We start from the raw sequence: 55773 nt of genomic DNA on the forward strand, positions 1-55773 counted from the left end.
GCGCAGCCCACGGCACCGGCCCGAGGTATCGCGAGGTCCAGGACACCAACAGGGCGAAGAACAGGATGCCGTAGACGAGTCCGACCGTGAGCGCGCCGCCGAACCGCCGACCGATCAGCGAGAGCAGCAACAGAGCCGTCGCAGGGAAGGCGAGCAGCCAGACCGCGGCGCCCGGGTAGGCGAAGAACATCAGGACGGCAGCGACCGCTGCGGCGATCGCGGCGGCCCACAGTGGCAGGAGAGGGCGCGAGAGCGCGCGGGATTCGGACATCCCTCTCATTCTCACATCGAGGAGTACGCGACGATGCCACGGCGCACACCATCGAGCGCTGCGCGGGCGGTGCGCGCGGTGTCGGCATCCTCGGCGACGATCGACAGCTGGTCGAGCAGATCGATCGTCTGCTTCGCCCAGCGCACGAAATCGCCGGCCGCCATGTCGGCGTCGACCAGCACGCGGTCGAGCGCGCCGCCGCGTGCCCAGGCGTGCATCGCCCCGGCGAGACCGGCCGCCAGAGGCTCGCTGCCCGGCAGATGGTGGTCCTTCTCGAGGTCATCGAGCTCGGCCCAGAGCGTCGTCGTCTTCTCGTACGCGAGACGGAACGCCCCGCGCGGAAGACCTCGTTCTCCGGAGTTCGCCTCGTCGCGACGCGGTTCGTAGACCAGGCAGCAGGCCATGGCGGCGAGCGAAGGCGCGTCGAGGTTGCGCCACAGCCCCTGACGCAACGACTCGGCGACCAGCAGGTCGCGTTCGCCGTAGATGCGTCGCATCGTTCGCCCCGCCTCGGTGAGGGCGGTCTCCCCCGACGTGTCCGAGAGGTAGTCGAGCGTCTCGAGCACCTCGACCACACGGTCGAAGACGCGGGCGACGGTGCCGGTGCGCGTCTCGATCTGACGCCGGATGCGGTCGGTCTGGCGCTTGAGCTTCCAGTAGCGTTCAGCCCACCGCGCGTGCGCCTCGCGATCAGGGCACCGGTGGCACGGGTGCCGTTGCATGCTGGTGCGCAGCGACTGGATGCGCTTCATCCGCTTTTCGCGAGAGGCACGAGGCGCGTGCGAGTCCTGACGGTTCTTCTTCTCGAGATCGCTGAGTTCGCGCCGGATCGCCGCATACTCCGTGTAGTCGCCGTGCTCGCAGGCCATCGACTTCTGGTACCCGCCGAGCGACTCCTCGGCCTCCCTGACCTGCCTGGCGAGACCGACGACCGAACGGTCGGCCTGGAACTGCGCGAACGACGATTCGAGGATCTGTCGAGCTCGCGGCTTGCCGAACAGATCGATCAGGTTGACTGCCATGTTGTACGTCGGTCGGAAGCTCGAGTTCAGGGGGTATGTCCGTCGCGATGCGAGGGCGGCGACCGCTTGCGGATCCATGCCCTCGGTCCACTGGACGACGGCGTGACCCTCCACGTCGATGCCACGTCGTCCGGCACGGCCGGTGAGCTGGGTGTACTCCCCCGAGGTGATGGCAACACGCGCCTCACCGTTGAACTTCTCCATCTTCTCGAGCACGACGGTGCGGGCCGGCATGTTGATACCGAGCGCGAGCGTCTCGGTCGCGAAGACGGCCTTGACGAGCTTCAGCCGGAACAGTTCCTCGACGACCTCCTTGAACGCGGGAAGCATGCCGGCGTGATGCGCGGCGACACCCCGCTCGAGGTTGTCGAGCCAGTCCCAGTAGCCGAGAACGCCGAGATCCTCTTCCTGCAGCGTCCGGGTGCGCTCTTCCACGATCGCTCTGATCTCGGCGCGCTCCTCGACCGACGTCAGGCGGATGCCGGAACGGCGCACCTGCTGCACCGCCGCGTCACAGCCGACACGGCTGAAGATGAAGAAGATCGCCGGAAGCAGGTTTGCGCGCTCGAGCAGCTTGACCACATCCGGGCGATCCATCCGCTCGATGCGACGCACGTTCGACGGTCGCACCGGCCGCTGCCCGCCACGCGGCGGGCGCTTCGCCTGTCTGCCGGCGTGCCGGTTGCTCACATACGACTGCGCCTGGCGATTGTTCTCGTAGTGCGAACCGGTGAAGGAGCGGATGCGCATGAGCTCCTGATTCACCTGCGCCGTCGCGATGCCTGCGCGGTCATCGAACAGCGGCAGCAGGTCGTCGCGCACGAGCACGTGCTGCTCGAGCGGGACGGGGCGGATCTCCGACACGATCACCTCGGTGTCGCCGCGGACCGTGTCGAGCCAGTCGCCGAACTCCTCGGCGTTCGAGACGGTGGCACTCAACGAAACCAGGCGCACGTGCTGCGGGAGGTGGATGATGACCTCTTCCCACACGGCCCCCCGGAAGCGGTCAGCGAGGTAGTGGACTTCATCCATCACGACGTATCGGAGATCGCGCAGGGCAGCCGAGTCAGCGTAGATCATGTTCCGCAGCACCTCGGTGGTCATCACCACGATGCGCGCATTGCCGTTGATGTTCGTGTCGCCGGTCAGCAGCCCGACCTGGTCGGCGCCGTACACCTCGACAAGCTCGCGGAACTTCTGATTCGACAGTGCCTTCATCGGCGTCGTGTAGAAGGCCTTGTCGCTCGGGGTCTGCATGGCGAGGTGGATCGCGAACTCGCCGACGATCGTCTTGCCGGCGCCGGTGGGTGCCGCGACCAGCACGCTCTGCCCGCGCTCGAGGGCATGACAGCCCGCGATCTGGAACGGATCGAGATCGAACTTCTGGCGTGCGGCGAACGCCAGCGTCGCCGGATGCTCCGACGCCTCGCGAGCTGCCGCGTACCGCTCCGAGGGCGAACTCATGCGGGATCCGGCAGCAGGCCGGACTCAGCGTTGCGCTTGCGCTTCCGTCGATCGAACAGCATGGAGAGGCCTGCCGCGGCGAAGAACAGCACGATCAGGATGCCGGCGAGCATCAGCATGCTGATCACGTCGGCTGCCGGTGTCGCCAGGGCGGCGAAGACCGTCGCGATGATGATCGCCCACCGCCATCCCTTGAGGATCGCCTTGCCGGACATGACGCCGGCGACGTTCAGGGCGACGAGGAACACCGGGAGGATGAACGCGATGCCGAGCACGATCATCAGCTTGAAGATGAAGTCGTAGTACTCCTGCGCCTGGAAGAGGTTCTTCGCGCCCTCAGGCGTGAAGCCCGCCATCAGCTCGATGATGTGCGGTTGGATCATCACGCCGACGTAGCACCCCGCGAAGAACAGCGGGACGGCTGCGGCGACGAAGGAGATCGTGTAGCGGATCTCCTTGCGCGTCAATCCGGGCATGATGAACGCCCAGATCTGCCAGAGCCAGACGGGTGCCGAGATGAACAGGCCGAGCGAGAAGGCGATCCGCATCCGCATGTCGAACGGTCCGGTGATCGTCGAATACACCAGCGCCGCGACGTCTTCGCCTCGCTCGGCTGCGATGTCGTTGATCGGCTTGGTGATGAAGCTGATGACCGGGTCGGTGATCAGGAAGGCGATCACCATTCCGACCACCAGCGCGAGCGCCGCGTACATCAGTCGCTTGCGCAGCTCCACCAGGTGGGCGCCGAGCGACATCCGCCGATCCCGTTCCGCCTTCTTCTTCTCGGACGGTTCGATGACTGCCACGAGCGGTCAGGCGCGAGGCGGGGTCTCAGGGTCGGTGCCGGAGTCCTTCACCGTGGTGGGCTCGACAACGACGGACTCGGCGCGGTCGGCGTCTTCTTCCTTCATGGCCTTCATCTCGCCCTTGAACACGCGAGCCGACTGGCCCATGCTCTTCGCGAGTGCCGGGAGCTTCGCTGCTCCGAACAGGAGGAGGATCACGGCGAGCACGATCAGCAGGTGCCAGCCTTGCATTCCAGCGAACATGTCAGAATCCCGTCGTCGGTGGGCGATTCAGATCAGTCTACAGACCTATCCGAGCTATCGGGTGTGCGGTACAACGCGAGTCCGGATGTCGCCCACTCCCTGGTCGCCGATCGCGCGATGCTCGGGCCGACGACCTCCATGCCGCCGCCGAAGCGTGCGGCGAGGCGCTTGATCCCTCGTGGATCGGCGAGATGCAGGTTCGCGGTCACCACGCCGTTCACGGTCTCGAGCGTCGCCGGTGGCAGGAATCGTTCGAGCAGCGGGACGAGCCGCTCAGGAAGACGCACGGTCACTTCGCGCTCGTCGTCGAGCCCTGCGAAGGCCTCGGGCACGACATCGCCGGCATGCGTGATCGGGATGTCGGTGATCTTCGGGTCGCTGACGCGGTCGAGGTGGAACGTCCGCATCGCCTGACGCAGGTGGCACCAGCCCTGGAGGTACCACTGCGCATTGGTGATGAGGATCTGCACCGGGTCGACTGTGCGAGTCGTCGGCGCCGCGTCGGGCGCCTGATAGGTGAAGGAGATCGCCCTGCCCTCCTGCACACCGCGGGCGACGACCTCGCGAACCTCGTCGACCGCGCTCGGCGCGACCACCACGTCTGCCGGAGCATCAGCGGCGCCGCGGGACAGCTTCGAGATGAGTCCGGCGACCAGGCCAGAGTCGGAGACCGCAGGAACCGCGGCCACCATCTGGAGACCGGCGAGCAGGGCTGCGGCTTCGCGCGCCGTGAACCGCGGGACGCGACGCAGCGCGACATCGTTGGTGATCTCGATCACATCCTGCTGATCGAGCAGGTCCCAGTTGATGTCGAACATCTCCTGCGGCTGCTGCCAGTACCCGGACTCACCGGGCAGACCGATGACCGTGAGCTTCTCGACCATGCTGCGCATCTCTCGAGGAGTCACGCCGAACTCCTCAGCCGCTTCGGCGAGCGAGACCTCGCCGTGCTCGAGGAGGTACGGAACGAGCGTCAGGTACAGTCGCACCCGGTCGGCGGCGAGCAGCGGTTTCGGCTGCGCCATCATCGCTCCCCTTCCTGCGCGTCGTGCGCGTCCACGACTGCTCGCAGTCGGGCGATGACCGCGTCTCGGAGGGGCGCAGGCTCCACCACGCGGACCTCGGGCCCGTACGACGCGATCTCGTCCGCCAGGATGTGGAGGTCGACGAACGGCACGGTGATGCCCTGCGCTGCCGGGGTCGCTCGGCGACCGAGTCGGAGTGCGGCCTCCGTGCCAGGGGTGACCTCGAGCAGCGCCGCATTGTTCGCGGCCACCACGGCGAGTCCCTGCAGGGCGCGTTCGCCTGCGCCGTCTCGGAGTGAGGCATCGAACGTCACGCTCGACATCTTCACGTCGTCGACGATCCGGCTGAGGAGGAACATCCGCTCCTCTTCGATGTCGACATCGATCCCGAACACGTGCCAGCGCGCTTCGTAGTCGACGAGTGCGAGTGGCCGGACGGTCCTTCGGCGGGGGGCGTCCTCCCCCGGCTTGAGATAGTCGAAGCCGACGACGCGGCTCTTCTCGATCGCTTCCTGCAGTGGCGCGAATGCGGCGTCGCGAGCGGTGATGCGCGGGGCGAAGCCGATGATGGGCTCGTCGCCGTCGATGCCGAGTGCGCGGATCTTGCGGACGCCGGACTGCGCGTCGCCGGATGCGGATTCAGCACTCCACACGCTGCCGGCCAGTCGGAGCACCGCGAGCTCGGCTGCAGTGAACTCGATGTCACTCGGCAGATCGTATTCCGCCTGCGGAATGCGATAGCGGGCCTCACGCAGATCGTTCGGGTCGGCCGCATCGCCGATCGTCTCGATGGGGACGCCGAGTGCACGCAGCTCTTCCTTGTCGCGCTCGAACATCTTCTCGAGAGCATCCGACCGCGTACCGGCATCCGCTCGCTGGCGATATCCGGACACGTTGTCGAGGATCTGCTGCTTCGTCAGCCCGATCTCCGTGGCCATGAGCGCCACGACGAGATTCGTCAGGCGCTCCTCCGCGGGGATCCGGGCTGCCATCACTGGGGCGCTGCCGGGACGATGCCGAGGATGTCGACGACGACGGCAGTCGCAGCCGAGCCCTCGGCCGCGGGGATCACGACGAGCAGCTGGGAACCGACCGTGGCTCCGACCAGTTCCTTCGCTGCGGCACCGAGGCTCGCGGTCGAACCCCAGGTGTTGCTCGTGACGGTCTTGTCGTCCCAGTCGACGGCCATGATGTTGTTCAGGATGATGTCACCCTGCTTCACCTTCGGACCATCGCCCTTGATCAGCGTCTGGGTGACGGGCTTCTTCGGTGCTGCACTGTCGGGGATGATGATGCCCGGCGTGCCGTCGACCGCACGGACCACGGTGGGCACACCACGGGCGTCGTTGAACTGCAGTGCGCCGGAGGCGCGCGTCGGGTATACCTCGAGCACATCGATCACGGCGACCACGTTCTCGTCCTTGGCGAGCCCGAAGCCGTCGACGTTCTGCTGCCCGAAGTCATCGGGCGTGAGCACGGCGAGCACGCGGCTGCCGGCGGTGGCGCATTCGAGCACGCCGCCGAGTCCCGGTGACTTCTGCGCCCAGAAGTCGATGTTGTTCACGCGGCTCAGATCGCCGTTGAACTCGGAGTTGTAGAGCTTCTTGCCGCTCTTGCCACCGTAGAACGCGATGTCGAGCACCATCGGCTGGAAGTCGGAGGTCAGTGCGCGACCGTCCCCCACCGTGACGTCGGCGTACGAGGTCTTGTCGACCTTGACGGGCCCGAACACCTCGACATCGGGGAGAGACCCGAGGTCGCCGGTGATCGTGGCGGCATCCAGCACGCTGCTGTCTCCGGTCGACGCGCGGTCACAGGCGGCCCCATCGAAGGACGGCGCGGCGGTGCACCCCGTCAGAGCGAGGACGACGAGGCTGAGAGTGGCCAGAACGGCGGACGTTTTACGCACGCCCTCCAGTCTATTCCGTCGTCTGCTCCGATTCGCGCGACGCGGCGGCCAGGCGCGCCCCTTCGGCCGCCTTCGAGGCGTCCCGTGCGCGCTTGCGCAGATTCTTGTCGTTGATCACGCGGTCGCCGACGGCACCAGGCGTCCACTGCTCGACGTCGTCATCGCCGTAGCTGCTCTTGGACGCCCGCCGCTTGACGGTCGGCGCGATCGCACCGGGTGCGAGTCGACGCGCGGTCAGCAGGAAACCGGTGTGCGCGACCATGCGGTGATCCGGACGCACCGCCAGGCCCTCGACGTGCCATCCGCGGACCATGGTCTCGGAGGCCTCAGGGTCGGTGAACAGTCCGGTGCCCCTGATGTACTCCGCCACCCGGGAGAGCTGCGTCGCGGTGGCGACGTAGCAGAGCACGACGCCACCAGGCGTGAGTGCATCGGCCACGACATCCATGCACTCCCACGGCGCGAGCATGTCGAGCACGACACGGTCGACGGATCCGCTCGGCTGCTCGAGCGGAAGCGCCTCGACGAGGTCGCCGACGACCACGCACCAGGTCGACGGCGTGCCGCCGAAGAACGTCTCGACATTGCCACGCGCGACCTCGGCGAACTCCTCGCGCCGTTCGAACGACACCAGTGAGCCGGTCGTGCCGACCGCGCGCAGCAGGGCGAGTGACAGGGCGCCGGAGCCGACGCCGGCTTCGACGACGACCGCACCGGGGAAGATATCGGCCTGCATCACGATCTGGGCGGCGTCCTTCGGATACACGATCGCCGCGCCACGCGGCATCGACATCGCGAAGTCGCGGAGCAGTGGACGCAGCGCGAGGTACTCGTGGCCCGAGCTGTTCGCGACGACCGAGCCGTCCGGCAGCCCGATCAGGTCGCGGTGGTGCAGCACACCCTGGTGCGTGTGGAGCCCGCCGTCTGCGCTGAGGGTGACGGTGTGCAGTCGTCCCTTCGGGCCGGTGAGCTGAACGCGATCGCCCTCGCGGAACGGTCCGCTCGGGCGCTGCGTCGCAAGCTCGGACGGTGCTGCCTGGCCGGGCTCGGCGGTGTGCTCTGTCATCGGTTGGCTCCCGCCGTTGTGGTCTGACGGTCGAAGAACTCGGAGATGTCGGAGGCGGTACGGCCCTCGAGCGTCGGCCAGAGCTCGTGTGCGCCGACGTCGTCGAGCGAGACGATGTGCGGCACCCCGAGCGCGACGGCTCCGGAGGCGATGCCGGCGCGCAGTCCGGTCGGCGAATCCTCGATCACGACGGCATCGGCGATGTCGATGTCGAGCAGCGCAGCCGCCTGCAGGTACGGCTCGGGGTGGGGCTTGGGGTTGTCGACGTCGTCTCCGGCGACCACGAGCTCGAAGGCGTCGAAGTCGATGAGATCGACGACACCGAGCGCCATGCGCCGCAGCGACATGGTCACGAGCGCAGTCGGGATGCCGGCCGCCTTGAGGTCGGCGAGCAGCTCGCGCGCGCCGGGACGGAAGGGCACACCCTGCGTACGCAGCGCATCCTGCACGGAGTCGGTGAGGGAGGAGATGATGGCATCCGCCGCCATGTCGACTCCCGCCTTCTGCAGGATGATCGCGCTGTCCAGGAGACCGTTGCCCACGAGCTGCAGTGCGTCCTCGTGGGTCCAGGTGCCGCCGAACGACTCCACCAGCGCCGTCTCGGCCGCCATCCAGTACGGCTCGGTGTCGACGAGTGTTCCATCCATGTCCCAAAGGACCGCGCTGGGCTGTCTGCTCACTGAACCCATGCTAGCCGGGGCTGCCGCCCACTTCCTGTCCACGCGGACTAGCCTGGAGGGATACGTCCTCGACCTCGAAGGGAGCCTCGGATGGATGTTCTCGGTTCGCGCATCGTCATCGTCGCCTTCGACGGCTGGAACGACGCCGGTGAGGGCGCGAGCGGCGCCGTCGAGGCGCTGCGCGCAGCGACCGACTACGACCTGGTCCACTCCGTCGACCCCGAGCTGTACTTCGACTACCAGTACACGCGGCCGTCGACGCGGATGGATGCCGAGGGGCATCGTCAGCTGAAGTGGCCGGAGGCCGCCCTCTGGCGTCCGCGCGAGTCCGGCGACGGCACCACCCCTGAGTTCTGGCTGCTCACGGGCGTGGAGCCCGCTCGCACCTGGCAGGCATTCGCTTCGGAGTTCATCGATATCGCTCTCCGCGACGACATCACCGGTGTCGTGACGCTCGGCGCCATGCTCTCGGACGTGCCGCACACGCGCCCCATCTCGATCTTCGCCTCGAGCCCGAACGAGCAGGTCCGTGAGACGCATGGGCTGGAGCGTTCACTGTACGAGGGCCCCGTCGGCATCCTCAGCGTCATCGAGCACTTCGCCGAGAGCGCCGGCATCCCCACAGCGAGTCTGTGGGCCAGCGTGCCGCACTACGTCGCGACCGCGACCCCGTCGCCGAAGGTGACGCTCGCGCTGCTCGATCGGCTCGAGGAGCTCACGGGCGTCGACGTCACTCGCGACCACCTGCGCACCGAGGCGGCCGCCTGGGAGGCGTCGATCGACGCCGCCGCAGCGGACGACGAGGACATGGCGGAGTACATCCGTCAGCTGGAGCGCACCCGCGACACGTGGGACTCCCCCGAAGCATCCGGCGATGCGATCGCACAGGCCTTCGAGCGGTACCTGCGGCGCCGCGACGACGGCCCCGGCGACCGCAAGCGCTGAGCCGATCAGGCCGTGATGACGCCGGTGCCGAGCAGCACCAGCAGCACCGTGCCGAGCAGGATCCGGTAGATCACGAACGGCAGGAAGCTGCGCTTCGAGATCCAGCTCATGAAGAACGCGATGACCCCGAGCGCGACGACGAAGGCGATGCCGGTCGCGGCGAGCGTGTCGCCGAACGAGAAGAACGACGGCTCGTCCCAGCTCTTGTAGACCTGGTAGAAGCCACTGCCGAAGACCGCGGGGATGGCGAGCAGGAAGGCGTAGCGGGCTGCTGCCGCACGCTCGTAGCCGAGGAACAGTCCGATCGTGATGGTGCCGCCGGACCGCGACACGCCGGGGACGAGGGCGAGCGCCTGAGCGAAGCCGAATGCGATGCCGTGCGGGTAGGTCAGATCGTTCAGCTTGCGCCGCTTCGCGCCGACGTGGTCGGCGATGCCGAGCAGGATGCCGAACACGATCAGCATGATCGCGACGATCCACATCGATCGCAGGACGCTCTCGATCTGGTCCTGGAACAGCAGACCGAGGATCACGATCGGGATGCTGCCGATGATGATCAGCCAGCCCATCCGGGCATCGGGGTCATTGCGCGGCACTTTGCCGGAGAGCGAGCGGAACCACTGCGAGACGATGCGCACGATGTCCCGCCAGAAGAACACGACCACGGCCGCTTCCGTGCCGATCTGCGTGATCGCCGTGAACGCGGCACCCGGATCCTCGCCCGATGGCAGGAACGTGCCGACGATGCGCAGGTGGGCGCTCGAGGAGATGGGGAGGAACTCGGTCAGTCCTTGGACGATCCCCAGGATGAGCGCTTCGAGCAGGTGCATGGAGGGTGGCCTTCTGATTCGGGGAGGTCGCGCGACCGGACGAGCGAATGCTCAGTAGGTGCGCAGCAGATCGGTCAGCACCCGCTGGCCGAAGACAAGCGATTCTACGGGTACTCGCTCGTCGACTCCGTGGAACATCCCTGTGAAGTCCAGATCGGCCGGGAGTTTCAGCGGCGCGAATCCGTAGCCCGTGATGCCGAGCGACGACAGCGCCTTGTTATCGGTACCGGCACCGAGGAGATACGGGATCACCGGTACGCCGGGGTCATGACGGCCGATGCTCGCCACCATGGCTTCGACGAGATCACCCTCGAACGGCACCTCCATGCCGATGTCGCGGACGACCGTCTGGATCTCGACGTCATCGCCGACGATCTGCTGCAGCTCGGCGAGCACGTCGTCCTCCGTGCCGGGGATCACTCGCACGTCGATCAGGGCCTCAGCGCGCTCCGGGATGACGTTGTGCTTGTAGCCGGCCGTGAGCACGGTCGGATTGGTCGTGGTGCGGAACGTGGAGCGGAGGAACGCCTCGGCGGGCCCGGCGGCAGCGGCGAGGGCGTCAGGGTCGTCGGTGCTCCGACCACTGAGCGCGCTCAGGCCGTCGAGCAGCGCAGACGTGGTCGCGGTGAGATTGATCGGCCAGCGAGTCCGACCGATCGCCGCCACGGCCTCGGCGAGCCGCGTCACGGCGTTGTCCTCGTGCAGCCTGCTGCCGTGACCGGCACGGCCCTTCGCCACCAGACGGATCCAGATCAGCGCCTTCTCGCCGACCTGCAGCAGGTACGCGCGCCGATCGTCGACAGTGATCGAGTAGCCGCCGACCTCACTGATCGCCTCGCCCGCGCCGGCGAACCACTCCGGTCGGTCCTTTACGACGAGCGCCGAGCCCTCGACGCCGCCGTTCTCCTCGTCGGCGAAGAACGTGAGCACGAGGTCGCGCGCAGGCTGCTCCCCCGCACGCAGGATGTCGGCGACCGAGGTGAGGATCATCGCGTTCATGTTCTTCATGTCGACTGCCCCTCGGCCCCAGAGCATCCCGTCGCGGACGGTGCCGGCAAAGGGGTCGACCGTCCAGTCGTCGGCCATGGCTGGAACCACATCGAGGTGGCCGTGCACGACCAGAGCCGGCTTCGACCGATCGCGGCCCGCGACCCTGGCCATCACGTTGGTGCGCCGGTCGATCGGCTCGTAGTACTCGACCTCGAGGCCGAGCGCTTCGAGATAGGCACCGACATACTCCGCCGCCTCTCGCTCCCCCTTGGCGTTGCCGCCGCCGAAGTTCGAGGTGTCGAAGCGGATCAGGTCACTCGCGACGCGCACGACCTCGGGAAGCGACTGATCGATCATGGGACCAGGCTATCGAATGCACGTGCCACGCCCGGGCGTACGGCTCGGTTCGAGAGCGTCCGGAGTTCGTGATAGTGTCATTCTTCGGTCGGCAACGATCATCCAACACCTGCGCGGGTGGCGGAATGGTAGACGCGCTACGTTGAGGTCGTAGTGCCCGTAAGGGCGTGGGGGTTCAAGTCCCCCTCCGCGCACAGAACGAGAAAGGCTCCCGAAAGGGGGCCTTTTTCGCGTCTCCGACACGGCGTGCGCGGACATATCCCTGCTGCCGCATGAACCGCATGCCACGACGATGCAGCGGGCGGTGGGATGCCGGGTGGCACCGCACCGCCCGCTGGGAGCAAGAGGCGTTCGGACGGACGCGGGCTCAGACCGCGCCGACGCCGAAGAGCAGCCCGAGCAGGTACGTGATCGCCGCGGCACCGAATCCGATCGCCAGCTGACGGAGGGCGCGTCGAAGCGGCGGTCCTCCCGAGAGAATGCCGACCATGGCACCCGTGCTGAGCAGGGCGATGCCGACCAGGACGAGGGCGACGATCACGGCGGTCGCACCCTGGAGCCCGAAGATCCACGGCAGCACGGGGATGATCGCACCGGACGAGAAGAGCAGGAAGCTCGAGATGGCCGCCGTCCAGTCGCTGCCGACGATGTCGTGCTCGTCGCCAGCGTGTGTGCGAACGGGGCCGGTCGCAGTGCGGCGAGCACCCTCCTGGGCCGCCGTCACGATCCGGCGGGCGCGGGCGAGCGCCTCCTGCTGATCCATACCGCGCGCCCGGTAGACGAGCGCGAGCTCATTCTCATCGATGTCGAGATCACCTGCGGAGTCGGCGGCGTCATCGTTGGCCTCCGTGGCGGCGAGCAGCTCGCGCTGCGAACGGACCGACACGAACTCCCCTGCTCCCATCGACAGCGCGCCCGCGAGCAGTCCCGCGACGCCGCTGAACAGCACGAAGCTCGAGCTCACACCCGTCGCGCCGATGCCGAGGACCAGCGCGAGGTTGCTGACGAGACCGTCGTTCGCTCCGAACACCGCGGCGCGGAAGGAGCCGGACAGCCGCCGACGCCCGCGCGCCGCCAGCCCGCGCACCACCTCGTAGTGGATCTTCTCGTCGGCGCGCATCGCCGGCGTCGCGTACTGCTCCTCGTCATAGGGCGAACGCGCCTCCGCACTCTGTGCGAGGGCGAGAACGAAGATCGAGCCGAAGCGGCCGGCCATCCAGCCGAGCAGCTGCGACTGCAGGCCGGGGCGCGGCAGTCGGGCCGGCTCATCGCCGAGCAGGTCGAGCCAGTGCTGCTCGTGGCGGCGTTCCGCCTCAGCGAGGTTCAGCAGGATCTCGCGCTCCTCCCCGGTTCGACGCGCGGCGAGTCTTCGATACACGTGGCCCTCGGCACGTTCCTCGACGAGGTAACGCGCCCAGCGGCGGCGGTCGGCGGCGGTCGGTTCCGCGGCAGCGGGGGCTGTCATGGGGTCTCCCTGAGATCAATGGGCGCCCGGTGCAGGGCAACCGTTCCACGCTAGCTGCGGGCGCGGCAGCGGACGCTGCTCAGGGCGGGATTGCCAGCATTTCGGGGTTCCGAACCCGGGGCGTTCTGGGGCCCTTCGACGGGCTCAGGGACCCAGTTTGGGGCTCAGGGACCCAGCTTTGGGGCGTTGGGCTCAGGGGCCGGCCGCGGGCCCTTCGACAGGCTCAGGGACCCAGCGTGGGGCTCAGGGACCCAGTGTGGGGCTCAGGAGGGACCGAGTGTGGGGCGCAAGGGGGCCAGCGCGGTCAGGAGCGGACGCGCTTGCGCAGGACGTCGATGCGCGACTGCAGTTGCGTCACGGTCGCCTGCGCGACCGCCGGGCCACCGCAGATGCGGCGGAGCTCGGCGTGCACGGCGCCGTGCGGCTCGCCCTTCTGCCGCGCATACAGACCGACGAGGCTGTTCAGCAGCTGGCGCTGCTCTTTCAGCGTGCGGTGCAGCGGCGCCGGCAGCGTCGTCGTCTCGGTCGGTCCGGCAGAAGCTTCGCGTGCCTCACGGAGCCTCGACTGACGGGTCTGGCGCTGCATGAGCAGCTCGTGCACGTGCTCGGGCTCGAGAAGACCGGGGAATCCGATGAACTCCTCCTCCTCGGGCGTGCCTGGTTCAGCGAGCTGTCCGAACTCCTGCCCCTCGAACACGATCCGGTCGAAGTGCGCCACCGAGGAGAGCGCCTGGTAGCTGAACTCCTGGGTCAGCGCATCCGAGGTCTCCTCCTCACGATTGGCGCTCTCGAGCAGCGAGTCGTCGAGCCCGTCCTCGTCGCTCGACTGCCGATCCAGTGCATGGTCGCGCTGCTTGTCCATCTCGTTCGCGAGGCCCATGAGCACCGGCACCTGCGGCAGGAACACGCTGGCCGCCTCACCGCGACGCCTCGCCCGCACGAAGCGTCCGATCGCCTGAGCGAAGAACAACGGCGTCGAGGATGACGTGGCGTAGACACCGACGGCCAGGCGCGGCACATCGACGCCCTCGGACACCATGCGGACCGCGACCATCCAGCGATCCTCGCTCGCGCTGAACTTCTCGATCCGCTCGGAGGCGGTCGCATCGTCGGACAACACGATGGTCGGCTGCTGTCGCGTGATGCTGTGGAGGATCTTCGCGTACGCGCGGGCGACGGTCTGATCCGTGGCGAGGACGAGGCCGCCGGCATCCGGCACATGGTTGCGGATCTCGGTGAGACGGCGATCGGCGGCCGACAGCACCGCCGGCATCCACTCCCCCTCCGGGTCGAGCGCGGTGCGCCAGGCCTGCGAGGTCACGTCCTTCGTGTTGTCCTGACCGAGATGCGTCTCGAGCTCATCGCCGGTGCTCGTTCGCCAACGCATCTTGCCCGCGTACATGTGGAACAGCACTGGGCGGACGACACCGTCGGCAAGCGCGCGACCGTAGCCGTAGTTGTAGTCGGTGCGCGAGATGCGGGCACCTGACTCGTCGGGGTGGTACTCGATGAACGGAATCGGTGCGGTGTCGCTGCGGAACGGGGTGCCAGACAGCAGCAGACGGCGCTTCGCCGGCGCATACGCGTCGCGGATCGCGTCGCCCCAGCTCAGGGCGTCGCCACCGTGATGCACCTCGTCGAGGATCACCAGCGTGTTGGCGTCTTCGGTCAGATGACGGTGCACGGAGGACTTCGCTGCGACCTGCGCGTAGGTCACCACGGCTCCGTGATAGTGCCGCGCCGGCGCCCAGTCGCTGTTGCGGAAACGAGGGTCGAGGCGGATGCTCACCCTGGCCGCTGCATCGGCCCACTGCGTCTTCAGGTGCTCGGTCGGCGCGACCACGATGATGCGGTTCACCTCGCCCATGCGCATGAGCTCGACCGCGAGCGTCAGCGCGAATGTGGTCTTGCCTGCACCCGGTGTCGCGGCGACGAGGAAGTCGCGCTGGTCTGCCTGGAAGTACTGGTCGAGTGCCTCCTGCTGCCACGCGCGCAGCTTGTTCGCGGTTCCCCACGGGGCGCGCTGAGGAAAGGACGGAGAGAGCATCGAGTCAACGATAATCGCTGCCGGGGACACTGCGGTCCGGCCCGACGCGACACGCCTCAGCCCCGGACCGCCGTCCAGTGTGCGGAGTAGGATCGGTCACTGCGCCATGGCCACCGCCGTCGCCGAACGTTCGCGAAGGAGAGCTGGATGACAGACCAGGATTCGACCCGGACCCCCGACCTCGACAACGAGACGCCCCACCCGTGGCGGCGGTTCGTGGCCGTCGGCGACTCGTTCACCGAGGGCATCGGCGATCCCGACCCCGACGCCCCTGGCGGGTACCTCGGCTGGGCGGATCGCGTCGCGCAGGTGCTGGCACAGGACGTCGACGACTTCGCCTACGCGAACCTCGCCGTCCGCGGCAAGCTGATCGCCCAGATCGTCGCCGACCAGATCGAGCCGGCCGTCGCCCTCCACCCCGATCTCGTGTCGATCTGTGCCGGTGGGAACGATGTCATCCGCCCAGGCACGGATCCGGACGCCATCTCGGCCCAGCTCGAGGACGCGGTGTCGCGTCTCGCTTCGACGGGCGCATCGATCATCCTCTTCACTGGGATCGACACCGGATTCACGCCGGTGTTCCGTGCCTTCCGCGGCAAGGTCGCGATCTACAACGAGAACGTGCGCGCCATCGCCGAGCGTCACGACTGCATCGTCGCCGACCAGTGGGCGCTGAAGGTCGTGCAGGATCCCCGCTTCTTCGACCCTGACCGCCTGCACTACAACGCGCTCGGCCACCACGAGGTGGCTCGCATGGTGCTCCGCGCGCTCAACGTGCCGAACTCGCTGGAATCGATGCAGCCCGAGACGATTCCGCTGCGCACCTGGCGCGAGGCCCGGTCAGAGGATCTCGGCTGGGCGCGCGAGCACCTGGTCCCGTGGGTGCTGCGCCGGCTGCGGCATCAGTCCTCCGGCGACAACCTCGCGGCCAAGCGCCCCGAACCCGGTCCGATGATCTTCCCGGAGATGCGCTGATCCGAGCCGCCCTGCCGACGTGAGCGGCGCGGTCAGACCGATCTGCTCGTGATCGCCCACAGCGCGACGGCTGCGGCGGAGGCCACGTTGAGGGAGTCGACTCCACCCGACATCGGGATCGTCACGACGGTGTCGGCGCCTTCCAGCGCTGCGCGCGAGAGACCGTCTCCCTCTGATCCCATGACCAGTGCGACGCGCGCCGGACGATCGGCGACGTACGCATCGAGCGTCACTGCATCATCGCGCAGTGCGAGCGCCGCGATGTCGAAACCCGCCCCGTGCAGGTCCGCGATGGCGGACTCCCAATCGGGGATGCGCGTCCACGGCACCTGGAACACCGTCCCCATGCTCACACGAACGCTGCGGCGGTAGAGCGGATCCGCGCCGCCGGGCGACACCAGCACGGCGTCCGCGCCGAGACCGGCGGCCGCCCTGAACGCTGCGCCCACGTTGGTGTGATCGCCGATGTTCTCGAGGATCAGGACCACCGAGGCACCGTCGAGGACGTCGCGCACGGATGGCAGCTCAGGGCGATGCATCGATGCGATCGTGCCGCGATGCACCGCGAACCCGGTCACCGCCTCTGCGACCTCGTCGGGGACCACGTAGACCGGCACATCGAGATCGCCGACGATCTCCCGGATGTCCTCGATGCGGCGCTCCTGCACGAGGACGGAGCGCGGACGGTGTCCGGATGCGACGGCACGGGCGATGACCTTGGTCGACTCGGCGATGTACAGCCCGCCCGCCGGTTCGTGCAGCGTTCGGAGCGCCGTGTCGGTGAGTCCGCGGTAGTCGTCGAGGCGTCGATCGTCGGCATCCGTCACAGGCAGCAGTTCCACGGTCCCCAGTCTGCCATCGCCGACGCGTCCGGCTTCCCGACTCCGGCGCAGCCCCGGTTGCCCCACGCACCGTAGACTCCCTCGAGGAGGTTTTGTGAGCGTGTCGAACACCGCCGAGCTGTCGGCCACCATCGCCCACGCCGCTGAACTGCTGCGCGGCAAGCGCATCGCACTGCTCACCGGCGCCGGTATCTCGACCGATTCAGGCATCCCCGCGTATCGCGGCGAGGGCGCCCGCACCGGCAGCGATCCGATGACCATCCAGACCTATCTCGGCGACGAGCGTGCGCGCCGTCGCTACTGGATCGGCGGCCATCTCGGCTGGCGTGCGTTCGCTCGCGCAGAGCCGAACCCGGGACACACCGCACTCGCGGAGATGGAGACCGCAGGGGTCGTCTCCGGAGTCATCACCCAGAACGTCGACGGGCTGCATCTGCGCGCCGGCAGCTCGCGCGTGATCGAGGTGCACGGCACCATGCGCCGAGTTCTCTGCCTGCACTGCGGCCAGGTGTTCGATCGCCGCGACATCGCGGTGCAGATCGAGGAGCTCAACCCCTGGATCGCAGTGCCGGAGAACGTGGCCCTCGCACCGGACGGCGACGTGCTCCCGGAGACCACCGACGGCTTCGTCGTGCCCGTGTGCACCGTCTGCGAAGGGATGCTGAAGCCCGACGTGGTCTTCTTCGGCGAATACGTGCCGCAGGACCGCTTCCGCGCGGCCGAGTCGCTGCTGCGCTCGAGCTCGGCACTGATCGTCGCCGGCTCGTCGCTCGTCGTGAACTCGGGTGTGCGCCTCGTCGAGCGCGCGCGTCGCCGCAGCATCCCGCTCATCATCGTCAACCGCGAGCCGACTCGCGCTGATCCCTGGGCGCATGTCACCATCGCCGCCGGGACCAGCGACGTGCTCCCAGCCCTGCAGGAGCTCCTCCGATGACGCTGCTCACCCTCGTACGACACGGTCAGACCGACTGGAACCTCAGCCGGCGCATCCAGGGGTCGACCGACATCCCGCTGAACGATACGGGTCGCGCTGATGCACATGCAGCCGCCGAGCGCCTCGCCGCGGGGACGCACCACGCCGTCTATTCGAGCCCGCTGCTGCGTGCCCGCGAGACCGCACAGATCATCGCCGACCGACTCGGGCTGCCACTGGGCGAAGCCGTGCCCGACGTGCGCGAGCGCGAGTTCGGCGAGGGCGAGGGCATGCTCGTCCACGACTACATCGCGGCGTACGGCGACTGGCACGCCGAGGTACCCGGCGCTGAGTCGCTGGATGCCGTCGGCGACCGCGCGATCGCCGCAATGCACCGCATCGCCCGCGCTTCTCGTCGACGCACCGCCCCCGTTGCGGAATCGGTGATCGTGGTCGCGCACGGCGGCGTCATCCGCGCGGTGATCGATCACGTCTCCGGTGGAACGCTCCCCCGCGACGGAGAAGTGCTCGCGAACGGATCCGCGCACCGCTTCGAGGTCTCCCCTCGGTCGGTCCGGCTGCTCGAGCAGTTCGCGCTGCTCTGAGTCCGCGCTGATCCGCGGTTCGGCGCGAGCTCAGCCCGCCCGAGACACGACGGAGCGCGCGTGCCGAAGCACCGGCTCATCGATCATGCGCCCGTCGAATCGGAACACGCCGCGTTCGTCCACGGCAGCGGCCAGCACCGCGCGTGCCCACGCCACCGTCTCTTCGTCGGGACGATAGGCCGCGCGGATCACGGCCACCTGGCTCGGATGGATGCAGGCGGTCGCAGCGAACCCCGAGGCAGCTGCGTCCTTCGCCTCGGCGTCGAGTCCTGCCACGTCTGCGATGTCGACGTGCACCGCATCGATCGCGCTCTTGCCGTGCGCACCTGCTTCCAGCAGGACCCTGGAGCGGGCGTACCGAGCCACATCCCGATAGCCGCCGTCCGGCCGCCGGCTCGAGGTGCCGCCGAGCGAGGCGACGAGATCCTCGGCGCCCCACATCATCGCCACGATCTGCGGATGCGCGGCGATCCGGTCGGCCGCGTGCACACCGCGCGCCGTCTCGCACAACGCGATCAGCGAGAAGCGATCACCGAACGGCATGAGCCCGTCCGCGTCCTCGGTCTTGGCCACCATCACGGTGCGGAAGTCGGTGCGATCGAGAGCGGCGAGGTCGGCGGCGAACGCCGCGGAGCCGGGCCCGTTGACGCGGACGATGACGCGATCGGGGTCGATGTCGGCGGCGATGAGATTCGCGCGCGCCTGTTCCTTCGCCGCGGGGAGCACGGCATCCTCGAGGTCGATGATCACGGCATCCGCGCGCTCAAGGGCGGTGGCGAACCGCTCCGGCCGATCCCCTGGGCAGAACAGCAGCGCGGGACCGAGAGTGAAGGTCATGCGGGCAGGGTCCCTTCGGGAAGCGTGCGGACGAGCACGGTGCGGCTGGCGGTGGCGACCACGGTGTCGTCCTGCGATCGACCGGTGTGGGCGATCTCGACGACGCCCTGGCCAGGACGAGATGCGGACAGTCGTTTCGAGACGATCACGCTCTCGGTGTAGAGCGTGTCGCCGGCGAACAACGGATGCGGGAAGGCGATGTCGCCGAGCCCGAGCTGCGCGACCAGCGTGCCCTGGGTCAACTGGGCGACGGAGGCGCCGACCATGGTCGACAGCGTCCACATGGAGTTCATCAGCCGCTGGCGGAACGGCTCCTGCGTCTCGGCGAACGCCGCATCGAGATGGAGCGCCTGCGTGTTCATCGTGAGCGTCGTGAAGAGCACGTTGTCAGCCTCGGTCGCCGTGCGCCCCGGCCGGTGCAGGTAGCGGGCGCCCACCACGAACTCCTCGAAGTACAGCCCCCGCTGGACGATGTCGTGAGCGCTCATCCTGCCACGCTACCCGGCCAGTCCCAGCGCCCGTGCGATCACGAGCAGCTGCACCTCGGTCGTGCCCTCGCCGATCTCGAGGATCTTCGAGTCGCGGTAGTGCCTCGCGACGGGGAACTCGTTCATGAAGCCGTTGCCGCCGAAGATCTGGGTCGCATCGCGCGCGTTGTCCATGGCTGCCTCGCCGGCGACGAGCTTCGCGATCGCGGCCGGTTCGGCGAACGGACGACCGCTGTCGCGCAGTCGTGCCGCGTGGTGCCACGCCAGGCGCGCTGTGTGCACGCGCGCACGCATGCGGGCGAGGGTGAACTGGGCGTTCTGGCGTGTGCTGAGGGCGCTGCCGAAGACCGTGCGGCTCTTGGCATAGTCGACAGCTGCCTCGAGGCATCCCTCGGCGGCTCCCGTCGACAGGGCGGCGATGGCGATGCGCCCCTCGTCGAGGATGCTGAGGAAGTTGCGGAAGCCGCTCCCCCGCTGTCCGAGCAGATTGGCAGCCGGCACGCGCGCGCCGATGAGGGTGAGCGGATGCGTGTCGGACGCGTTCCAGCCGACCTTGTCGTACGGCGGCTCCACTGTGAAACCGGGTGTGCCGTTCGGCACGATGATGGTCGAGATCTCTTTGCGGCCGCCCTCGTTCCCGGTGACCGCCGTGACGGTGACGAACCGCGTGATCGGCGTCCCGGAGTTCGTGATGAACTGCTTGGATCCGTCGATCACCCACTCCTCGCCGTCCAGCCGTGCCGTGGTCCTGGTGGCTCCGGCGTCGCTGCCGGCCTCCGGCTCGGTGAGACCGAAGCCGGCCAGTGCGCTCGCGGCGAGCAGATCGGGCAGCAGCTCACGCTTCTGCTCCTCGGTGCCGAACCGGAACACCGGCATGGCTCCGAGGCTGACGCCGGCCTCCAGCGTGATGGCAATGGACTGGTCGACCCGGCCGAGCGCCTCGATCGCGATGCCCAGCGCCATGTAGTCGCCGCCCTGACCGCCGTACTCCTCAGGGAACGGCAGGCCGAACAGTCCAAGATCGCCCATCTGCGCCACGACGTCCATCGAGAGCGTGTGCGTACGATCAGCCTCGTACGACTGCGGTGCGACGACGGTGTCGGCGAACTCCCGCACCATCCCGGCGAGCTCGCGCTCCTCTTCGGTCAGATCCTCGATCATCGGTTCTCCTCCATCGTCGTCACGCGAGCGACCAGCTGATCGCGTCGCACCTGATCTCCCACAGTCACCAGCAGGTGCACGGTGCCGTCGAGCGGCGCGAGCACCGGGTGCTCCATCTTCATCGCTTCGATCGACAGCAGCGGTGTGCCGGCCGTCACGGTGGCGCCGTCGGCCACGTGCACCGCGACCACCGCGCCGGGCATCGGAGCGCGGCCCTCGGGGGTGGCCGCACCTGTTCCCGCATCCGCCGCGCGCAGGCGACGCAGCATCCGCTCCCGTCGGTCCACCGGGCGCAGGCGTGCGCTCGTGCCCTCCGCGGACACCCACACCGCGCCGTCGGCATCGACCGCCGTGCGAATGGCGCAAGCACCGCTCTCGCCGTCGCGCACTGCCGTCACCACCTCATCGGCATCCGTCAGAAACGCGCCGGCTGCGTCTGGCACGCCTGCGGCGCCGAGGCGCCACCCCGGCAGCTCACGCCACAACGCATCCGAACGCAGGGGTGCGGACCTCGCGACGTGCGCACGGGCCGCTGCCGCGACCATGTCATCGGTGGGGGTCGCCGCGTCGAACGGCAGCAACGTCTCGATCAGTCCGGTGTCGAGATCGCCAGAGACCACCCGCGCATCCCGGCAGAGGAGACGGAGGAACGCGATGTTGGTGTCGACGCCCAGCACGACCGTGCGCGAGAGCGCGAGGTCGAGACGAGCGAGTGCGGTCGCACGATCATCGGCGAAGGCGATCACCTTCGCGATCATCGGGTCGTAGAACCCCGTTACGTTGCTGCCGGTCTCGATCGCGGCGTCCACACGAACCCCGGCAGGCGCGTCGAACAGCAGGATCGTGCCCGTCGAAGGCAGGAAGCCGCGCTCCGGGGACTCCGCGTAGATTCGGGCCTCGACCGCGTGGCCATGCACGGCGGGCGTGACGTCGAGCGCACGACCAGCGGCGACCCGCAGCTGCAGTGCCACCAGATCGAGGCCGGTGACCTCCTCGGTGACAGGGTGCTCGACCTGCAGCCGGGTGTTCATCTCGATGAAGAAGACCTCGTCGGGATCATCCGCGTCGATCAGGAACTCCACCGTGCCGGCGCCGACGTACGACACGCTCTCGGCGGCGCGCACCGCGGCATCCAACAGTTGCGTCCTGGTGCGCTCCGGAATGCCGGCGGACGGCGCCTCCTCGATGACCTTCTGATGGCGACGCTGCAGCGTGCACTCGCGCTCGCCGAGGGCGATCACCGTTCCATGCGCATCGCCGAAGACCTGCACCTCGATGTGCCGCGGCCGGCGAATCAGGCGCTCCAGGATCAGGGAGTCGTCACCGAACGCGGATGCCGCGACACGGCGTGCGGACGCGAGCGCTGTCGACAGCCCTGCAGCGTCCGTGACGACCTCCATGCCCTTGCCACCGCCGCCGGCGCTCGGCTTCACGAGCAGCGGGAAGCCGATCTCGGCCGCGGCATCCGCGATCTGCGATTCGGACAGCCCTGCGGCATCGAACCCTGGAACGACCGGCACGCCGTGCGCGACGACGTGCTCCCGTGCCCTGGCCTTGTCTCCCATGATCTGCAGCGCTTCGGCGCCCGGACCGATGAAGACGATCCCCTGCTCGGCACAGGCCTGCGCCAGGCCGACGCTCTCCGAGAGGAACCCGTATCCCGGGTGGATCGCCTGTGCGCCGGTTCGCATCGCGGCGGCGATGACGGCCTCGATGTCGAGATACGACTCGGCAGCAGGAGCTGGGCCTATGCGAACGGCGACGTCGGCCTCGCGCACATGCGGTGCGTCGGCATCGGCATCGCTGTACACGGCGACGCTGCGGATGCCGCGCCTGCGCAGGGTACGGATGACCCGTCTGGCGATCTCGCCGCGGTTCGCGACGAGGACGGTGTCGAACTCGGGGCCGACGTCGCTCGCAGGGGCCGCCTCGGTCAGTGTCTGATCAGTCATCGCGGCTCACATCCGGAAGAGGCCGAAGCGCGGCTCCGGCAGCGGGGTACGGGACACGACGTCGAGCGCGAGACCGAGTAGATCGCGGGTCTGCGCCGGGTCGACGATGCCGTCGTCCCAGAGTCGGGCGGTCGCGTAGTACGGCTCGCCCTGCTGCTCGTACTGCGCGCGGATCGGTTGTTCGAACTCGGAACGCTCCTCGGGCGACCACGACTCGCCTCGCGCGTCGAGCTGGTCTTCGCGGACGGTCGCGAGGACGGATGCCGCCTGCGGCCCGCCCATGACGGAGATCCGGCTGGCCGGCCACGTCCAGAGGAATCGCGGCGAGTAGGCGCGCCCGCACATGGAGTAGTTCCCGGCACCGAACGATCCGCCGATGATCACGGTGAGCTTCGGCACCCTGGTGCTGGCGACGGCGGTGACCATCTTGGCGCCGTCCTTCGCGATGCCGCCTGCCTCGGCATCGGACCCGACCATGAACCCTGTGATGTTCTGCAGGAAGAGCAGCGGGATGCCGCGCTGGTCGCACAGCTCGATGAAGTGCGCTCCCTTCAGCGCCGATTCGCTGAACAGCACACCGTTGTTCGACACGATCCCGATCGGGTGGCCGTGGAGTCGCGCGAAGCCCGTGACGAGCGTCGTGCCGTACTCGGCTTTGAACTCGCGGAAGCTGTCGCCGTCGACCAGGCGCGAGATGACCTCACGCACGTCATAGGCGGCGTTCACGTCGACAGGCACGATGTCGTACAACGAGGAGGTCTCCGTCGGGGCGACGCTCTGCTGTACCTCCCAGGCGGGTGCGAGCGGCGGTGGCAGGGTGGCGACGATGTCACGCAGGATCTCGAGGGCGTGCTCATCGTCCTCCGCGAGATGGTCGACGACACCGCTGCGGCGGGCGTGCAGCTCGCCACCGCCCAGCTCCTCGGCCGTCACGACCTCACCGATGGCAGCCTTCACGAGCGGCGGGCCGCCGAGGAAGATCGTGCCCTGACCGCGCACGATCACGGTCTCGTCGCTCATCGCCGGCACATAGGCGCCACCGGCGGTGCAGGATCCGAGCACGGCTGCGAGCTGCGGGATGCCCTCGGCCGACATCGTCGCCTGATTGAAGAAGATGCGTCCGAAGTGGTCACGGTCGGGGAACACCTCGTCCTGCTTCGGGAGGAAGGCGCCTCCGGAGTCGACGAGATAGAGGCATGGCAGCCGGTTCTCGCGTGCGATCTCCTGCGCCCGCAGGTGCTTCTTGACCGTGAGGGGGAGATACGTACCGCCCTTGACGGTCGCGTCGTTGCAGATCACCATGACATGTCGGCCGTGCACGAGCCCGATGCCCGCGATCACTCCGGCAGCCGGGGCCTCTCCCCCGTACAGGCCGTCGGCCGCGAGCGGCGCGACCTCGAGGAAGGGACTGCCCTCGTCGAGGAGACGGTCCACTCGATCACGAGGGAGCAGTTTGCCTCGGGCGAGGTGGCGTGCTCTGGACGCTTCGGATCCGCCGCGCGAGGCGACGGCCAGACGGTCGCGGAGCTCGTCAGCCAGGGACTGCTGGGTGGCAGGCATCGTGAAGTCCTCCTCGACTCCCCGTGCGCGGTGCGTCACATGGTGGCGCGGCCCGTGCGGCTTCGGTTAGTGTTCACTAACCCGTTGATTCAGGTTAGCGAGGATTAACTGAGATGACAACCCCGGTCACCGCCCGAGACCGCGCCAAGGCGGAGCGCTCCGATGCGATCCTGCACGAGGCGGCGCGTCTCTTCGCCGAGCGCGGATACACCGGCGTCAGCCTCGAAGACATCGGTGCCGCAGTCGGGGTGTCTGGTCCGGCTGTCTACCGGCACTTCGCGGGCAAGCAGGCGTTGCTCGGTTCGGTGCTGGTCAAGGTCAGCGACGACCTCATCACCGGTGGGACGAGCGTCGCTGAGTCCGCGGACAGCGATGACGAGCGGATGCGGGCGCTGATCAGCTTCCATGTGGAGTTCGCACTCGGCAACGCCGAGGTGATCCAGGTGCAGGATCGTGACGTCGCGCACCTCTCGGAGTCTGATCGAGCCGCCGTGCGGCGCCTGCAGCGTGCCTACATCGAGCTGTGGATCGACGCACTGTCACCGTTGATCGACGCCACCAAGGACGAGCTGCGGTTGCGCGTGCAGGCATGCTTCGGGCTCATCAACTCGACTCCGCACAGCACGCGCTCCGCGGCCAGACGGCACTCCGCCACCGCGACGGTGCTCGTCGCGATGGCGGACGCGGCGCTGCGCGCCGGCTGACTCCCGGTGCGGGGCCCGCACCTAGCCGAACAGCATCGCCCGCCCGGGTTCCTCGAGCACGTCGGCGACGTCCTTCAGGAAGCGTGCGCCCTCTGCCCCGTCGACGAGGCGATGGTCGAAGGAGAGACTCAACGTCATCACGTGTCGGAGCGCGATCTCGCCGCGGTACTCCCATGGCTGCCGACGAACGGCACCGACCGCGAGGATGCCCGACTGCCCCGGCGGGAGGATCGGCGTTCCTGCGTCGACGCCGAAGACGCCGATGTTCGAGATCGAGAACGTCCCGCCGGCCAACTCGGCGGGTGAGGTCTTGCCTGCGCGTGCGGTCTCGGCGAGCTCTTTCAGCGCACCGCTGAGCTGGGTCAGCGAGAGCGCCTCGGCGTTGCGGATGTTCGGCACGATGAGCCCGCGATCCGTGGCGGCGGCGATCCCGAGATCGACGTAGTCGAAGTGCACGATCTCGCCCGCCTGCTCGTCCCACCGGGCGTTCAGTCCTGGCGTGCGCGACAGTGCGAGGCAGACGACCTTCGCGATCACGGCGAGCGGGCCGATCTTCTGCCCTGCGAGCGCGCGGTCGTCTCGGAGGCGTGAGAGCAGGTCCATCGTCGCGGTCACATCGACCGTGTGGAAGACGGTCACATGCGGGGCGGTGAAGGCGCTCTGCACCATCGCGGCCGCGGTGTGCTTGCGGACTCCACGGATCGGGATCCGAGTCTCTCGCCGGCCGATGCCGTCCGCCGTCGGGGCGAACACCGGCAGGGCGTCCGTCGTCGCGCGCGTCTCGGGGTCCGCCGCGTCAGCACTGCGGGTCGCCCCGACGCGTTCGGCGTATGCGTCGACGTCGTGCCGTGTGATGACCCGGTCCTCGATCTCGGCAGCGACCAGCACGAGGTCGATTCCGAGGCGCTTCGCATGCGCACGAACGGGCGGTGTCGAACGCGGACGCTCCACGACCCGCTCGACTGTCGCAGACGGCACCGCGTCATGCGGTGCGGCTTCGAGCACGGCGGTGTCCGCAGTCGCCCTGGTGACGCCTGCGCGACGTGCCCGACGCGCAGGGCGACCACTGCTCGCCGGAGCGGCGCCGTATCCCACCAGATTCGGCTGCGCCTTCTCGGGCTGGGCCCCGGTGTCCTGCTCCGGAGCAGACTCGTCTTCACCAGCCACGTCGAACGAGATGAGCGGAGCGCCGACCGCCACCGTCTCCCCCGCTTCGGCGTGCAGGTTCGTGACGGTCCCCTCATACGGCGAAGGCAGCTCGACCACCGCCTTGGCGGTCTCGACCTCGGCGAGCGTCTGGTTCAGCGCCACGGCGTCGCCGGGTGCGACCAGCCATTGGACGACCTCAGCCTCAGCGAGTCCTTCACCGAGGTCGGGCAGGCGGAATTCCGCGATCATGCCTCTGCTCCCGTCAGGCTGTTGGGGCGGTCGAGAACTCGGTCCACCGCGTCGAGCAGGCGGTCGAGGTCAGGCAGGTGATACTTCTCGAGCTTCGCCGGCGGGTAGGGGATGTCGTGTCCTGTCACACGCAGCGGTGCGGACTCCAGATACTCGAAGCAGCGCTCGGCGATGCTGGCGATCACCTCGGCGGCGACGCCGGCCTCTCGCGAGGCTTCATGGGCGACCACGACACGGCCGGTCCTGCGGACGGATGCCGCCACCGAGTCGTAGTCGACCGGCGACAGCGAACGCAGGTCGATCACTTCGATGGACACCCCGTCGGCCTCCGCGGCCTCCGCGGCCTGCAGCGCGGTGTTGACCATCGCACCGTAGGTGATCAGCGTGACATCCGTGCCTGTCCGCACCACATCGGCGAGCCCCATCGGCTGGGCATCCGCGAGCGGGGCGTCAAGGTCCACCTCGCCCTTGTGGTGGTACAGCCGCTTCGGCTCGAAGAACACGACGGGGTCGTCCGAGGCGATCGCCTGACGGAGGCTGCGGTACGCGTCCGCCGGGTTCGACACTGCGATGACGCGCAGCCCGGCGGTGTGCACGAAATATGCCTCCGGCGACTCGGAGTGGTGCTCCGCCGCGCCGATGCCTCCCGCCCACGGGATGCGGATCGTGATGGGCATCTTCACGCGACCCTGCGTGCGGTAGTGGAGCTTCGCGACCTGCGCGACGATCTGATCGAACGCCGGATAGACGAAGCCGTCGAACTGGATCTCGACGACCGGACGATAGCCGCGGAAGGCCAGGCCGACCGCCATGCCCACGATGCCCGACTCTGCGAGCGGGGTGTCGATCACGCGCTGCGCACCGAACTCGCTGAGCAGCCCGTCGGTGATGCGGAACACGCCGCCGAGCTTGCCGATGTCCTCACCGAGGAGCACGACCTTGTCATCGTCGAGCATCGCCTGGCGCAGACCGGCGCCGAGCGCCTTGCCGAGGGGCATCAGCGTCATCGTCACGCCTCGCTCTCGAAGGAGGCGAGGTAGGCGGAGTACTCATGCCGCTGACGCTCCAGCCCGGTGTGCGGCTCGGCGTAGACGCCGTCGAACACCGCGAGCGGCGGACGCGTGACCATGCCGAGGCACGCAGCGCGCATCTCCTTCGCGACCTGATCGGCGGCGTTCTGCGTCTCCGCGAGATGCTGCGCATCGAGCTCGCCGGCCGCACGGAGATACGCCTCGAGCCGAGCGATCGGGTCGCGCCGCCGCCAGGACTCGAGTTCCTCCTCATCCCGGTAGCGCGTGGGGTCGTCGGCGGTCGTATGCGGACCCATGCGGTACGTGACGGCTTCGATGTACGCGGGGCCCTGCCCGGAGCGCGCGTGCTCGAGCGCCCATCGCATCGCCGCCAGGCAGGCGAGCACGTCGTTGCCGTCGACTCGCAGACTGGGGATGCCGAAGCCGGGGGCGCGGCCGGCGATCGGGTACTGCGACTGCACTGCCACCGGCTCGGAGATCGCCCAGTGGTTGTTCTGGCACACGAAGACGACCGGCGCTCCATAGGAGGCCGCGAAGATCATCGCCTCGTTGACGTCGCCCTGGCTCGTGGCGCCGTCGCCGAAGTAGGTGACGGCGACCTCGTCGGCCCGGTCGTGCTGGATGCCGAGCGCGTACCCGACTGCGTGCAGCGTCTGTGCGCCGATGATGATCTGCAGCGGCGCGACCCGCAGCGCGGCGGGGTCGTACGCAGCACCCTCTTCACCCCGCCACATGCGCACGTAGTCGCCGGGCTGCGCGCCGCGGGCGTAGATCACGCCGGTCTCCCGATAGCTGGGGAAGACGTAGTCGCGCGTCTCGAGCGCGCGGGCGGTGCCGATCTGGGTGGCTTCCTGGCCCTGGCACGGCGCCCATAGGCCGAGTTGCCCCTGGCGCTGCAGCGCGACGCCTTCCGCATCGATGCGACGCAGGACGACCATGTCGCGGTGGAGAGCACGCAGCTGCGCGGCGTCGACGTCGGCGACGAAGGGGTCGAGTCGAGGGTTCGCGATCCGGGTGCCGTCCGGCGTCAGCAGACGTTCGGACAGCTCCAGATCCTGCTCGGTGTCAGCGATGGGCGTGATCTGCGGTGACATCATCGTCCTCCTAGTCCCGGCGGCCCTCGTGGGGCTGTGCGTGACGCACGCGGCGTCATCGCCGGCCTGGTCCGAGCGTACGTCCGGTGATCACGACGCTCAAGCAATTGATCAGGTCTTGAGCATGTTGCTCACTTTCCGACCATCGGACCCTGCTATGGTTTGGCACTATGTCTGGATTGGACCGTATAGATCTCGAGCTCCTCGCGGCGTTGGCCGACGATCCCCGCACCACCATCGTGTCGCTCGCCGAGAACCTCGGCCTGTCGCGCAACACGATCCAGGCGAGGATGGCACGCCTGGAGCAGACCGGCATCTTCCTGTCGTACGAACGCTCATTCGCGCCGGAGGTGCTCGGGTTCCCGCTGCAGGCCTTCGTGAGCATCGGCGTCCGGCAGACGGAGCTGCCGCGGATCATCAACGAACTCGCCCGGATCCCCGAGGTGGTGCAGGCACACGGCCTCAGCGGTTCGATCGATCTGCTCGCCAGAGTCGCCTGCCGCGACGCGCGTCACCTGTTCGACACGGACGCCCGCATCCTCTCGATCGAGGGGGTGGAGCGGACCGAGACATCGCTCGCGATGGGCGAGGTCATCCCGTTCCGGGTGGCCGGGCTCATCGGCCTCGCTCGACGGGAATCCTGAGGAAGCGCCTGATCGCCCCTGCGGCCTCCGCCGGGGTCTCGTAGTGGATCAGGTGCCCGACGTGGGCGATCTCCACGAGGGTCGCGTCGTCGAATCGGGTCGCGAGCGTGCGCTCTGCCTCGATCGGCGTGATGTCGTCGCGTTCGGCGGCGATCAGGAGCGTCGGCACATGGATGTCGTCCGCGAACTCCCTGACGTCGTGGGAGACGCTCGCGACGAACGCGTCTCGGAGCACATCGCGGTCCGAGAACAGCGAGAAGTAGGTGTCGTGCTGGTCATGGATGAAGCGGCGGAGCGCAGCATCCTTCGTCTTCGCCATCGTGACGCTCATCACCCGGACGATCACTCGATTTCGCAGCAGTGCCGTGCCGAGGCGTTCGGGGAGGCGCGCGCCGAGCGCGTAGTACAGCACAGCGAGCCGCGTCATCACGCCCTTGGGTCCTTCGAGGGCAGGTGCGCCGATCGGATTCACGAGGATCAGCCTCGGTGTCTTCAGTCCGCCAGCGACAGCCGCAGAGGTCACGATCGAGCCGAAGGAGTGGCCCAGGATGACGGCACCCGGCGCGACCGCGCCGGCGAACTCGGTGAGCCAGCCGGCGTAGGCGTCGAGGTCGTGCTCGCGGTCGGGCAGCGGCTCGGTCTCGCCGAACCCCGGAAGGTCGGGCGCGATCACACGCACCTCCGGCAGGAACGCGAGAACCGCTTCGAGTCCGTGGTGATCGCCGCGGAATCCATGCACCGCGATGACCGTGGTCTCGGCGTCCTCCGGCCCGTACACCCAGTACGCCGTGGTCCCGCCGCCGACCTCGACCTCGTCGCGCCTGACGGGCAGTCGACTCAGGCGTTCGGCGTAGGGAGAGGGAACCGTCATACCCCGAGTCTACGGAGTCGCCGTGCGCCTTCCTGGGGATGTCGGGGGTCCGACCTAGCGTGAGGGCATGCCACCAGCACCTGCACTCCCCGACTGGCTGACCCGCGTCGGAGTCTTCGACCTCGAGACCACCGGGGTCGACGTGACGAACGATCGCATCGTGACTGCCCACGTCGGGGTGCTGGACGCCTCGGGACGACAGATCGCCGCGCGGTCGTGGATGGCGGATCCCGGCGTGCCGATCCCGGACGGCGCGACGGCCGTGCACGGGATCACGACGTCGCACGCACGAGCGCACGGCAGGCCGGCGAGCGAAGTCGTGGCCGATGTGACCGGGGCTCTCCGCTCCCTGCTCTCGCAGGGCGTTCCGATCGTGGCGTACAACGCCGCCTACGACTTCTCGCTGCTCACGCACGAGGCGCACCGGCACGGCATCGAGCCGCTGGCCGACCCCTCCCCGATCATCGACCCGCTCGTGATCGACAAGGCGTACGACCGGTACCGGCGCGGCAAGCGCACGTTGGAGGTCGTGGCCGCGCACTACGCGGTGCCGCTCGAAGGGGCACACGAGGCGTCCGCAGATGCGATCGCGGCCGGACGGGTCGCCCAGGCCCTCGCTCGACAGTTCGAGCTGCCGTCGTCGCTGGTCGAACTGCACACGCGACAGATCGGCTGGGCGAGGTCGCAGGCAGAGAGCCTCACCGAGTACTTCGTGAGCGTGGGGCGACTCGACCCGGACGACACCCTCGACGGCACCTGGCCGGTACGGATGCCGCAGACCGCTCGCGGGGCCTGACACCGGGAATCGCCACTGCGAGTCAGTCGTCTGCGTCGGGTCGCAGATTCCGGGCAGCCGCCACCTCGTGGCGCTCTCGCTTCGCCTTCTGCGGCAGGGTCACGGTGTCGCGCAACGCGAGACGAGGCTTGTGCTCGGCAGGCTCGTCGCCCTTCAGCTCGCGCGCGCGCTCGACGGCGGCATCGAATTCGACACCACCCAGCAGGGCCATGTTCGCGATCCACAGCCACAGCAGGAAGACGATGATGCCGGCGAGCGAGCCGTAGATCCGCTCGTAGTTCGCGACGTTCGAGGTGTAGAGGCTGAACAGCAGGCTCGCGAGCAGCAGCACGACGAGCGTCGAGGTCGCGCCGAAGGTCATCCAGCGGAATCGCGGATGCCGCACGTTCGACGAGAAGTACGACAGGCAGGCCAACGCGAGCACGACGACGAACACGAGCAGTGGCCAGCGCACGATGCGCCAGGTGATGAGCACGGCATCGCCCCACCCGAGCTGGTCGTCGATCGCCTGCAGCACCCGGTCGGACACGCCGACCACGACCACGACCACGGCGATGATCCCCGCGACGAGCAGCGCGAGGGCGATGGCCAGATGCGTCACCCGCATCCTCCAGAGCCGTCGTCCCTCGTCTGCGCGGTAGACGAGGTTCATCGCACGGCTGAACGCAGCCACGTAGCGACTGCCGCTCCAGAGCGTGAGGGCGATGCCACCGAGCAGGGCGATCCAGGCGATCGATGACGATGCCAGCTCATCGATGAGGTCCATCGCGATGTCGGCGGTCCGTGCCGAGGCGAGCGTCGACACGAGGCCGACCACGAGGCGCAGCAGCTCGGAATCGGTTCCGAGCAGGCTCACGAGCGAGACGACGACCATGACCGCAGGGATCAGTGCGAGGATCGCGTAGAACGTGAGCCCCGCCGCTCGGTCAGGGCATTGGTCCGTGACGAATCGACGGACGACGGACCGTGCGACGAACCTCCAGGACTCGGCGTCGAGGTCGGTGACCGTCTTCCGTGCCATGCCAGCATCCCGCCTTCCGTTCGTGGACTCCGCAGATCATCCTCCCCTGTTTCGAGCCGCACGCTCGACACGGAGCGCCCGACGCCCGGCCGGCTGGAGGAATGTCCGCTGATACCGGTATTCTGCTGCGGCGCCCGTCCGCTGGGCAGCAGGAGAGAGGATCGGCAGTGCGTTTCAGTTCGCGTGATGTCACCCGGGTGGAGACCACGTGGAAGGACTATGTGCCCTCCGCGGTGCTTCGGCGGGTCGATCCGGGTCGGTTCCGGTTCGACTGGCACTCCGAGACGCTCGCTGGGGCGAGTCTGGTGCATTACCGGCTCGCAGCGGAGATCCGATCCTCCGCCGAGCCGGAGGATCAGCTGCTCGCCTGCCGTGTCGAGGCGTCCGATGCCAGCGTGTGGTCAGGGCGCATCGACCTCGACCCGAGCGAGCCGTGGTTCACCGATGGGGCGCAGGTGAACGCCCGGTGGGATCGCGATGCCGATGTTCGCGCTTTCGTGTTCGACCGTGCGGCGGTGCAGGCGTTCGCCCGGCAGGTGTCCGGAGATGATCGGCTGGTCGTCCGCGTTCAGAGCCTGCGTCCTCGCAGCGCATCGGCGGCAGCCGGGTGGGAGCGCGCGTTCGGCTACCTGGAGCAGAGTGCAGCCGATCTCGGGGACGCGGATGCGCTCCTGCGAGCAGAGCTGGGGCGTCATGCGCTGGCGGTGACCCTGAGCACGTTCGCCACCACACTGCTGACTGACACCGACCGGCCGGTGCAGACGGGACCCACACCCGCGTCGGTCAGACGCGCGCTCGCCTACATCAGCGAGAACGCACATCGTGCGATCACGGTCGACGATGTCGCTGCAGCCGTCCACATGTCCACCCGGGGGCTGCAGTACGCGTTCCGACGCTCCTTGGATGCGACTCCGGCCGAGTCCCTTCGGCGTGCGCGCCTCGAGGGGGCGCACCAGGAGCTCCGCACCGACGTCCAGGACTCGGTCGCCACGATCGCCCGCCGGTGGGGTTTCGCGCATCCCTCCCGGTTCGCCGCTGCCTATCGAGCGGCGTACGGCGAGCATCCCTCGCAGACTCGCCGCCGCGCCGGGTGATGACAGAACACGCACGTTCTGCGCACGCCGGCCGCGCGTCGGACCCCTGGGTGCAAGGTCCACTCGGCGCGACCGTAGAGTGAAGCTGTGGGCAGTCTCTATTACGGCAATGATGATGAACCGATCCAGGTCGAGGATCGCGCGCTCGCGCACCTCAAAGTCGTGATCGCCACCAAGCTGCGCCGGAATGAGAGCTTCACGCTCTCCTGGCGGCATCTCGACAGCGATCCAGCGGGGCGGTCGACCATCTGGCTGCATCCGTCGATTCCGTTGCGATTCGTCTTCCAGGAACCGGAGACTCCCGAGCTCAGCCGTTCGTGGATCGAGGCGCTCGCGCACTCCGCGAACTCGAGCGGCGGCATCACCCTGGTCGAGGAGCACCTCGAGGTCTCCCCCGGATGATCCCGAGCGGGTGAGACAGCCCGCTCACCCGGCGCTCGCCGCCTCAGACGTAGATGCCCCGGTCTTCCATGAAGCTCACGGGGTTCGTGTAGCGGCCGTTGATGTAGACCTCGAAATGCAGGTGGCAGCCGAACGAACGTCCGGTGTCACCGGCGTATGCGATGACCTGCCCGGAACTCACCCACTGCCCGTTGCGCACCAGGATGCCGCCAGGCTTGATGTGCGCGTAGCCGGTACTGACACCACCGCCGTGTTGGATGCGGATGTAGTTGCCGTAGTTCCCGTTGCCGCCTGCATAGTCGACCGTCCCTGAGTTCGCCGCGTAGATGGGCGAACCGCACCCGTTGGCGAGATCCGCGCCGTAGTGGAAGCTCGACGAGCAGCCCTGTGAACCGCAGATCGGCGTCCTCGGCCCGTAGCTGGAGCTGCGGGCACCACCGTGCGGACGAACCCAGCCACCGCTTCCGGGGTTGCCACCGCCACCGCCGCCTGCCGCGGCGGCTGCTGCCTCGGCGTCTCGCCGGGCCTTCTCCTCCGCGGCTCGCGCCGCGACGCCTGCCTGATAGCCCGCAACGGTCTGGGTGGTCGTGTCCTTCAGCGCCGCGAGCTGCGCCTGCATGGTCTCGAGGTTCGCAGCCTGCTCGTCGAGTGCAGCCTGTGCGGCGTCGGCCGCCTGCTGCGCCACGACCATCTTCTGCTCTGCGATCTGCTGCAGTCGATCACGCTCGTCCCGCGCGACCTTCGCCTGATCCGTGAGCGACTGTGCCGTGTTCCGTGCCGCGACCGCGGTGTCGTAGACCGACTGGTTGTACTCGAGGAACTTGTCCATCGTGCCCAGCCGCGACAGCAGGTCGTCCGCATTGTCCGCGGAGCCTGCGAACAGGAGCTTGAGGGAGGTGTCATCGCCGCCGTTGCGGTAGATCTGCGAAGCAACCTGACCGGCCTTCCGAGCCGACGCATCTGCGATCCCGGTCTGCTCGTCGGCCCGCGCCTGCAGCTCGTCGGCCTTGGTGATCGCGGCGAAGAACGCCTGCTGCGCGTCATAGAACTCGTTCGACGCCACTTCAGCCGCAGCCTGCGTTTCGGCGACCTTCTGGGTCAGGGACTGGATCAGCCCCTCGATCCGAGTGACCTCGGCGGCCTTGGCTGCCTCGTTGTCCTTCGCGCGCTGCACGTCGTCCCAGCTGGGGTAGGAGGCGGCATAGGCGACGGAGACACCCGAGCCGACGCCGAACGCCGCGAGCGCGGCGACGCCGATGATGCCGAGCCCGAACGCACCGCGGCGGCTGACCTTCAGCTTCCAGAACGAGTCGCGCTCATCGAGCGTCGGTGCGCACCCGCAGTCCTCGGATGCCGCTGCCGCTGCATCCTTCGCGATCTGATCGTTCACACGGCCCCTTCGATGGTTCTGCGGATGCCGCGGCACGACGACTCCACGATTCGTGCGGGAGCTGTCGGCGCCAGCGGACACTTGCGCATCCATCGTCCCCCGGATCCGGAGCGGGAGGACCGCGGCTCGCCCTCGACGTCGATATCCGGCGAGTGCGCGGCGAACAGGACGGACGCAGATCGAACGGTAGGGCGGGTGGGACTTGAACCCACGATCGTCGGGTTATGAGCCCGCTGCCTTCACCAGCTTGGCCACCGCCCCCTGTGCCCCCAGCCTAGCGGGGTGAACGTCGTCAGATCGGTGCGGCAGCGGCGTGCGTCCGCTGGTGTCCGAGGTAGATGTCGGCGTTGGCGAGGAGGCCGGCGCGCTCCGAATCGTCGAGCGACCGTCGCACCTTCGCCGGCACGCCGGCGACGAGCGAACCATCGGGGATCTCGGTGCCGCCGAGCACGACCGCGCCCCCGGCGATCAGACATCCTGCACCGATCACGGCGCCGCTCAGGACGACCGCGCCCATGCCGATCAACGAGCCGTCGCCGATCGTGCAGCCGTGCACGACGGCGTTGTGCCCGATCGACACCTTCGAACCGATCACGACGGGGTGGCCGTCATCGACATGGACGGAGACGTTGTCCTGCACGTTGCTGTCGGCGCCGATCGTGATCGTGGCGGAATCAGCACGAAGGACGGCGTTGTACCAGACGCTGGATCCGGGTTCGAGGGTGACACCGCCGATCAGTCGCGCTCCATCAGCGACGAACGCCCCGTCGGCGATGCTCGGGGTGGCGTGCGGCAGTGCGAGGACGGATGCTCCCGATGCGATGCTCATACGGCGAGCCTACCCTCAGAACCGCGAGATTCCGCGGGAAATCAGGGCGGTAAGCGGAGCCTCAGCTTGCTTGCGGAATGTCTGAGGCTGAGTAGCGTTGTGTTCAAGACATACGAATTGGCACCCTGGAGGAGCACATCATGAGCAAGGTACACACCGTTTCCACCACCGCCAGCGACCCGACCGTGGCTGCGGCCGCAGCGCAGTTCCTCTCGCCGGTCGTCCTCGGGCTCGAAGCCCTCACCGTCAACGGCAAGCAGGCCCACTGGCACGTCCGCGGAGCCAACTTCATCGGCGTCCACGAACTCCTCGACACCATCGTCGCCCACGCGGGTGACTTCGCAGACACCGCTGCAGAGCGCATCGTCGCTCTCGGCCTCCCGATCGACGCCCGTCTGAGCACGGTCGCCGCGAAGGCCGGCACCAGCGCCGTGCCCGCCGGCTTCACGCAGTCGGATGAGCTCGTCCGCGCCGTCATCTCCGACATCGATGCGATCCTGGTCGACGTCAAGGCGGCGATCGACGGACTCGACGAGGTCGACCTGACCAGCCAGGACGTCGCGATCGAGATCATGCGCGGACTCGAGAAGGACCGCTGGTTCCTCGTTTCGCACATCGCCGCGTAACGACCGAACGCAGCGGAGAGGCCCCGGGATTCGTCCCGGGGCCCTTCCGCTGTCTCCAGCAGCATCGTGCGTCTCGGTCAGGAGATGTGAGTGAGCCGTCCGGCGAGCACCGTGCCCGCGACGGGCATCGTCCGCAGCTGCTCCCCCGTCGCGGTCTGCGGATCCTTTCCGCACACCACGATGTCTGCGACCTCGCCAGGTCGAAGTGACGAACGGATGCTCGCTGCCACCGCATCATCGATGCGCAGCCGTTCCTCGGGATGCCAAGGCTCTCGTTCGCCGTCGGTCCGCGAGACGGCGGCGGCGATCGCCTGCCATGGATCGAGGGGCGCGACCGGAGCATCCGAACCGAACCGGATCTCCACTCCGGCGTCGCGCAGCGAGGCGAGCGGGTATCCGATCGACGTCTGCTCACTCCAGAGCCGGCTCACCAGGTCGCGGTCGTCGAGCGCGTGCTGCGGCTGCACGCTCGCGATGACGCCGAGGCGCGCGAACCGAGCGAGGTCCGCGTGGCGCACGAGCTGGGCGTGCTCGATCGTGCCGGTGGCTCCCGTGAGCGTGATCGCGTCGAGCGCCGCGGTCGTCGCCCGGTCGCCGATCGCATGCAGTGCGACGCCGAGCCCCGCACCGGTCGCGGTGAGCAGCAGGTCGAAGAGCTCATCAGGCTGCACGTTGAGGGCGCCGTGGTTGTGCGGGTCATCCGGATAGGCATGCGAGCATGCGGCGGTCCGGGTGCCGAGCGAGCCGTCGGTGATGACCTTGAGCGGGCCGACGCGGATGAGTCCCCGAGCCCCGCCTGATGCATCCGGCACCTCGCAGAGCTCCCCGGTCCGCAGCCCAGCGGCGATCGCGCGCTGCAGGTCGGCCGGGTAGACAGCGAACTCCACCCGATGGGCCGCGAAGCCGTCTGCGACGCGGCGCGGCCAGGCATCCGCGTTCCAGGCCATGTCGAAATCGACGAGCCCTGTCACGCCACGGGTCGCTGCGCGCTCACCCGCCGTGCGCACCGCGCGGTCGACGTGCTCCGGGTCGACCGCGTTGAGCCGGCGGGAGATCTCGAACGCGTCGTCTTCGCGGAGCATGCCATCCGTGCTGGCGAATCCCTCGCGACGCAGCGCGGCGCTGTTCAGCCACACGCTGTGCACGTCCGCATTGATCAGGTAGGTCGGGACGCTGCCGGTCGCGCGATCGAGCACCTCGAGCGTCGGCGAGTCCAACCACAACGCGTCCCGGAAGCCGCTGCCGATCCGCCGGCCGTCAGGGAGTGGCACCACCCGAGCCATGTGCGACGCGGCCTCGGCCGCGGACGTCATGGTGTCGAGCGGCTCGCGCTCGGACGCGAGCGCCCACTGCACGGTGTGCACGTGGTTGTCCCACAATCCGGGGATCGCCCAGGCGCCCTCGGCATCCAGCACCTCGCCCGCCGCGCGGAGCGCTCCGGTCGGGGCGATGTCGACGATGAGTCCGTCGGCGATCTGGAGGTCGACCGGCTCATCGTCGATCAGGAACTCCCGGCCGGGTCCGGCGATGCGCACGGCCCTGACCATCGACACCGAATCACCGATCGCGGTCACGAGGCGGCGTTCCTGCCGGCCGCGTTCGTCCTGGCATCCTGCGCGCGACGCATCTCTGCCGCGAGGGCCGGATTCGCGAACGGGCCGTCACCGTCGAGTTCGCCGATCACGGTCTCGATCGTCTCCACGGGCTTGTTCTGACTGAGCTTCCGCTTCGCGACGACCCTGGTCGGCGTCAGCCGGAAGCCCACGGTGCCTGCGGCGAGCCGATGCACGAAGGCAGGATCGTTCGGGCGCTCCCACATGCCCCGCGGGTCCGGCATCCGGCCCTCGAAACGGTCGACCAGTCGGTCGAGCACCTGGAGGTTCTCCTCTGGACTGAGGATCTCCGGTACGCCGGCGAGGTGCACTGCGGTGTAGTTCCAGGTGGGGACAGCCTGCACGTCGCCGTACCAGCCGGGCGAGATGTAGCCATGCGGTCCCTGGAAGGCGACGAGCAGCTCGCGCTCTCCCAACCCGTGGATCAGATCGTCAGGACGCCCGACATGCGCGACGATCGTGAGGTCATCGCGGTCGTCGTCGAGCAGGACCGCGTAGTGCGAGGCGACGAGCCCTTCCGAGCCGTCGCTCACGATCGTGGCCCACGGATTCGCCTCGATCACGCGGCGGATCTCCGCGATGTCGGCAAGCGTGAAACTGGGGTTCTGGCGCATCCTCCCAGCCTAGAACGCGTGCACCCCGACCGGTGCGCACGCCCCGCTCACGCCTGGCAGCGAGGGCACCAGTAGAGCTTGCGTGCGCCGATCTCCTCGAGTGCGATCTCCGTGCCGCACACCCGGCACGGCAGACCGGCGCGGTGATACACCCAATGGCGATCGTCGCGGCTGGCCATCGCCGCACGGTACTGGTCGGACGACAGATCGTCCATCGTCATCATCTGCCCGGTCTCGACCCCGATCGCGAGGAGCCGCACCCAGTCACGCCAGAGCTCTCGGACGATCTCCTCCGGCACATCGCGACCGGGCGTGTGCGGGTTCAGGCGCTGACGGAACAGCATCTCGGCCCGATAGACATTCCCGATCCCGCTGACGACCGCCTGGTCCATCAGCAGCAGCGCGATCACCGTCGGCTTCTTGCGCACGGCTCTGACGAAGCGCTCCTCGTTCTCGACCGGATCGCCGACCAGCGGGTCCGGCCCGAGCCGCGCCACGGTCGCGAGCATCTCCTCCGGCGTCTGCAGCACGCAGGCGGTGGGCCCTCGCAGGTCAGCGGCGGTGATGTCGGTGAGAAGCCGGAGGCGCACCTGACCCACGATCGGCGGTGGCCATTCGTCGTCCTCCGGCGCGAGCCCTCTGGTCTGCTCCGACATGCGCACGTGCACGCGGGTGCGCCGCGGTGCGCCGATCGAAGCGAGTGAGTTCTCGCCTGCGTCGTCGAGGATCGGCCCCTCCTGGTCGAGGAGGTCGGTGCCGCGCTGATTCGTCTGTCCCATCCGGCCGTTCGCCGAGGCGATCGTCGGGTCGACCAGGATCTCGCCGGCGAAGTCCCATGCGCCGTACAGGCCGAGATGCACCCTGAGCCACAGGTCGCCCTCCGTCTCGAGGAACATCTGCTTGCCGACGGCCTGCACGCTGACGGCAGTGCGTCCGTCGAGCTCCCCCGCTCCCTCGGCGAAACGACCCTGGGGGCTCGATGCACTGAGCGTCTTGCCGACGAAGTTGCGGTCGAACTGCCGCGCGATGCGGTGGACGGAGTGCCCCTCCGGCATCTCAGGCCCTCGGATCCGGGAGCAGCGAGCCGTCGCGCTCGAAGTCGGCGATCTGTGCGATCCGGCGCGCGTGCCGCTCGTTACCGGAGAACGGCGTGGCGATGAAGCGGTCGATCAGCGCCGTGACCTCATCGAACGTGTGCTGGCGGGCGCCGATCGCGATCACGTTGGCGTCGTTGTGCTCTCGGGCGAGCTCTGCAGTCGAAAGGTTCCAGACCAGAGCTGCACGAATCCCCTCGACCTTGTTGGCGGCGATCTGCTCGCCGTTGCCCGACCCTCCGAACACGATGCCGAGGGTCTCGACACCGGCCGCCTGGTCGCGGACGACCGCCTGGGCCGCGCGGATGCAGAACGCGGGATAGTCGTCCACCGCGTCGTATACGATCGGTCCGTGGTCGACGACCTCGTGCCCTGCGGCGCGGAGGTGATCCTGCAGCTGCGTGGAGAAGTCGAGACCGGCGTGATCGGTGGCGATGTGGATGCGCATGGCATCCATCCTAGAAGCGGCGGAGCTCAGCGTGACGTCAGGGCGCGATGCCGGACGCTGCGGGCTTGAATCCGGCGCGGATGTTCTCGCAGCAGCCGGGACGGCAGACGTCGAAGGCGCCGGGGAGATCCGTGACGTGCGGGCGCTCGGCGTTCGGGCGACCCTGCAGGCGTTCCTCGATCAGGTCGACGATGCCGGCGACGAAGGTCGGGGACACACCGGGGGTCGGCGTGCGGGTGAAGGCCAGCCCGGCCTCATCCGCTGCCTCGGCCGCCTCGGTGTCGAGGTCCCAGAGCACTTCCATGTGGTCGCTCATGAACCCGACAGGGACGACCGCCACCGCCTTTCGCCCCTTCGCGGGGAGCTCTCCGATGACGTCGCAGACGTCCGGCTCGAGCCACGGCTGCGAGGCGGGGCCGGAGCGGGACTGGTAGACCAGCTGCCACGCGACGTCCTCGGTCCCCGGCACGGTCTGACGAACCCGGTCCATGACCCACGCGGCCACGGCCAGGTGCTGGGCTGCGTATGCGCCGCCCTCACCCCACTCGATGTCGCGGGCGCCGGAGCGCTCGGCATCAGCGGTCGGGATGCTGTGCGTCGAGAAGAGGATCTCGATGTCCGCCGCCGCGATGCCGTCAGCGAGGAACGTCTCGACCGCCTCGCGCACGCCCGTCTCGAACGCGTCGACGAAGCCGGGGTGGTCGTAGAACGGGCGGATCTTGTCGATCGTGACTGTGTCCCCGAGCTTCGTGTCCTCGAGTACGCGAGCGAAGTCCTCGCGGTACTGACGGCAGCTGGAGAACGAGCTGTAGGCGCTCGTCGCGAAGGCGAGCAGCGTCGTGTTGCCGTCTTCGGCGGCGGTCGTGACGACCTCCTCCAGATACGGACTCCAGTTGCGGTTGCCCCAGTACACGGGGAGATCGATGCCGCGGCGGCGCAGTTCGTCTTCCAGTGCCGTCTTGAGCACGCGGTTCTGGCCGTTGATCGGGCTCACGCCGCCGAAGTGACGGTAGTGGTGCGCGACCTCCTCCAGACGCTCGTCCGGGATGCCACGACCACGCGTGACGTTGCGGAGGAACGGGATGACATCGTCCTGGCCTTCCGGTCCGCCGAATCCGGCGAGCAGGATGCCGTCGTAGGCGACCGGGGTCGTCACGTAGGGCTCGCCGCTCGCGGCGGCTGCAGAAGCGAAGGGGACGATGTTCGAGGCGGTCGCGGTCACCCTCTCATTCTTTCACCTCCAGGAAGCGAAGGCGCACGCCCGGCTGGCGTAGGCTGTCATGGTTGCCGTCGGCGCCAACTGCGCCAACCCCCGGCGACATCCCCTCACCCCTGGGAGTACCGCTGTGCCTGGAGAGAACCTCACCCGTATCGAAGCGCAGGAGCGCCGCGACGTCGTCGACACGCAGTCGTACGAGGTCGCACTCGATCTGACGAAGGGTTCGGAGGTCTTCGGATCGCGGAGCGTCGTGCGCTTCACCGCGACGCCCGAGAGCTTCACGTTCATCGACCTCATCGCCCGCGACGTGCGCGAGATCTCGCTCAACGGAGAGCAGCTCGATCCGAGCGAGGTGTTCGCCGACTCGCGCATCGCGCTCACCGGTCTGCAGGCCGAGAACGTGCTCGTCGTCGACGCCGACTGCGAGTACACGAACACCGGCGAGGGGCTGCACCGCTTCGTCGACCCCGTCGATGACGAGGTCTATCTCTACTCGCAGTTCGAGGTGCCTGATTCCCGCCGCGTGTTCGCGGTGTTCGAGCAGCCCGACCTGAAGGCGACGTTCCAGTTCACGATCACGGCGCCGGCAGCATGGAAGGTCGTCTCCAACTCCCCCACGCCCGAGCCGATCGTCCATGACGACGACTCGATCGCGACATGGGGCTTCGAGCCGACGCCGCGGATCTCCTCGTACATCACGGCGCTCGTCGCCGGTCCGTACGAGTCCACGTTCTCGGAGCTGACCAGTGCGTCCGGCGACGTCATCCCGCTCGGCGTCTACGGTCGCAAGAGCCTGTGGCAGCACCTCGACGCCGACTACATCTTCGACAAGACCCGCGAAGGCTTCGCCTACTACGAGTCGAAGTTCGGCGTGCCGTACCCGTTCGCGAAGTACGACCAGCTCTTCGTCCCGGAGTTCAACGCCGGTGCGATGGAGAACGCCGGTGCGGTGACCTTCACCGAGACGTACGTGTTCCGCAGCAAGGTGACGGATGCCGTCAAGGAGCGTCGCGTCGTCACGATCCTGCACGAGCTCGCCCACATGTGGTTCGGCGACCTCGTCACCATGAAGTGGTGGAACGACCTCTGGCTGAACGAGTCGTTCGCCGAATGGGCGTCGACGATCGCCACGGCCGAGGCCACCGAGTGGACCGAGGCGTGGACCACGTTCAACGCGATGGAGAAGACCTGGGCCTACCGCCAGGACCAGCTCCCCTCGACGCACCCGATCGTCGCCGAGATCAACGATCTCGAAGACGTGCAGGTGAACTTCGACGGCATCACCTACGCCAAGGGCGGATCGGTGCTGAAGCAGCTCGCCGCCTGGGTCGGCATCGAGGCGTTCTTCGGCGGCGTCTCGCAGTACTTCCAGAAGCACTCCTGGGGCAACACCGAGCTGAGCGACCTGCTCGTCGAGCTCGAGGCCACGAGCGGCCGCGATCTCAGCACCTGGTCGAAGAAGTGGCTCGAGACCGCCGGCGTCAACACGCTCGAGCCCGTCATCGCCGACGACGCGAACGGCGTGATCTCGCGCTTCGCCGTCACGCAGACGGCTCCAGCCGACTACCCCACGATCCGCCCGCACCGCCTCGGCATCGGCTTCTACACGCTGCGCGACGGAGCGCTCACCCGCACCCACTACGTCGAGGTCGACGTCGACGGCGACCGCACCGAGGTGCCTGAGCTGCAGGGCATCCAGCGTCCCGACCTGGTGCTGCTGAACGACAACGATCTCGCCTACGCCAAGATCCGTCTCGACGAGCAGTCGCTGGCCACTGCGATCGCGCACCTCGCCGACATCAGCGACCCGCTCGCCCGCTCCCTCGTCTGGGGCGCTGCCTGGGACCAGACCCGCGACGCCGAGACGCCGGCATCCGACTACATCGACCTCGTGCTCGGCAACATCGGCCGCGAGACCGAGTCCACCACGGTGCGCACCACGCTCGCGCAGCTGCGCACGGCGGCGACTCTGTACGTCGAACCGGCGAACCGTCACGAGGCGCGCCTCAAGGTCGCCGACGGTCTCTGGGCGCTGGCGGAATCCGCCGAAGCGGGCAGCGACAGCCAGTTGCAGTTCGTCACGGCATTCGCGAACGCGCTGGTCACCCCCGAGCACGCCGGGATCATCGGACGTCTGCGCTCCGGTGAGGAGACGCTGCCCGGTCTCGAGATCGACGCGGACCTGAGCTGGCAGCTGCTGGTCGGACTCGCCACGATCGGCGCGACGGATGCGTCGAAGATCGATGCCGCTCTCGCCGCGGACAACACCGCCAAGGGCGGGGAGTTCGCGGCCCAGGCTCGTGCGGCGCTCCCCGACTCGGCTTCGAAGCGGGCCGCATGGGCGTCGCTGATCGAGCGCGACGATGCTCCGAACACGATCGTGCGTTCGGCTGCGCTCGGCTTCGTGCATCCCGCAGGCGCCGAGGTGCTCGCCGAGTTCGTGCCGGCGTACTTCGACATGCTGCTCCCCATCTGGGAGTCCCGCAGCTACCAGATCGCCCAGTACCTGGTGGTCGGGCTGTTCCCGACGGCGCTCGCGAACCTCGAGCTCCGCGACACCACGCGCGCCTGGCTCTCAGCGAATCAGGACGCAGCACCTGCGCTCCGTCGTCTGGTGCTGGAGAACCTCGCCGACGTCGAGCGCTCGCTCGCGGCGCAGTCCCGCGACACCGAGGACTGATCCCTTCGACGATGTCCGGCTGACGGGCTCAGCGACCCGCTCCCGGGTTGCTGAGCCCGTCGAAGCATCCAGCCCGTGCAGAGGCCCGATCGCTAGGATCTGGGAGTGATGTTGATTCCCTTCGAAGTCGACCCAGACGCACCAGCGACCACCCTCCCGATCTGGTGGGAGAACACCCTCGGCGTCCTCGCGAAGGTGGGCGGCCGGGCTCTGACCATCGCGATCATCATCGTCAGCTGCTTCCTCATCGCGCTGGTGCTGCGGGTCGTCATCCGTCGCGTCGTGCACCGCATCGTCGACAGCGCGAAGAGCAAAGCGGCGGTCGACGACACCCAGGCGCTCGAACGCTCGCCGCTGGCCGACATGCGCCTCGTGCAGCGCACGCGCACACTGGGCTCGATCCTGCAGAACATCGTGAATGTGATGCTCGTCGTCATCGCGCTCGTCCTGATCGTGAACGCGATCGACAACGCCCTGCTCGGCTCGCTGACGCTGCTCACCGCAGCGGTGGGCGCGGGCCTCGGTTTCGGTGCCCAGAACATCGTGAAGGACGTGCTCAACGGCATCTTCCTGGTGGCCGAGGACCAGATCGGTATCGGCGACGTCGTCGATCTCGGACTCGCGAGCGGCGTCGTGGAGTACGTGAGCGTCCGCATCACCCAGGTACGTGATGTGAACGGCACACTCTGGTACGTCCGCAACGGCGAGGTCACCCGCATCGGCAACATGTCGCAGGGCTGGGCAAGGGCGATCATCGACATCGGCGTGCAGCCGGACTCCGACCTCGAGCAGGTCGAAGCGACCATGCTCGAGACCGCGATCGGGCTCTCGAAGGAACCGAAGTGGCGCACGCGCATCGTCGAGAAGCCCGAGCTCTGGGGGCTGGAGTCCATCGACGGCGACGCGCTCGTGGTGCGCATCGTGATCAAGGCACGAGCCAACGCGAAAGACGATGTCGCCCAGGAACTCCGAAAGCGCCTGCGCGCAGCGCTGCTCGAGAAGGAGATCGGTCTGCCGAGCATGTCCACGGTCGTGCCGACGGGTCTCGAGGGCGCGAGGCGCGTGCGCGGCGCCAATCCTCCGAAGACACGACCCAACGCCGTGACCGGCGTGCCGCTGATTCCCGACCGCGGGATCTGGCGACGCAAGAAGCAGCAGTCCGACGACGGGAGCACCCCCAAGTGACGTTCTACGACGAGGTCGGCGGACGCGAGACGTTCGCGAAGATCGTCTCGGTGTTCTACCGGGAGGTCGCCCTCGACCCTGTCCTCAAGCCCATGTACCCGGAAGAGGATCTCGGGCCGGCAGAGGAGCGTCTGCTGCTCTTCCTCGAGCAGTACTGGGGCGGACCGACGACCTACGGCGAGACGCGTGGCCACCCGCGACTGCGGATGCGGCACATGCCCTTCCGCGTCGACCCGGACGCCCGCGATCGTTGGTTGCGACACATGCGCACCGGGATCGACGAGGCGCAGTTGTCGCCCCTGCACGAAGCCACGCTCTGGGACTACCTGGAGCGCGCGGCATATGCCATGGTGAACACACTCGAGGCTTCAGGAATCGGAACCGCCGCAGACGGCCGTCCGACGCTCGAAGCCCGCTCACGTCAGGGATCAACGGAGAACACATGACGAATGCGCCCCTGTCCACGGATGTCCTGGTCATCGGATGGGGGCTGGCGGGTCTCGTCGCCGCCGTCGAAGCGCTGGACGCCGGGAAACGTGTCGTGGTGATCGACCAGGAGCCGCGGACGAACCTCGGCGGCCAGGCGTGGTGGTCGTTCGGAGGACTGTTCTTCGTCGACTCGCCAGAGCAGCGACGCATGGGCATCCGCGACTCGATCGAGCTCGCGACCGAGGACTGGTTCGGCAACGCCGGCTTCGACCGGCCGGAGGACGAGTGGCCGCGCCGATGGGCAGAGGCGTATCTGCAGTTCGCCGCCGGCGAGAAGCGATCGTGGCTGCGCGAGCGCGGCGTCGGATTCTTCCCGGTCGTCGGGTGGGCGGAGCGCGGCGGCTACGGCGCGATCGGTCCCGGCAACTCCGTTCCGCGCTTCCACATCACGTGGGGCACGGGTCCCGGCATCGTCGCCCCGTTCGCTGCGGCTCTGGAACAGGCTGAGCGGGAGGGACGGGCGACCATCCTCCCCAGGCATCGCGTCGAAGCCCTGGTCACCACGGACGGTGTCGTCATTGGTGCACGCGGCCGGGTGCTCGTGTCGAGCGGCGCTCCGCGAGGCGTCGAGTCGTCGCGCGAGGCCATGGGTGAGTTCGAGATCACCGCGTCCGCCACCATCGTCGCCTCCGGCGGAATCGGCGGCAACCACGAACTCGTCCGAGCCACCTGGCCAGAGCGCCTCGGCACGCCTCCGACACACATGCTGACCGGTGTCCCCGCGTACGTGGACGGCTCGATGCAGTCGGTCAGCGCGGAGGCCGGCGCACGGCTGATCAACGGCGATCGCATGTGGCATTACGTCGAAGGCATCACCAACTGGGATCCGGTCTGGCCCTCCCACGGCATCCGCATCCTGCCAGGACCATCATCGCTGTGGCTCGATGCGACGGGCAAGCGGCTTCCGGGCCCCCTGTTCCCGGGTTTCGACACGCTCGGAACGCTCGCGCATTTGCGTGCCACAGGTCACGACCACTCCTGGTTCGTCACCTCGCGGCAGATCGTCGAGAAGGAGTTCGCCCTCTCCGGCAGCGAGCAGAACCCCGATCTGACCGGCAAGGACGTCGGACTGCTGTTGAAGTCGCGCCTCGCGAAGGGACCGACCGGACCGGTGCAGTCGTTCCTCGACGAAGGTGAGGACTTCATCGTCGAGAACGACCTCGAATCGCTGCTCGAACAGATGCAGCGGCATCCGGGCGGCGAACTCCTCGACATCGACAACGTGCGCCGCGAGGTCGTCGCACGCGACCGGGAGATGGACAACGACTTCACGAAGGACGCCCAGATCAGCATGCTGCGCTCCATGCGCAGCTATCGCGGAGACAAGCTGATCCGCACCGCTCCCCCGCACCGCCTGCAGGACCCGGCGGCCGGTCCGCTGGTCGCCGTGAAGCTGCACGTCCTGACCCGCAAATCGCTCGGCGGCATCAACACCGACCTCGACGGCCGCGCTTTGGCTGCGGACGGCACGCCGATCCCTGGGTTGTATGCGGCGGGCGAGGCGAGCGGTTTCGGTGGTGGCGGCGTGCACGGCTACCGAGCGCTGGAGGGCACCTTCCTCGGCGGGTGCCTGTTCTCCGGGCGCCAGGCCGGGCGCGCGGCGGCAGCGGGCTGATCCGCTAGTCGGCGGATCCGGTGCCGCGCACCGCGGTGAGGCCGGAGGCGACGGGGCCACGCGACAGCACATGGCCGCGTCGGAACGCCAAACGCGTCCATCGTCCGGACTGCGTCACCGGCACCTGTTCTTCGCCGGAGATGAACCCGAGCGCGTCGGCGGCGAAGGCGACGCCCCGGGGAAGCCCGGCGAGGTCCTCATCGGGCTCGCCCCAGATCGCGGCCCGAAGCGCGCGGACGGCCTCTTCTCCTGCCCCGGGTGTTGCACCGTGTGCGACAGCAGAGATGCCCCACTGCGCGCGCTGGGCGATCGTGGATGCCGGCAGCGCGGTGACGGACACCCAGTCGGAACGCGGCGGCGCGATGCCCGCCCAGGACGGCGACAGGCCGGTGTCGGGCAGGGCGAGACTGCGGTCATCCGCACCTGTGCCGAGCTCGGCCACGACGATGTCGCATTGGAGCTCCGGGTCGGCGTGCACGATCCGCATCGCGAGGATGGTCGGCGTCTGGTCGAACAGCCCGTGCGGGGCGAGCGCAGCGGTGCTGAGCGCGAGCACCCCGTTGGCCGCCTGCAATCGCACGCCCTCGTCGCCGATCCGCGACGCCCTCCCGACGAAGGTCAGGACGTCTTTGGACGTCTCGGCATCGGCGAGCAGAAGCTGGTGGGGCACGCGTTCTAAACTATCAACCGTGCCGTACCTGCGGTCGCGGAAGGGATGACATGAGCGCCGAGAACCACGCGGCTCGAACCGTCGAGCAGCTGCTCGACGTTCTCGATCTCGACACGACGCAGGCTCGCACGACGGAGGACATCTTCACCGGCGCCTCGCATCCGATGCCGAGTGGACGCATCTACGGCGGTCAGGTGCTGGCACAGAGCCTGATCGCGGCGGAGCGGACACTGCCGGAGGATCGACCGGTGCATTCGATGCACGGCTATTTCCTTCGTGCTGGAGACGCCACGCAGGGCATCACGATCGCAGTCGACCGCATCCACGACGGCCGCTCGTTCTCGACCCGGCGTTCGCAGGCGTATCAGAACGGCGTGCCGATCTTCTCGATGATCGCCTCCTTCCAGGATGAGGACCCCGGCGTCGAGCACGCGGAGGCGATGCCCAGTGGCATCCCGGACCCTGAGACCCTCGTTCCGGATGAGGATCGCGTTGACGGGCTGCCTGCGGGGACGACCCGGATGCTGAGCGAGCGCGCTGCCGACATCCGGCATATCGATCACCCGCTGTATCTGCCGAGCCCGGACGAGAAAGTCCCGCGCCAGGGCGTGTGGATGCGGATGCGCGCACCGATGCCCGACGATCCTCGGCTGCACCGCGCGGCGCTCGCCTACCTGAGCGACATGACGATCCAGGAGTCGATTCTGCGCGCACACGGCGTGTTCTGGGCGCTGCCGGGGCTGAAGGTCGCGAGCCTGGACCACGCGATGTGGTGGCATCGGCCCGCGCGGGTCGACGAGTGGCTGCTGTACGTGCAGGAATCCCCGAACGCGCGCGGTGGTCGCGGACTCGCCACCGGACGCATCTACGCGCGCGACGGCGCCCTGGTGGCGAGCGTCGCCCAGGAGATCATGATCCGGGTTCCGGCGCGCGACTGAGCGGAGCGTGCTGAGATCGCGCCGCCTCAGCGGTGTGCTCTAGCGGTGGGCGTATTCGATCGAGGGGCCCACGAAGGGCTCCCACGCGTCGCGCATCTCCTGCGTCAACCGCGTCGGGCGGCCGGATGCCGCGTCGACCAGCACGATCACCGCTGTCGACCGCGCGTAGATCTGGCGCGGTTCGGCCGTCGGATCGTTGTGCACCTCATAGCAGACCTCGACACTGGAGCCGCCGAGCTTGCCGAACCACATCTGCACTTCCAGCGGGCGCCGCTGATACGGCACCGGCGCGAGATACTCGATCTCCTGCCTGGCGATGAGGGTCAGGATGCCCTCGTCGAGTCCCGAATCGAGGACTGCGGTCGACGGCGCGACCTCACCTGGGCCGGCCCGCCAGAACGCTCGCACGCGTGCTTCCTCGAGCAGTTTGAGCATCGAGGTGTTGTTGACGTGATTGAACGCATCCAGATCGCCCCAACGGAGCTGGATCGGGATGTGCAGGCGCGGCCCTGGTGCCGATTCGGTCATCGTGTCTGTTCCTGAACCAGCGGAGGGATCAGTCGCGAGTCAGCTTGCGGTGCGTCGAACGGTGCGGCTTCGCGGCATCCGCTCCGAGGCGCTCGATCTTGTTCTCCTCGTAGGCTTCGAAGTTGCCCTCGAACCAGTACCACTGGCCCGGCTTCTCGTCAGTGCCCTCGTAGGAGAGGATGTGCGTCGCGATGCGGTCGAGGAACCACCGGTCGTGGGTGATGACCACGGCACAGCCGGGGAACTCGAGCAGCGCGTTCTCGAGCGAGCTCAGGGTCTCGACGTCCAGGTCGTTGGTCGGCTCGTCGAGGAGCAGCAGGTTGCCGCCCTCTTTCAGCGTCAGCGCGAGGTTGAGACGGTTGCGCTCACCACCGGAGAGCACGCCGGCCTTCTTCTGCTGGTCCGGTCCCTTGAAGCCGAACTTCGAGACGTAGGCCCGCGAGGGGATCTCGGTCTTGCCGACGGTGATGTAGTCGAGTCCGTCCGACACGACCTCCCACAGCGTCTTGTTCGGGTCGATGTTCGAGCGGGACTGGTCGACGTAGCTGATCTTGACCGTCTCGCCGACCTTCAGGTCTCCGCCGTCGAGCGGCTCGAGGCCGACGATCGTCTTGAACAGCGTGGTCTTTCCCACACCGTTCGGTCCGATCACGCCGACGATGCCGTTCGGCGGCAGGTTGAAGCTCAGGCCATCGATCAGCACGCGGCCGTCGAATCCCTTCTGGAGCTTCTTCGCGTCGATGACGATGCCACCCAGACGCGGACCTGCGGGGATCTGGATCTCGTCGAAGTCGAGCTTCCTGGTCCGCTCGGCCTCCGATGCCATCTCCTCGTAGCGCGCGAGACGAGCCTTGGACTTGGTCTGACGGCCCTTGGCGCTCGAGCGCACCCACTCGAGCTCCTCCTTGAGGCGCTTCGCGAGCTTGGCGTCCTTCTTGCCCTGGACCTCGAGGCGTTCGCCCTTCTTCTCCAGGTACGTCGAGTAGTTGCCCTCATAGCCGATGAGACGGCCGCGGTCGACCTCGGCGATCCACTCGGCGACGTGGTCGAGGAAGTACCGGTCGTGGGTGATCGCGATGACCGCACCCTTGTATGCCTGCAGGTGCTGCTCGAGCCACAGCACGCTCTCGGCGTCGAGGTGGTTGGTGGGCTCATCGAGGAGCAGGAGGTCGGGCTTCTGCAGGAGCAGCTTCGCGAGCGCGACGCGACGCTTCTCACCACCCGACAGCGGAGCGATGGCAGCATCGGCCGGCGGCGTCCGCAGTGCGTCCATCGCCTGGTCGAGCTGCGAGTCGAGGTCCCAGCCGTCCGCGGCGTCGATCTCCTCCTGCAGCGTGCCCATCTCGGCGAGCAGCGCGTCGAAGTCAGCGTCGGGCTCGGCCATCAGCAGGGAGATCTCGTTGAAGCGGTCGACCTTCGGCTTGATCGCGATGCCGTCCTGGATGTTCTCGATCACGGTCTTCGACTCGTCGAGCTCCGGCTCCTGCATCAGGATTCCGACGCTGAACCCGGGCGAGAGCTTCGCCTCGCCGTTCGACGGCGTGTCGAGGCCGGCCATGATCTTGAGGATCGTCGACTTACCGGCACCGTTCGGACCGACCATGCCGATCTTGGCTCCCGGGAGGAACGCCATGGTGACGTCATCGAGGATGAGCTTCTCACCAACCGCCTTGCGCGCACGAACCATCGAGTAGATGTACTCAGCCATACCGTTTCAACACCCTTTGCTGCTCAGACCTGAACCTGCCGTCACGCCGCAGACGCGGCGCGGAAATCCTCCCTAAGACTACCTCCGGTCGGCAGTCCGGCGATGCCTCTGGACAGAGATCGAGCCTCGTCGCCGTGTGGCGAGACGACGTGTCACCAGTCGATCGGACGCGTCGTCCCGATCAGGCAGCGGCCTTCGGCGAGCTGTGGCATCACGGCGGTGACGACCTGCCCCGTCGACGGACCGACCTGACCGATCAGGCACTCCTTCTCTCCCCAGCGCACCGAGAACTGCAGGCTTTCCGCCGGGTTGCCGACGGTCGACGCGTCTTGGGTCACCTGCATGTCGGCGCGGTCGAAGCCGGCCGCGGTCAATGCGTCGATGTACGACCGGCCAGCGCCACGTGATTCCGTACCCCACACGCTGTCAGCGGTCGCGGTGAAGATCGGGAGGTTGTCCTCGGCGGTGCCGTCGGGGAGGAAGACGGGACCGGAAGGCGTCGCCGTCGCCTCGGGGCCCGATTCAGTGGCTGTCGGTCGCGGCTCCGGCGTCGGTGCGCACGAGACGAGTGTCAGCACCACTGCCACAGCTGCGAACGTCACGGCCGTCAGCCGCGGGGCGGAAGAGCTGGTTCGTCGGAGCACGACCCGATTCTACGTGGCGGGCTGCATCGATCAGCTGACTGCAGCCCGCCGGCGCGGAGATCTCGTTCGAACTCAGTACGTGACGCCTGCCGCCGCCTCAGAATCCGTTCTCGCTGGCGCGATCGACCACGACGTGTCGAGTGCCAGTGCATCGTCGTCGCGCGACGTCGGATCGGCGGAGGTCTCGTGATCGTTCTCGGCGGCGTCGTACTCCTGTTCCTCGCGCTCCTGTGCATCGGGTGCCCCGCGGGACGGGCCGTCGTTGCCGGCGGCGCGGGATGCACGAAGGAACGCCGTCGTGCCACGACGAAGATCATGACCGATCGCGTCTGCATCGATGTCGATGCTCGTGCCGCTCTTGCCGTTGCTCTCCCACGTGCGGATCTTGAGTCTGCCGGTGACGATCACGCTGTCTCCGCAGCGCAGCGATGCCTTCGCATGCTCCCCGAGCTGGCGGAAGGCCGCGACCGAATACCAGTTCGTGCTCGCGTCGACCCAGGTCTGGGTCGCAGGGTCGAGTCGTCGATGGGTGCTCGCGACGCGGAAGTTCGTGACAGGGATACCGCTCGGCGTACGGCTCTGGGTCGGGTCGGTGGCGACGTTGCCCAGGATGGTCAGGGTGTCGGACATGTTCTCTCCTCGGAAGCCGGGGCGAGGCCCGGATGGATCGAGGATGCGCCGTTCGCCACCCGTTCGACGTGCGTGAACACGGTGGCTGTGGAGAGTTCACCGCATCACCATCGCGGTGCATGAGGAGCGGATGCGTGCCGCGTCGACGGTCGCCAGGCGTCGGCGGCGCAAATGTCGGTGGTCGGTCATATGTTCGAAGCACGAAAGGAGAACGACATGCACGACACCAAGACCGCACCGCTTCCCGACATCCCCTACGCCTCGCCGCCGCTGGCATCGTCGCGCGAACACCTCGTTCGCGCGTCGGACCACCTGTGGCGCGTACTCGACAGATCAGACCGAGTGCTCGGGCATCTCCGCATCGTCGCAGATCCTCTCGGACTCAAGTATCGCGCTGAGCGTCTGCATCTCGGCACTGGCACCTTCCGGGTCGTCGGCGAGTTCTGGCGTGCGGATGACGCTGTCTCGACCCTTCGGTATTCCTGACTGGCGAGAGAGCACCGAGACCCCAGTTCCCAGGATCGATGGGCGCGCCAACAGCCGTCGGAATACCGATGATGCACGGAGGCCGGTAGCCTTATGAGGACCCCTCGTAGCTCAATGGATAGAGCAACGGCCTTCTAATCCGTCGGTTGCGCGTTCGAGTCGCGCCGAGGGGACCATCACTTCCTTCGGCGACGTTCTACGCGTGCTGCCCGGCGCACGCCTCGCACTCGTCCGCGCACCACCTGTTCCCGTGCGCCGTCGCGCGGGCTTCATCCCGACCGGGCCGCGACTGTCAAGGCACTGGTCGAGTCCGTGCTCCCGGCCCACAGTGGAACCCACATCGACGAAGGGATTCACATGAGCAGCACCGATCGGAACGACATCAGCACCGAGCCCTCCCCCGGCCCCGAGGAGAACGACAACCTCGGAGCAGAAGACGGCAAGGGCACGCCGCCGACCGTCCCGCCGACAGACAGCGGTGACGAGACGGGCGGTCCTGACGAGGACGGCGGCGTGAGCGACACGACGCAGCCCGACCAGGACTGATCGCCTGGCGAACCCCTCGAATGCCGCATCATGGTCTGCGCACCCCGGCATGAAGGCAATGTCGGCCGCGTCGATAGGATGACGGCATGGTATCTGCGTCGGAGAATGATCGTCTCGTCTGGATCGACTGTGAGATGACGGGACTCGATCTGTCGGTCGACGAACTCGTCGAGATCGCTGTGGTGATCACCGATTTCGAGCTTCGCCCGATCGATCCCGGTTTCCAGGTCGTGATCCGTCCGAGCGATGCAGCGCTGTCGAACATGAACGACTTCGTCACGAAGATGCACGAGACTTCTGGACTGATCAACGAGATCCCGGAGGGCGTGTCGCTCGAAGACGCCCAGGCGCAGACCCTCGAGTACATCAAGCGGTTCGTCCCGCTGGAGCGCAAAGCCCCGCTCGCCGGCAACACGATCGGAACCGATCGCATGTTCCTCGCGAAGTACATGCCCGATGTCGACCAGTGGCTGCATTACCGCAACGTCGATGTGTCGAGCATCAAGGAGCTCTCCCGCCGGTGGTACCCGCGGGTGTTCTTCCAGGCACCGAACAAAGACGGCGGTCACCGCGCGCTCGCCGACATTCTCGAGTCGATCCGCGAGCTCCGGTATTACCGCGCCGCGGTGTTCGTCGACGAGCCGGGACCATCGAGCGATGATGCCCGCGACATCGCTTCGCGCACCGTGTCAGAGTTCACCCCGAACATGTAATAGACTCGTGTGGTCGCCCGCTCCGGTGGGCGCATGGTGGGTATAGCTCAGCTGGTAGAGCGCTGGCTTGTGGTGCCGGATGTCGCGGGTTCGAGTCCCGTTACTCACCCCATCTCGAAGAGGCCTGGATCGGATGATCCAGGCCTCTTCGCATACCCGGCGAACGTTCGAGTCTGCCTTTCGGGAAATACCCCCAGGGGGTATCGTGTTGTCTTCGGTGAACCGCGAAGGGAGCGCCATGATGACGCAGCACGACTCCGAACACACCGAACACGCGACTCCGACGACGCACGCCGAGCACGCGGACCACAGAGAACATGCCGGACATGCCGGCCACGGCGACCACGTCGGCCAGTTCCGTCGCCTGTTCTGGATCATGCTCGTGGTCACAGTGCCTGTCATCGCCGCGTCGCCGATGTTCGCGATGATCCTCGGCTATGACGTCCCCAGCTGGGCGCAGTGGATCGCGCCGGTGCTCGGCACGGTCATGTACGTCTCAGGAGGAAGGCCGTTCCTCGTCGGCGCGGTCGACGAGATACGCTCCAGGGTGCCCGGCATGATGCTGTTGATCGCGCTGGCGATCACGGTCGCGTTCCTCGCGTCGTGGGGTGCGAGCCTCGGGCTCCTGCACCACGAGCTCGAGTTCTGGTGGGAGCTCGCGCTGCTGATCGTGATCATGTTGCTCGGCCATTGGATCGAGATGCGGTCGCTCGCGCAGACGACCTCAGCGCTGGACTCCCTCGCGGCGTTGTTGCCGGACCTGGCCGAGCGCGTCGAGGGCACGGACATCGTGCTGGTGTCGCCCGCAGACCTTCGCCTCGGCGACACCGTCGTGATCCGTCCCGGTGGAAGACTCCCCGCCGACGGCACGGTTGTCCAGGGCACCGCCAACATCGACGAATCCATGATCACCGGAGAATCCAAGCCAGTGCAGCGCGGCGTCGGCGACGCGGTCGTCGCAGGCACCGTTGCCACCGATTCCGGCCTCCGCGTCGAGATCACCGCGATCGGGGACGACACCGCACTCGCCGGCATTCGAAGGCTCGTCGCCGACGCCCAGGCCTCCTCCTCGAGGGCGCAGCGCATCGCCGACCGGGCTGCCGCCTGGTTGTTCTGGTTCGCGCTCGGCGCCGCCGCGATCACCGCGATCGTGTGGACCGCCATCGGGATGCCTGACGAAGGCGTGATCCGCACCGTCACGGTGCTCGTGATCGCCTGCCCGCACGCCCTCGGCCTGGCGATCCCGCTGGTCGTCTCGATCGCGACCGAACGGGCTGCGCGAGCCGGCGTCCTCGTGAAGGACCGGCTGGCACTCGAGAGCATGCGCACCGTCGACACGATCCTCTTCGACAAGACCGGCACGCTCACGAAGGGCGCCCCCGCCGTCACCGGCATCGAAACGGTCGCCCCGTTCGATGAGGACCAGCTGCTCGCACTCGCCGCCGCGGCCGAACTCGACTCCGAGCACCCGCTCGCGACGGCGATCGTCCGGGCGGCGCACGATCGTGGCGTCGACGTCCCCCGAGCCGACGACTTCACATCCTCGCCCGCTGTGGGCGTCACGGCCATTGTCGATGGCCGACTGGTGCGCGTCGGCGGT

55 protein-coding genes and 4 tRNA genes (2 of these 59 only partly in view) are annotated in these 55773 nt (G+C 68.1%); 22 read left to right on the plus strand and 37 right to left on the minus strand.

The window, feature by feature from the left end:
- The 9 genes in view from lnt to RS83_RS15110 are tightly spaced (at most 57 nt apart) and all read right to left on the minus strand, a layout consistent with a single transcriptional unit that may run on beyond the window.
- On the minus strand, positions 1-271 hold the start of the coding sequence (gene lnt / locus RS83_RS15070; RefSeq protein WP_045280305.1) for an apolipoprotein N-acyltransferase. It extends 1253 nt beyond the left edge of the window; 271 of the gene's 1524 nt are visible here — the first part of the coding sequence; it begins with the start codon at positions 269-271; its stop codon lies beyond the left edge, outside the window.
- A gap of 11 nt (positions 272-282) precedes the next feature.
- Entirely contained in the window at positions 283-2757 is a 2475-nt protein-coding gene (locus RS83_RS15075) for a DEAD/DEAH box helicase (protein ID WP_045280306.1), read from the minus strand.
- The gene (tatC, locus tag RS83_RS15080; protein ID WP_045280881.1) at positions 2754-3512 is read right to left on the minus strand and encodes a twin-arginine translocase subunit TatC; all 759 of its coding nucleotides are present in this window, start codon (positions 3510-3512) and stop codon (positions 2754-2756) included. The genes RS83_RS15075 and tatC overlap by 4 nt, the downstream gene beginning before the upstream one ends.
- Before the next feature lie 57 nt (positions 3513-3569).
- A complete protein-coding gene (tatA, locus tag RS83_RS15085; RefSeq protein ID WP_045280307.1) occupies positions 3570-3806 on the minus strand; it encodes a twin-arginine translocase TatA/TatE family subunit in 237 nt (78 codons plus the stop codon).
- A 32-nt stretch (positions 3807-3838) separates the two neighbouring features.
- Positions 3839-4834 carry a helix-turn-helix transcriptional regulator gene (locus tag RS83_RS15090; protein WP_045280308.1) on the minus strand — a complete coding sequence of 332 codons (996 nt, stop codon included), beginning with the start codon at positions 4832-4834 and terminating at the stop codon, positions 3839-3841.
- The gene (locus RS83_RS15095) at positions 4831-5823 is read right to left on the minus strand and encodes a helix-turn-helix transcriptional regulator (RefSeq protein ID WP_045280309.1); all 993 of its coding nucleotides are present in this window, start codon (positions 5821-5823) and stop codon (positions 4831-4833) included. Before RS83_RS15095 ends, RS83_RS15090 begins: the two co-directional genes overlap by 4 nt.
- A complete protein-coding gene (locus RS83_RS15100; RefSeq protein WP_045280310.1) occupies positions 5823-6740 on the minus strand; it encodes a hypothetical protein in 918 nt (305 codons plus the stop codon). The genes RS83_RS15095 and RS83_RS15100 overlap by 1 nt, the downstream gene beginning before the upstream one ends.
- 10 nt (positions 6741-6750) lie before the next feature.
- Complete coding sequence (locus RS83_RS15105) at positions 6751-7806, minus strand: tRNA (adenine-N1)-methyltransferase (RefSeq protein WP_045280311.1); 1056 nt, start codon at positions 7804-7806, stop codon at positions 6751-6753.
- On the minus strand, positions 7803-8453 hold the full coding sequence (locus RS83_RS15110; RefSeq protein WP_045280312.1) for an HAD family hydrolase: 651 nt from the start codon (positions 8451-8453) through the stop codon (positions 7803-7805). The genes RS83_RS15105 and RS83_RS15110 overlap by 4 nt, the downstream gene beginning before the upstream one ends.
- A 123-nt stretch (positions 8454-8576) precedes the next feature.
- On the opposite strand from RS83_RS15110, the gene RS83_RS15115 reads away from it, so the two are divergent.
- The gene (locus tag RS83_RS15115; RefSeq protein ID WP_045280313.1) at positions 8577-9431 is read left to right on the plus strand and encodes a PAC2 family protein; all 855 of its coding nucleotides are present in this window, start codon (positions 8577-8579) and stop codon (positions 9429-9431) included.
- Between the two features lie 5 nt (positions 9432-9436).
- Here RS83_RS15115 and RS83_RS15120 read toward each other — a convergent pair whose 3' ends face one another.
- Both RS83_RS15120 and RS83_RS15125 read right to left on the minus strand, forming a co-directional pair.
- Positions 9437-10261 (minus strand): undecaprenyl-diphosphate phosphatase, encoded by an 825-nt coding sequence (locus RS83_RS15120; RefSeq protein ID WP_045280314.1) that lies wholly within the window; start codon positions 10259-10261, stop codon positions 9437-9439.
- 51 nt (positions 10262-10312) lie between these two features.
- Positions 10313-11608 carry a M20/M25/M40 family metallo-hydrolase gene (locus RS83_RS15125; RefSeq protein WP_045280315.1) on the minus strand — a complete coding sequence of 432 codons (1296 nt, stop codon included), beginning with the start codon at positions 11606-11608 and terminating at the stop codon, positions 10313-10315.
- A 111-nt stretch (positions 11609-11719) separates the two neighbouring features.
- Here RS83_RS15125 and RS83_RS15130 point away from each other — a divergent pair.
- A tRNA-Leu gene (locus RS83_RS15130) sits at positions 11720-11802 on the plus strand.
- Positions 11803-11975: 173 nt separating this feature from the next.
- Here the strand turns inward: RS83_RS15130 and RS83_RS15135 are convergent.
- On the minus strand, positions 11976-13073 hold the full coding sequence (locus RS83_RS15135; protein ID WP_045280316.1) for a VIT1/CCC1 transporter family protein: 1098 nt from the start codon (positions 13071-13073) through the stop codon (positions 11976-11978).
- Between the two features lie 304 nt (positions 13074-13377).
- Positions 13378-15120, minus strand: a complete 1743-nt coding sequence (locus RS83_RS15140) for a DEAD/DEAH box helicase (protein WP_045280317.1) — start codon at positions 15118-15120, stop codon at positions 13378-13380.
- 147 nt (positions 15121-15267) lie between these two features.
- Between RS83_RS15140 and RS83_RS15145 the strand changes: the two genes are divergently transcribed.
- Complete coding sequence (locus tag RS83_RS15145) at positions 15268-16095, plus strand: SGNH/GDSL hydrolase family protein (RefSeq protein ID WP_045280318.1); 828 nt, start codon at positions 15268-15270, stop codon at positions 16093-16095.
- Positions 16096-16127: 32 nt separating this feature from the next.
- Here the strand turns inward: RS83_RS15145 and RS83_RS15150 are convergent, their stop codons facing one another.
- Positions 16128-16937: a TrmH family RNA methyltransferase gene (locus RS83_RS15150; protein ID WP_045280319.1), complete on the minus strand. Its 810-nt coding sequence runs from the start codon at positions 16935-16937 to the stop codon at positions 16128-16130.
- A gap of 94 nt (positions 16938-17031) precedes the next feature.
- On the opposite strand from RS83_RS15150, the gene RS83_RS15155 reads away from it, so the two are divergent.
- Together RS83_RS15155 and RS83_RS15160 are read left to right on the plus strand one after the other, a co-directional pair.
- The gene (locus tag RS83_RS15155; protein WP_045280320.1) at positions 17032-17871 is read left to right on the plus strand and encodes a Sir2 family NAD-dependent protein deacetylase; all 840 of its coding nucleotides are present in this window, start codon (positions 17032-17034) and stop codon (positions 17869-17871) included.
- Entirely contained in the window at positions 17868-18455 is a 588-nt protein-coding gene (locus RS83_RS15160) for a histidine phosphatase family protein (RefSeq protein ID WP_045280321.1), read from the plus strand. The genes RS83_RS15155 and RS83_RS15160 overlap by 4 nt, the downstream gene beginning before the upstream one ends.
- Positions 18456-18485: 30 nt before the next feature.
- Here RS83_RS15160 and RS83_RS15165 read toward each other — a convergent pair whose 3' ends face one another.
- Genes RS83_RS15165 through RS83_RS15185 form a run of 5 tightly spaced genes read right to left on the minus strand, consistent with a single transcriptional unit; the run spans position 18486 to position 24453 of the window.
- Positions 18486-19292 (minus strand): HpcH/HpaI aldolase/citrate lyase family protein, encoded by an 807-nt coding sequence (locus RS83_RS15165; RefSeq protein ID WP_045280322.1) that lies wholly within the window; start codon positions 19290-19292, stop codon positions 18486-18488.
- Positions 19289-19780, minus strand: a complete 492-nt coding sequence (locus tag RS83_RS15170) for a MaoC family dehydratase (protein WP_045280323.1) — start codon at positions 19778-19780, stop codon at positions 19289-19291. The genes RS83_RS15165 and RS83_RS15170 overlap by 4 nt, the downstream gene beginning before the upstream one ends.
- 9 nt (positions 19781-19789) lie before the next feature.
- A complete protein-coding gene (locus tag RS83_RS15175) occupies positions 19790-20941 on the minus strand; it encodes an acyl-CoA dehydrogenase family protein (protein ID WP_045280324.1) in 1152 nt (383 codons plus the stop codon).
- On the minus strand, positions 20938-22893 hold the full coding sequence (locus RS83_RS15180; RefSeq protein ID WP_045280325.1) for an acetyl/propionyl/methylcrotonyl-CoA carboxylase subunit alpha: 1956 nt from the start codon (positions 22891-22893) through the stop codon (positions 20938-20940). Before RS83_RS15180 ends, RS83_RS15175 begins: the two co-directional genes overlap by 4 nt.
- 6 nt (positions 22894-22899) lie before the next feature.
- Positions 22900-24453: a carboxyl transferase domain-containing protein gene (locus RS83_RS15185; protein WP_045280882.1), complete on the minus strand. Its 1554-nt coding sequence runs from the start codon at positions 24451-24453 to the stop codon at positions 22900-22902.
- A 113-nt stretch (positions 24454-24566) separates the two neighbouring features.
- Here RS83_RS15185 and RS83_RS15190 point away from each other — a divergent pair, with 113 nt between their 5' ends.
- A complete protein-coding gene (locus RS83_RS15190) occupies positions 24567-25157 on the plus strand; it encodes a TetR/AcrR family transcriptional regulator (RefSeq protein ID WP_045280326.1) in 591 nt (196 codons plus the stop codon).
- A 21-nt stretch (positions 25158-25178) separates the two neighbouring features.
- Here RS83_RS15190 and RS83_RS15195 read toward each other — a convergent pair whose 3' ends face one another.
- The 3 genes from RS83_RS15195 to pdhA are packed head-to-tail and all read right to left on the minus strand — an operon-like array spanning position 25179 to position 28680.
- Complete coding sequence (locus RS83_RS15195) at positions 25179-26555, minus strand: dihydrolipoamide acetyltransferase family protein (protein ID WP_045280327.1); 1377 nt, start codon at positions 26553-26555, stop codon at positions 25179-25181.
- Positions 26552-27562 (minus strand): alpha-ketoacid dehydrogenase subunit beta, encoded by a 1011-nt coding sequence (locus RS83_RS15200; protein ID WP_045280328.1) that lies wholly within the window; start codon positions 27560-27562, stop codon positions 26552-26554. The genes RS83_RS15195 and RS83_RS15200 overlap by 4 nt, the downstream gene beginning before the upstream one ends.
- Before the next feature lie 2 nt (positions 27563-27564).
- Positions 27565-28680 (minus strand): pyruvate dehydrogenase (acetyl-transferring) E1 component subunit alpha, encoded by a 1116-nt coding sequence (pdhA, locus tag RS83_RS15205; protein WP_045280883.1) that lies wholly within the window; start codon positions 28678-28680, stop codon positions 27565-27567.
- A 170-nt stretch (positions 28681-28850) separates the two neighbouring features.
- Here pdhA and RS83_RS15210 point away from each other — a divergent pair, with 170 nt between their 5' ends.
- Entirely contained in the window at positions 28851-29324 is a 474-nt protein-coding gene (locus tag RS83_RS15210; RefSeq protein ID WP_045280329.1) for an Lrp/AsnC family transcriptional regulator, read from the plus strand.
- On the opposite strand, the gene RS83_RS15215 is transcribed toward RS83_RS15210, so the two are convergent.
- Positions 29296-30195, minus strand: coding sequence for an alpha/beta fold hydrolase (locus tag RS83_RS15215; RefSeq protein WP_045280330.1), 900 nt, complete (start codon positions 30193-30195; stop codon positions 29296-29298). The two genes, RS83_RS15210 and RS83_RS15215, sit on opposite strands and share 29 nt — an antisense overlap.
- A 67-nt stretch (positions 30196-30262) precedes the next feature.
- On the opposite strand from RS83_RS15215, the gene RS83_RS15220 reads away from it, so the two are divergent.
- Positions 30263-30991 (plus strand): 3'-5' exonuclease, encoded by a 729-nt coding sequence (locus tag RS83_RS15220; protein WP_045280331.1) that lies wholly within the window; start codon positions 30263-30265, stop codon positions 30989-30991.
- 22 nt (positions 30992-31013) lie between these two features.
- Here the strand turns inward: RS83_RS15220 and RS83_RS15225 are convergent, their stop codons facing one another.
- Positions 31014-32012 carry a YihY/virulence factor BrkB family protein gene (locus RS83_RS15225; protein WP_045280332.1) on the minus strand — a complete coding sequence of 333 codons (999 nt, stop codon included), beginning with the start codon at positions 32010-32012 and terminating at the stop codon, positions 31014-31016.
- Positions 32013-32179: 167 nt separating this feature from the next.
- Between RS83_RS15225 and RS83_RS15230 the strand changes: the two genes are divergently transcribed.
- Positions 32180-33106, plus strand: coding sequence for a helix-turn-helix transcriptional regulator (locus RS83_RS15230; protein ID WP_045280333.1), 927 nt, complete (start codon positions 32180-32182; stop codon positions 33104-33106).
- A gap of 87 nt (positions 33107-33193) precedes the next feature.
- Positions 33194-33508 carry a hypothetical protein gene (locus RS83_RS15235; protein WP_045280334.1) on the plus strand — a complete coding sequence of 105 codons (315 nt, stop codon included), beginning with the start codon at positions 33194-33196 and terminating at the stop codon, positions 33506-33508.
- 43 nt (positions 33509-33551) lie between these two features.
- On the opposite strand, the gene RS83_RS15240 is transcribed toward RS83_RS15235, so the two are convergent.
- The 3 genes from RS83_RS15240 to RS83_RS15250 all read right to left on the minus strand — a co-directional run bounded on the left by RS83_RS15240 (position 33552) and on the right by RS83_RS15250 (position 35727).
- On the minus strand, positions 33552-34898 hold the full coding sequence (locus RS83_RS15240) for a M23 family metallopeptidase (protein WP_045280335.1): 1347 nt from the start codon (positions 34896-34898) through the stop codon (positions 33552-33554).
- 187 nt (positions 34899-35085) lie between these two features.
- Positions 35086-35159: transfer RNA gene (locus tag RS83_RS15245), tRNA-Ile, on the minus strand.
- A 31-nt stretch (positions 35160-35190) separates the two neighbouring features.
- On the minus strand, positions 35191-35727 hold the full coding sequence (locus tag RS83_RS15250; RefSeq protein WP_045280336.1) for a gamma carbonic anhydrase family protein: 537 nt from the start codon (positions 35725-35727) through the stop codon (positions 35191-35193).
- Between the two features lie 140 nt (positions 35728-35867).
- On the opposite strand from RS83_RS15250, the gene RS83_RS15255 reads away from it, so the two are divergent.
- On the plus strand, positions 35868-36353 hold the full coding sequence (locus RS83_RS15255; RefSeq protein WP_045280337.1) for a Dps family protein: 486 nt from the start codon (positions 35868-35870) through the stop codon (positions 36351-36353).
- A 77-nt stretch (positions 36354-36430) separates the two neighbouring features.
- Here the strand turns inward: RS83_RS15255 and RS83_RS15260 are convergent, their stop codons facing one another.
- Genes RS83_RS15260 through RS83_RS15280 form a run of 5 tightly spaced genes read right to left on the minus strand, consistent with a single transcriptional unit; the run spans position 36431 to position 41344 of the window.
- Positions 36431-37900 carry an amidohydrolase gene (locus RS83_RS15260; protein ID WP_045280884.1) on the minus strand — a complete coding sequence of 490 codons (1470 nt, stop codon included), beginning with the start codon at positions 37898-37900 and terminating at the stop codon, positions 36431-36433.
- 23 nt (positions 37901-37923) lie between these two features.
- Positions 37924-38580, minus strand: coding sequence for an FMN-binding negative transcriptional regulator (locus tag RS83_RS15265; protein WP_045280338.1), 657 nt, complete (start codon positions 38578-38580; stop codon positions 37924-37926).
- A gap of 47 nt (positions 38581-38627) precedes the next feature.
- Positions 38628-39635 (minus strand): Fpg/Nei family DNA glycosylase, encoded by a 1008-nt coding sequence (locus RS83_RS15270; RefSeq protein ID WP_045280339.1) that lies wholly within the window; start codon positions 39633-39635, stop codon positions 38628-38630.
- 1 nt (position 39636) lies between these two features.
- Positions 39637-40122: a ribose-5-phosphate isomerase gene (locus tag RS83_RS15275; RefSeq protein WP_045280340.1), complete on the minus strand. Its 486-nt coding sequence runs from the start codon at positions 40120-40122 to the stop codon at positions 39637-39639.
- 37 nt (positions 40123-40159) lie between these two features.
- The gene (locus tag RS83_RS15280; protein ID WP_045280341.1) at positions 40160-41344 is read right to left on the minus strand and encodes a ferrochelatase; all 1185 of its coding nucleotides are present in this window, start codon (positions 41342-41344) and stop codon (positions 40160-40162) included.
- A gap of 124 nt (positions 41345-41468) precedes the next feature.
- Here RS83_RS15280 and pepN point away from each other — a divergent pair, with 124 nt between their 5' ends.
- The 4 genes from pepN to RS83_RS15300 all read left to right on the plus strand — a co-directional run bounded on the left by pepN (position 41469) and on the right by RS83_RS15300 (position 47310).
- Positions 41469-44021: an aminopeptidase N gene (gene pepN, locus RS83_RS15285; protein ID WP_045280342.1), complete on the plus strand. Its 2553-nt coding sequence runs from the start codon at positions 41469-41471 to the stop codon at positions 44019-44021.
- Between the two features lie 108 nt (positions 44022-44129).
- The gene (locus RS83_RS15290) at positions 44130-45206 is read left to right on the plus strand and encodes a mechanosensitive ion channel family protein (RefSeq protein WP_052679141.1); all 1077 of its coding nucleotides are present in this window, start codon (positions 44130-44132) and stop codon (positions 45204-45206) included.
- A complete protein-coding gene (locus RS83_RS15295) occupies positions 45203-45652 on the plus strand; it encodes a globin (RefSeq protein WP_045280343.1) in 450 nt (149 codons plus the stop codon). Before RS83_RS15290 ends, RS83_RS15295 begins: the two co-directional genes overlap by 4 nt.
- Complete coding sequence (locus tag RS83_RS15300; RefSeq protein ID WP_045280344.1) at positions 45649-47310, plus strand: FAD-binding dehydrogenase; 1662 nt, start codon at positions 45649-45651, stop codon at positions 47308-47310. The genes RS83_RS15295 and RS83_RS15300 overlap by 4 nt, the downstream gene beginning before the upstream one ends.
- A 4-nt stretch (positions 47311-47314) precedes the next feature.
- Here RS83_RS15300 and RS83_RS15305 read toward each other — a convergent pair whose 3' ends face one another.
- Positions 47315-47980, minus strand: coding sequence for a hypothetical protein (locus RS83_RS15305; protein WP_045280345.1), 666 nt, complete (start codon positions 47978-47980; stop codon positions 47315-47317).
- Between the two features lie 50 nt (positions 47981-48030).
- Here RS83_RS15305 and RS83_RS15310 point away from each other — a divergent pair, with 50 nt between their 5' ends.
- Entirely contained in the window at positions 48031-48918 is an 888-nt protein-coding gene (locus RS83_RS15310; protein ID WP_045280346.1) for an acyl-CoA thioesterase, read from the plus strand.
- Positions 48919-48957: 39 nt separating this feature from the next.
- On the opposite strand, the gene RS83_RS15315 is transcribed toward RS83_RS15310, so the two are convergent.
- The 4 genes from RS83_RS15315 to RS83_RS18610 all read right to left on the minus strand — a co-directional run bounded on the left by RS83_RS15315 (position 48958) and on the right by RS83_RS18610 (position 52428).
- On the minus strand, positions 48958-49446 hold the full coding sequence (locus tag RS83_RS15315; protein ID WP_045280347.1) for an acyl-CoA thioesterase: 489 nt from the start codon (positions 49444-49446) through the stop codon (positions 48958-48960).
- A 28-nt stretch (positions 49447-49474) separates the two neighbouring features.
- A complete protein-coding gene (ettA, locus tag RS83_RS15320) occupies positions 49475-51154 on the minus strand; it encodes an energy-dependent translational throttle protein EttA (RefSeq protein ID WP_045280348.1) in 1680 nt (559 codons plus the stop codon).
- Between the two features lie 152 nt (positions 51155-51306).
- Positions 51307-51798: a DUF6993 domain-containing protein gene (locus RS83_RS19155; RefSeq protein WP_231587793.1), complete on the minus strand. Its 492-nt coding sequence runs from the start codon at positions 51796-51798 to the stop codon at positions 51307-51309.
- 72 nt (positions 51799-51870) lie between these two features.
- The gene (locus RS83_RS18610; protein ID WP_082071692.1) at positions 51871-52428 is read right to left on the minus strand and encodes a single-stranded DNA-binding protein; all 558 of its coding nucleotides are present in this window, start codon (positions 52426-52428) and stop codon (positions 51871-51873) included.
- A 216-nt stretch (positions 52429-52644) separates the two neighbouring features.
- Between RS83_RS18610 and RS83_RS15335 the strand changes: the two genes are divergently transcribed.
- From RS83_RS15335 to RS83_RS15360, 6 genes are all read left to right on the plus strand, one after another.
- Positions 52645-52914 (plus strand): hypothetical protein, encoded by a 270-nt coding sequence (locus RS83_RS15335; RefSeq protein ID WP_052679185.1) that lies wholly within the window; start codon positions 52645-52647, stop codon positions 52912-52914.
- A 100-nt stretch (positions 52915-53014) separates the two neighbouring features.
- A tRNA-Arg gene (locus tag RS83_RS15340) sits at positions 53015-53090 on the plus strand.
- 181 nt (positions 53091-53271) lie between these two features.
- Positions 53272-53460 (plus strand): hypothetical protein, encoded by a 189-nt coding sequence (locus RS83_RS15345; RefSeq protein WP_045280349.1) that lies wholly within the window; start codon positions 53272-53274, stop codon positions 53458-53460.
- 86 nt (positions 53461-53546) lie between these two features.
- Complete coding sequence (gene orn, locus RS83_RS15350) at positions 53547-54173, plus strand: oligoribonuclease (protein WP_045280350.1); 627 nt, start codon at positions 53547-53549, stop codon at positions 54171-54173.
- Between the two features lie 36 nt (positions 54174-54209).
- Positions 54210-54285, plus strand: a tRNA-His gene (locus RS83_RS15355).
- Between the two features lie 126 nt (positions 54286-54411).
- Positions 54412-55773 carry the 5' portion of a heavy metal translocating P-type ATPase gene (locus tag RS83_RS15360; protein WP_156153228.1) on the plus strand. The gene runs 702 nt beyond the window's last position, so only the first 1362 of its 2064 coding nucleotides appear in the window; it begins with the start codon at positions 54412-54414; the stop codon falls past the right edge of the window.

The sequence above is a fragment of the Microbacterium oxydans genome (assembly GCF_000956525.1).
In the GTDB taxonomy this organism is placed as follows: Bacteria; Actinomycetota; Actinomycetes; order Actinomycetales; family Microbacteriaceae; genus Microbacterium; species Microbacterium oxydans_A.

Excerpts from the sequence above, each read along its gene's own strand:
- RS83_RS15075 (WP_045280306.1), bottom strand. The coding sequence starts at position 2,757 with ATGAGTTCGCCCTCGGAGCGGTACGCGGCAGCTCGCGAGGCGTCGGAG.
- tatC (WP_045280881.1), bottom strand. The coding sequence starts at position 3,512 with ATGTCGCTCGGCGCCCACCTGGTGGAGCTGCGCAAGCGACTGATGTAC.
- tatA (WP_045280307.1), bottom strand. The coding sequence starts at position 3,806 with ATGTTCGCTGGAATGCAAGGCTGGCACCTGCTGATCGTGCTCGCCGTG.
- RS83_RS15090 (WP_045280308.1), bottom strand. The coding sequence starts at position 4,834 with ATGATGGCGCAGCCGAAACCGCTGCTCGCCGCCGACCGGGTGCGACTG.
- RS83_RS15095 (WP_045280309.1), bottom strand. The coding sequence starts at position 5,823 with ATGGCAGCCCGGATCCCCGCGGAGGAGCGCCTGACGAATCTCGTCGTG.
- RS83_RS15105 (WP_045280311.1), bottom strand. The coding sequence starts at position 7,806 with ATGACAGAGCACACCGCCGAGCCCGGCCAGGCAGCACCGTCCGAGCTT.
- RS83_RS15110 (WP_045280312.1), bottom strand. The coding sequence starts at position 8,453 with ATGGATGGAACACTCGTCGACACCGAGCCGTACTGGATGGCGGCCGAG.
- RS83_RS15115 (WP_045280313.1), top strand. The coding sequence starts at position 8,577 with ATGGATGTTCTCGGTTCGCGCATCGTCATCGTCGCCTTCGACGGCTGG.
- RS83_RS15120 (WP_045280314.1), bottom strand. The coding sequence starts at position 10,261 with ATGCACCTGCTCGAAGCGCTCATCCTGGGGATCGTCCAAGGACTGACC.
- RS83_RS15125 (WP_045280315.1), bottom strand. The coding sequence starts at position 11,608 with ATGATCGATCAGTCGCTTCCCGAGGTCGTGCGCGTCGCGAGTGACCTG.
- RS83_RS15135 (WP_045280316.1), bottom strand. The coding sequence starts at position 13,073 with ATGACAGCCCCCGCTGCCGCGGAACCGACCGCCGCCGACCGCCGCCGC.
- RS83_RS15140 (WP_045280317.1), bottom strand. The coding sequence starts at position 15,120 with ATGCTCTCTCCGTCCTTTCCTCAGCGCGCCCCGTGGGGAACCGCGAAC.
- RS83_RS15145 (WP_045280318.1), top strand. The coding sequence starts at position 15,268 with ATGACAGACCAGGATTCGACCCGGACCCCCGACCTCGACAACGAGACG.
- RS83_RS15160 (WP_045280321.1), top strand. The coding sequence starts at position 17,868 with ATGACGCTGCTCACCCTCGTACGACACGGTCAGACCGACTGGAACCTC.
- RS83_RS15165 (WP_045280322.1), bottom strand. The coding sequence starts at position 19,292 with ATGACCTTCACTCTCGGTCCCGCGCTGCTGTTCTGCCCAGGGGATCGG.
- RS83_RS15170 (WP_045280323.1), bottom strand. The coding sequence starts at position 19,780 with ATGAGCGCTCACGACATCGTCCAGCGGGGGCTGTACTTCGAGGAGTTC.
- RS83_RS15175 (WP_045280324.1), bottom strand. The coding sequence starts at position 20,941 with ATGATCGAGGATCTGACCGAAGAGGAGCGCGAGCTCGCCGGGATGGTG.
- RS83_RS15180 (WP_045280325.1), bottom strand. The coding sequence starts at position 22,893 with ATGACTGATCAGACACTGACCGAGGCGGCCCCTGCGAGCGACGTCGGC.
- RS83_RS15185 (WP_045280882.1), bottom strand. The coding sequence starts at position 24,453 with ATGCCTGCCACCCAGCAGTCCCTGGCTGACGAGCTCCGCGACCGTCTG.
- RS83_RS15190 (WP_045280326.1), top strand. The coding sequence starts at position 24,567 with ATGACAACCCCGGTCACCGCCCGAGACCGCGCCAAGGCGGAGCGCTCC.
- RS83_RS15195 (WP_045280327.1), bottom strand. The coding sequence starts at position 26,555 with ATGATCGCGGAATTCCGCCTGCCCGACCTCGGTGAAGGACTCGCTGAG.
- RS83_RS15200 (WP_045280328.1), bottom strand. The coding sequence starts at position 27,562 with ATGACGCTGATGCCCCTCGGCAAGGCGCTCGGCGCCGGTCTGCGCCAG.
- pdhA (WP_045280883.1), bottom strand. The coding sequence starts at position 28,680 with ATGTCACCGCAGATCACGCCCATCGCTGACACCGAGCAGGATCTGGAG.
- RS83_RS15210 (WP_045280329.1), top strand. The coding sequence starts at position 28,851 with ATGTCTGGATTGGACCGTATAGATCTCGAGCTCCTCGCGGCGTTGGCC.
- RS83_RS15215 (WP_045280330.1), bottom strand. The coding sequence starts at position 30,195 with ATGACGGTTCCCTCTCCCTACGCCGAACGCCTGAGTCGACTGCCCGTC.
- RS83_RS15220 (WP_045280331.1), top strand. The coding sequence starts at position 30,263 with ATGCCACCAGCACCTGCACTCCCCGACTGGCTGACCCGCGTCGGAGTC.
- RS83_RS15225 (WP_045280332.1), bottom strand. The coding sequence starts at position 32,012 with ATGGCACGGAAGACGGTCACCGACCTCGACGCCGAGTCCTGGAGGTTC.
- RS83_RS15250 (WP_045280336.1), bottom strand. The coding sequence starts at position 35,727 with ATGAGCATCGCATCGGGAGCATCCGTCCTCGCACTGCCGCACGCCACC.
- RS83_RS15255 (WP_045280337.1), top strand. The coding sequence starts at position 35,868 with ATGAGCAAGGTACACACCGTTTCCACCACCGCCAGCGACCCGACCGTG.
- RS83_RS15260 (WP_045280884.1), bottom strand. The coding sequence starts at position 37,900 with ATGGTCAGGGCCGTGCGCATCGCCGGACCCGGCCGGGAGTTCCTGATC.
- RS83_RS15265 (WP_045280338.1), bottom strand. The coding sequence starts at position 38,580 with ATGCGCCAGAACCCCAGTTTCACGCTTGCCGACATCGCGGAGATCCGC.
- RS83_RS15270 (WP_045280339.1), bottom strand. The coding sequence starts at position 39,635 with ATGCCGGAGGGGCACTCCGTCCACCGCATCGCGCGGCAGTTCGACCGC.
- RS83_RS15275 (WP_045280340.1), bottom strand. The coding sequence starts at position 40,122 with ATGCGCATCCACATCGCCACCGATCACGCCGGTCTCGACTTCTCCACG.
- RS83_RS15290 (WP_052679141.1), top strand. The coding sequence starts at position 44,130 with ATGTTGATTCCCTTCGAAGTCGACCCAGACGCACCAGCGACCACCCTC.
- RS83_RS15300 (WP_045280344.1), top strand. The coding sequence starts at position 45,649 with ATGACGAATGCGCCCCTGTCCACGGATGTCCTGGTCATCGGATGGGGG.
- RS83_RS15310 (WP_045280346.1), top strand. The coding sequence starts at position 48,031 with ATGAGCGCCGAGAACCACGCGGCTCGAACCGTCGAGCAGCTGCTCGAC.
- RS83_RS15315 (WP_045280347.1), bottom strand. The coding sequence starts at position 49,446 with ATGACCGAATCGGCACCAGGGCCGCGCCTGCACATCCCGATCCAGCTC.
- ettA (WP_045280348.1), bottom strand. The coding sequence starts at position 51,154 with ATGGCTGAGTACATCTACTCGATGGTTCGTGCGCGCAAGGCGGTTGGT.
- RS83_RS18610 (WP_082071692.1), bottom strand. The coding sequence starts at position 52,428 with ATGTCCGACACCCTGACCATCCTGGGCAACGTCGCCACCGACCCGACC.
- RS83_RS15335 (WP_052679185.1), top strand. The coding sequence starts at position 52,645 with ATGCACGACACCAAGACCGCACCGCTTCCCGACATCCCCTACGCCTCG.
- RS83_RS15345 (WP_045280349.1), top strand. The coding sequence starts at position 53,272 with ATGAGCAGCACCGATCGGAACGACATCAGCACCGAGCCCTCCCCCGGC.
- orn (WP_045280350.1), top strand. The coding sequence starts at position 53,547 with ATGGTATCTGCGTCGGAGAATGATCGTCTCGTCTGGATCGACTGTGAG.